At 72.6% G+C, this 57,671-nt stretch carries 45 protein-coding genes and 3 pseudogenes (2 of these 48 running past the window's edge); 30 read left to right on the plus strand and 18 right to left on the minus strand.

Annotated features, from left to right (window positions below):
* The 9 genes and pseudogenes from QQK26_RS02770 to QQK26_RS02810 all read left to right on the plus strand — a co-directional run.
* A protein-coding gene (locus QQK26_RS02770) for a cell division protein SepF (protein ID WP_284229827.1) crosses the window boundary here: on the plus strand, window positions 1-145 show its final stretch. 353 nt of this gene lie to the left of the window's left edge; only the last 145 of its 498 coding nucleotides appear in the window; its start codon lies beyond the left edge, outside the window; it ends in the stop codon at window positions 143-145.
* A gap of 45 nt (window positions 146-190) precedes the next feature.
* The gene (locus QQK26_RS02775; RefSeq protein ID WP_284229829.1) at window positions 191-499 is read left to right on the plus strand and encodes a YggT family protein; all 309 of its coding nucleotides are present in this window, start codon (window positions 191-193) and stop codon (window positions 497-499) included.
* 153 nt (window positions 500-652) lie between these two features.
* Window positions 653-1,399: a DivIVA domain-containing protein gene (locus tag QQK26_RS02780; protein ID WP_284229831.1), complete on the plus strand. Its 747-nt coding sequence runs from the start codon at window positions 653-655 to the stop codon at window positions 1,397-1,399.
* Window positions 1,389-1,997 (plus strand): signal peptidase II, encoded by a 609-nt coding sequence (gene lspA, locus QQK26_RS02785; RefSeq protein WP_284229834.1) that lies wholly within the window; start codon window positions 1,389-1,391, stop codon window positions 1,995-1,997. Before QQK26_RS02780 ends, lspA begins: the two co-directional genes overlap by 11 nt.
* Before the next feature lies 1 nt (window position 1,998).
* Window positions 1,999-2,919 carry an RluA family pseudouridine synthase gene (locus tag QQK26_RS02790; RefSeq protein ID WP_284229835.1) on the plus strand — a complete coding sequence of 307 codons (921 nt, stop codon included), beginning with the start codon at window positions 1,999-2,001 and terminating at the stop codon, window positions 2,917-2,919.
* Between the two features lie 160 nt (window positions 2,920-3,079).
* A pseudogene (gene dnaE / locus QQK26_RS02795) lies at window positions 3,080-6,549 on the plus strand (DNA polymerase III subunit alpha).
* 20 nt (window positions 6,550-6,569) lie between these two features.
* A complete protein-coding gene (gene hisD / locus QQK26_RS02800) occupies window positions 6,570-7,874 on the plus strand; it encodes a histidinol dehydrogenase (RefSeq protein ID WP_284229837.1) in 1,305 nt (434 codons plus the stop codon).
* A gap of 31 nt (window positions 7,875-7,905) precedes the next feature.
* Entirely contained in the window at window positions 7,906-8,376 is a 471-nt protein-coding gene (nrdR, locus tag QQK26_RS02805) for a transcriptional regulator NrdR (protein WP_284229839.1), read from the plus strand.
* A 51-nt stretch (window positions 8,377-8,427) separates the two neighbouring features.
* Window positions 8,428-9,450 (plus strand): quinone-dependent dihydroorotate dehydrogenase, encoded by a 1,023-nt coding sequence (locus QQK26_RS02810; RefSeq protein WP_284229841.1) that lies wholly within the window; start codon window positions 8,428-8,430, stop codon window positions 9,448-9,450.
* Between the two features lie 64 nt (window positions 9,451-9,514).
* On the opposite strand, the gene QQK26_RS02815 is transcribed toward QQK26_RS02810, so the two are convergent.
* Window positions 9,515-10,087 carry a DUF3043 domain-containing protein gene (locus QQK26_RS02815; protein WP_284229845.1) on the minus strand — a complete coding sequence of 191 codons (573 nt, stop codon included), beginning with the start codon at window positions 10,085-10,087 and terminating at the stop codon, window positions 9,515-9,517.
* 42 nt (window positions 10,088-10,129) lie between these two features.
* On the opposite strand from QQK26_RS02815, the pseudogene QQK26_RS02820 reads away from it, so the two are divergent.
* The 6 genes and pseudogenes from QQK26_RS02820 to QQK26_RS02845 all read left to right on the plus strand — a co-directional run bounded on the left by QQK26_RS02820 (window position 10,130) and on the right by QQK26_RS02845 (window position 15,938).
* Window positions 10,130-11,535 (plus strand): annotated as a pseudogene (locus QQK26_RS02820) (dipeptidase).
* A gap of 98 nt (window positions 11,536-11,633) precedes the next feature.
* Complete coding sequence (gene erpA / locus QQK26_RS02825; RefSeq protein WP_284229848.1) at window positions 11,634-12,017, plus strand: iron-sulfur cluster insertion protein ErpA; 384 nt, start codon at window positions 11,634-11,636, stop codon at window positions 12,015-12,017.
* Window positions 12,018-12,226: 209 nt separating this feature from the next.
* Window positions 12,227-13,105 (plus strand): aa3-type cytochrome oxidase subunit II, encoded by an 879-nt coding sequence (ctaC, locus tag QQK26_RS02830; RefSeq protein ID WP_284229849.1) that lies wholly within the window; start codon window positions 12,227-12,229, stop codon window positions 13,103-13,105.
* A gap of 29 nt (window positions 13,106-13,134) precedes the next feature.
* Complete coding sequence (gene ctaD / locus QQK26_RS02835; protein WP_284229851.1) at window positions 13,135-14,865, plus strand: aa3-type cytochrome oxidase subunit I; 1,731 nt, start codon at window positions 13,135-13,137, stop codon at window positions 14,863-14,865.
* Window positions 14,866-14,871: 6 nt separating this feature from the next.
* Window positions 14,872-15,288, plus strand: a complete 417-nt coding sequence (locus tag QQK26_RS02840) for a cytochrome c oxidase subunit 4 (protein WP_284229853.1) — start codon at window positions 14,872-14,874, stop codon at window positions 15,286-15,288.
* Window positions 15,289-15,479: 191 nt separating this feature from the next.
* Window positions 15,480-15,938 (plus strand): GNAT family N-acetyltransferase, encoded by a 459-nt coding sequence (locus QQK26_RS02845; protein ID WP_284229855.1) that lies wholly within the window; start codon window positions 15,480-15,482, stop codon window positions 15,936-15,938.
* A gap of 389 nt (window positions 15,939-16,327) precedes the next feature.
* On the opposite strand, the gene qcrB is transcribed toward QQK26_RS02845, so the two are convergent.
* The 4 genes and pseudogenes from qcrB to ctaE all read right to left on the minus strand — a co-directional run bounded on the left by qcrB (window position 16,328) and on the right by ctaE (window position 20,499).
* Complete coding sequence (gene qcrB / locus QQK26_RS02850) at window positions 16,328-17,938, minus strand: cytochrome bc1 complex cytochrome b subunit (protein ID WP_284229857.1); 1,611 nt, start codon at window positions 17,936-17,938, stop codon at window positions 16,328-16,330.
* Window positions 17,935-19,002: a cytochrome bc1 complex Rieske iron-sulfur subunit gene (gene qcrA, locus QQK26_RS02855; protein ID WP_284229859.1), complete on the minus strand. Its 1,068-nt coding sequence runs from the start codon at window positions 19,000-19,002 to the stop codon at window positions 17,935-17,937. The genes qcrB and qcrA overlap by 4 nt, the downstream gene beginning before the upstream one ends.
* A 35-nt stretch (window positions 19,003-19,037) precedes the next feature.
* Window positions 19,038-19,820, minus strand: a pseudogene (gene qcrC / locus QQK26_RS02860) (cytochrome bc1 complex diheme cytochrome c subunit); the annotation flags it as partial.
* Between the two features lie 46 nt (window positions 19,821-19,866).
* Complete coding sequence (ctaE, locus tag QQK26_RS02865) at window positions 19,867-20,499, minus strand: aa3-type cytochrome oxidase subunit III (protein WP_284229862.1); 633 nt, start codon at window positions 20,497-20,499, stop codon at window positions 19,867-19,869.
* A 195-nt stretch (window positions 20,500-20,694) separates the two neighbouring features.
* Between ctaE and trpD the strand changes: the two genes are divergently transcribed.
* A complete protein-coding gene (gene trpD, locus QQK26_RS02870; protein ID WP_284229864.1) occupies window positions 20,695-21,738 on the plus strand; it encodes an anthranilate phosphoribosyltransferase in 1,044 nt (347 codons plus the stop codon).
* A 6-nt stretch (window positions 21,739-21,744) separates the two neighbouring features.
* Here the strand turns inward: trpD and QQK26_RS02875 are convergent, their stop codons facing one another.
* Both QQK26_RS02875 and QQK26_RS02880 read right to left on the minus strand, forming a co-directional pair.
* The gene (locus QQK26_RS02875; RefSeq protein WP_284229866.1) at window positions 21,745-25,323 is read right to left on the minus strand and encodes an error-prone DNA polymerase; all 3,579 of its coding nucleotides are present in this window, start codon (window positions 25,321-25,323) and stop codon (window positions 21,745-21,747) included.
* A gap of 52 nt (window positions 25,324-25,375) precedes the next feature.
* Window positions 25,376-26,044 (minus strand): GrpB family protein, encoded by a 669-nt coding sequence (locus QQK26_RS02880; RefSeq protein WP_284229867.1) that lies wholly within the window; start codon window positions 26,042-26,044, stop codon window positions 25,376-25,378.
* Window positions 26,045-26,288: 244 nt separating this feature from the next.
* On the opposite strand from QQK26_RS02880, the gene QQK26_RS02885 reads away from it, so the two are divergent.
* On the plus strand, window positions 26,289-27,305 hold the full coding sequence (locus QQK26_RS02885; protein WP_284229869.1) for a magnesium and cobalt transport protein CorA: 1,017 nt from the start codon (window positions 26,289-26,291) through the stop codon (window positions 27,303-27,305).
* Between the two features lie 40 nt (window positions 27,306-27,345).
* Here the strand turns inward: QQK26_RS02885 and QQK26_RS02890 are convergent, their stop codons facing one another.
* Window positions 27,346-28,959, minus strand: a complete 1,614-nt coding sequence (locus tag QQK26_RS02890) for a DNA polymerase Y family protein (RefSeq protein ID WP_284229871.1) — start codon at window positions 28,957-28,959, stop codon at window positions 27,346-27,348.
* Between the two features lie 85 nt (window positions 28,960-29,044).
* Window positions 29,045-29,923: a hypothetical protein gene (locus QQK26_RS02895; RefSeq protein WP_284229872.1), complete on the minus strand. Its 879-nt coding sequence runs from the start codon at window positions 29,921-29,923 to the stop codon at window positions 29,045-29,047.
* Window positions 29,924-30,014: 91 nt separating this feature from the next.
* Here QQK26_RS02895 and QQK26_RS02900 point away from each other — a divergent pair, with 91 nt between their 5' ends.
* The gene (locus QQK26_RS02900) at window positions 30,015-31,100 is read left to right on the plus strand and encodes a hypothetical protein (RefSeq protein WP_284229874.1); all 1,086 of its coding nucleotides are present in this window, start codon (window positions 30,015-30,017) and stop codon (window positions 31,098-31,100) included.
* Window positions 31,101-31,198: 98 nt separating this feature from the next.
* A complete protein-coding gene (locus QQK26_RS02905) occupies window positions 31,199-32,899 on the plus strand; it encodes a long-chain-fatty-acid--CoA ligase (protein ID WP_284229876.1) in 1,701 nt (566 codons plus the stop codon).
* A 43-nt stretch (window positions 32,900-32,942) separates the two neighbouring features.
* Here the strand turns inward: QQK26_RS02905 and QQK26_RS02910 are convergent, their stop codons facing one another.
* On the minus strand, window positions 32,943-33,659 hold the full coding sequence (locus QQK26_RS02910) for a CPBP family intramembrane glutamic endopeptidase (protein WP_284229878.1): 717 nt from the start codon (window positions 33,657-33,659) through the stop codon (window positions 32,943-32,945).
* 74 nt (window positions 33,660-33,733) lie between these two features.
* On the opposite strand from QQK26_RS02910, the gene QQK26_RS02915 reads away from it, so the two are divergent.
* On the plus strand, window positions 33,734-34,393 hold the full coding sequence (locus tag QQK26_RS02915; protein WP_284229880.1) for a TetR/AcrR family transcriptional regulator: 660 nt from the start codon (window positions 33,734-33,736) through the stop codon (window positions 34,391-34,393).
* On the opposite strand, the gene QQK26_RS02920 is transcribed toward QQK26_RS02915, so the two are convergent.
* Complete coding sequence (locus QQK26_RS02920) at window positions 34,357-37,869, minus strand: TM0106 family RecB-like putative nuclease (protein ID WP_284229882.1); 3,513 nt, start codon at window positions 37,867-37,869, stop codon at window positions 34,357-34,359. The two genes, QQK26_RS02915 and QQK26_RS02920, sit on opposite strands and share 37 nt — an antisense overlap.
* Window positions 37,870-37,946: 77 nt before the next feature.
* Between QQK26_RS02920 and QQK26_RS16150 the strand changes: the two genes are divergently transcribed.
* The 3 genes from QQK26_RS16150 (at window position 37,947) to QQK26_RS02930 (ending at window position 40,384) form a co-directional block, all read left to right on the plus strand.
* Window positions 37,947-38,438 (plus strand): NUDIX domain-containing protein, encoded by a 492-nt coding sequence (locus QQK26_RS16150; RefSeq protein WP_348519981.1) that lies wholly within the window; start codon window positions 37,947-37,949, stop codon window positions 38,436-38,438.
* Window positions 38,420-38,839 carry a hypothetical protein gene (locus tag QQK26_RS16155; protein WP_348519982.1) on the plus strand — a complete coding sequence of 140 codons (420 nt, stop codon included), beginning with the start codon at window positions 38,420-38,422 and terminating at the stop codon, window positions 38,837-38,839. Before QQK26_RS16150 ends, QQK26_RS16155 begins: the two co-directional genes overlap by 19 nt.
* Window positions 38,840-38,983: 144 nt before the next feature.
* The gene (locus QQK26_RS02930; protein WP_284229884.1) at window positions 38,984-40,384 is read left to right on the plus strand and encodes a glycosyltransferase; all 1,401 of its coding nucleotides are present in this window, start codon (window positions 38,984-38,986) and stop codon (window positions 40,382-40,384) included.
* On the opposite strand, the gene QQK26_RS02935 is transcribed toward QQK26_RS02930, so the two are convergent.
* A complete protein-coding gene (locus QQK26_RS02935; protein WP_284229886.1) occupies window positions 40,354-41,556 on the minus strand; it encodes an acyltransferase family protein in 1,203 nt (400 codons plus the stop codon). The genes QQK26_RS02930 and QQK26_RS02935 overlap by 31 nt on opposite strands.
* Window positions 41,557-41,705: 149 nt before the next feature.
* Here QQK26_RS02935 and QQK26_RS02940 point away from each other — a divergent pair, with 149 nt between their 5' ends.
* The 4 genes from QQK26_RS02940 to QQK26_RS02955 all read left to right on the plus strand — a co-directional run bounded on the left by QQK26_RS02940 (window position 41,706) and on the right by QQK26_RS02955 (window position 44,837).
* A complete protein-coding gene (locus QQK26_RS02940) occupies window positions 41,706-42,071 on the plus strand; it encodes a TFIIB-type zinc ribbon-containing protein (protein ID WP_284229888.1) in 366 nt (121 codons plus the stop codon).
* Between the two features lie 89 nt (window positions 42,072-42,160).
* Window positions 42,161-43,261 (plus strand): baeRF11 domain-containing protein, encoded by a 1,101-nt coding sequence (locus QQK26_RS02945; RefSeq protein ID WP_284229890.1) that lies wholly within the window; start codon window positions 42,161-42,163, stop codon window positions 43,259-43,261.
* Between the two features lie 43 nt (window positions 43,262-43,304).
* On the plus strand, window positions 43,305-43,658 hold the full coding sequence (locus QQK26_RS02950) for a DUF6804 family protein (RefSeq protein WP_284229892.1): 354 nt from the start codon (window positions 43,305-43,307) through the stop codon (window positions 43,656-43,658).
* Window positions 43,659-43,664: 6 nt separating this feature from the next.
* Window positions 43,665-44,837, plus strand: a complete 1,173-nt coding sequence (locus tag QQK26_RS02955) for a MalY/PatB family protein (RefSeq protein ID WP_284229893.1) — start codon at window positions 43,665-43,667, stop codon at window positions 44,835-44,837.
* A gap of 16 nt (window positions 44,838-44,853) precedes the next feature.
* Here QQK26_RS02955 and QQK26_RS02960 read toward each other — a convergent pair whose 3' ends face one another.
* Both QQK26_RS02960 and QQK26_RS02965 read right to left on the minus strand, forming a co-directional pair.
* Window positions 44,854-46,308 (minus strand): NAD-dependent succinate-semialdehyde dehydrogenase, encoded by a 1,455-nt coding sequence (locus tag QQK26_RS02960; protein ID WP_284229895.1) that lies wholly within the window; start codon window positions 46,306-46,308, stop codon window positions 44,854-44,856.
* 23 nt (window positions 46,309-46,331) lie between these two features.
* Window positions 46,332-47,027: a LysR family transcriptional regulator substrate-binding protein gene (locus QQK26_RS02965; protein ID WP_284229896.1), complete on the minus strand. Its 696-nt coding sequence runs from the start codon at window positions 47,025-47,027 to the stop codon at window positions 46,332-46,334.
* A gap of 43 nt (window positions 47,028-47,070) precedes the next feature.
* On the opposite strand from QQK26_RS02965, the gene QQK26_RS02970 reads away from it, so the two are divergent.
* Complete coding sequence (locus QQK26_RS02970; RefSeq protein ID WP_284229898.1) at window positions 47,071-48,039, plus strand: J domain-containing protein; 969 nt, start codon at window positions 47,071-47,073, stop codon at window positions 48,037-48,039.
* A gap of 9 nt (window positions 48,040-48,048) precedes the next feature.
* Here the strand turns inward: QQK26_RS02970 and QQK26_RS02975 are convergent, their stop codons facing one another.
* Window positions 48,049-50,160, minus strand: a complete 2,112-nt coding sequence (locus tag QQK26_RS02975) for a S9 family peptidase (RefSeq protein WP_284229904.1) — start codon at window positions 50,158-50,160, stop codon at window positions 48,049-48,051.
* 24 nt (window positions 50,161-50,184) lie between these two features.
* Window positions 50,185-50,589 (minus strand): hypothetical protein, encoded by a 405-nt coding sequence (locus QQK26_RS02980; RefSeq protein WP_284229906.1) that lies wholly within the window; start codon window positions 50,587-50,589, stop codon window positions 50,185-50,187.
* 118 nt (window positions 50,590-50,707) lie between these two features.
* Between QQK26_RS02980 and QQK26_RS02985 the strand changes: the two genes are divergently transcribed.
* A complete protein-coding gene (locus QQK26_RS02985) occupies window positions 50,708-53,239 on the plus strand; it encodes a DUF2207 domain-containing protein (RefSeq protein WP_284229907.1) in 2,532 nt (843 codons plus the stop codon).
* A gap of 938 nt (window positions 53,240-54,177) precedes the next feature.
* Here the strand turns inward: QQK26_RS02985 and QQK26_RS02990 are convergent.
* Window positions 54,178-56,049, minus strand: a complete 1,872-nt coding sequence (locus tag QQK26_RS02990) for an alkaline phosphatase (RefSeq protein ID WP_284229909.1) — start codon at window positions 56,047-56,049, stop codon at window positions 54,178-54,180.
* Window positions 56,050-56,220: 171 nt separating this feature from the next.
* Between QQK26_RS02990 and QQK26_RS02995 the strand changes: the two genes are divergently transcribed.
* The gene (locus QQK26_RS02995) at window positions 56,221-56,409 is read left to right on the plus strand and encodes a hypothetical protein (protein WP_284229911.1); all 189 of its coding nucleotides are present in this window, start codon (window positions 56,221-56,223) and stop codon (window positions 56,407-56,409) included.
* Between the two features lie 204 nt (window positions 56,410-56,613).
* On the opposite strand, the gene QQK26_RS03000 is transcribed toward QQK26_RS02995, so the two are convergent.
* A protein-coding gene (locus QQK26_RS03000) for a cytochrome P450 (RefSeq protein ID WP_284229912.1) crosses the window boundary here: on the minus strand, window positions 56,614-57,671 show its 3' portion. Its footprint extends 235 nt past the window's final position; 1,058 of the gene's 1,293 nt are visible here — the last part of the coding sequence; its start codon lies beyond the right edge, outside the window; it ends in the stop codon at window positions 56,614-56,616.

Raw genomic sequence — 57,671 nt, forward strand, 5'->3', positions numbered from 1 at the left:
CAGCGGCCTCTCGCAGGGGCTCTATGGCAAGATCGAGCGCGTCACCAACAAGGTCTTCCTGCTGTCGCCGTCGCACATCGCGGTGAGCGGCGAGCAGGCCGAGATGGAGTCCGACATCGAGGCGTCCTTCTTCGGTCAGTCCTGACCTGCCCCCGCGTCCCCGCGCGGCCCGAACGGAGTACCCCCGCCCGTGTTGCTGCTCTACGGCATCATCCAGTTCCTGCTCGGCCTCTACCTGCTCGTCATGTTCGGGCGGTTCATCCTCGACTGGGTCCAGGCCGTCTCGCGCGGCTGGCGCCCCCGAGGGCCCATGGTCGTCGTCGCGGAGATCGTCTACACGATCACGGACCCGCCGATCAAGTTCGTGCGCCGCTTCGTCAAGCCGATCCGCCTGGGCGCGATCCAGCTCGACCTCGCGTTCACGATCGTCATCTTCGCCGTGCTCATCCTGCGCAGCTTCGTCGTGCCCGCGATCTTCCGGCCTCTGCTCGCGATGTGATCGCGACACGACGCACGGCGCAGCTTCCAGGCTGCGGGCGCGTCCCCTGTGTAGGGTGGGTGACGGATTCCGGGCGGAGGGCCATCCTCCGGCGCTGGTAGCGTTATCGCACCGTTATCTTCTCAGTGCCAGTTCGACAGAAGAGGTGACTCCATGGCCTTGACCGCGGAAGACGTCGTCAACAAGAGGTTCCAGCCCACCAAGTTCCGCGAGGGCTACGACCAGGACGAGGTGGACGACTTCCTCGACGAGATCGTCATCGAGCTGCGTCGTCTCAACCAGGAGAACGAGGAGCTGCGCCAGCGCCTCATCGCCGGGGAGTCCCGCATCTCCGAGCTGCAGCGCAGCGGCGGAAGCGCGCAGAGCGCCCCCGCTGCCGCCCCGCAGTCGAGCTACGAGCCCGAGCCCGCCGCCGAGGAGTCCGCTCCGGAGCCCGCGCCCGTCGCCGCCGCGGAGCCGGCACCCGCCGCCGTGCCGACCTCAGTGCCCGGTCTGCCGTTCCCGACGCCGAGCCTCGACATCAACGCGATCGACCCGAGCAGCACCAACAACCTGCTGCAGCTGGCCCGCCGCCTGCACGAGGACCACGTGCGAGAGGGCATCGAGAAGCGCGACGCGCTCATCGCCGAGGGCAATGCCACGGCCGCACGCACGGTGCAGGAGGCCGAGGCCAAGCAGCGTCAGCAGATCAACGCCCTCGACCAGGAGCGCGCGCTGCTCGAGCACCGCATCGACGAGCTGCGCACCTTCGAGCGCGAGTACCGCCAGAAGCTGCGCGGCTACATCGAGGGCCAGCTCTCCGAGCTCGACGGCTCGCTGGGCGGCAGCTCCGCCCCGCAGCAGCCCGCCCCGTCGTTCGGTACGCCGAACGGCAGCTACCAGGGCTTCGGTGGCAACTGACGCCGAGCCCGCGCGCACGGCACCGCGACCCCGGCCGAGCTGGAGGCATCTCCTCCTGCTCGCCGGGGTCGCGGTCGTCGCGTACGGGCTCGACCTGCTGACCAAGACGATCGTCGTCGCGACGCTGCCGCTGCACGAGCGCAACGAGATCCTCGGCGAGTTCCTGATCTTCCAGCACGTCAAGAACCCCGGCGCGGCCTTCTCGCTGGCGGAGGGCATGACCTGGGTCTTCACGACCGTCGCCGTCGCCGTGGTCGTGGTGATCGTCCTCTTCTCGCGGCGCATCCGGCACGTCGGCTGGGCCCTGCTCTTCGGCATGCTGCTGGGCGGCGTGCTCGGCAACCTGACCGATCGGCTCCTCCGCGAGCCCGGATTCGGCGTCGGCCACGTCGTCGACTTCATCTACACGCCCTGGATGCTGCCGGCGATCTACAACGTGGCCGACATCTTCGTCGTCTCGAGCCTCGGCCTCTTCATCCTGCTCACGATCCTGAACGTCAATCTCGACGGCACCCGCCCGCCGAAGCGGTCGAAGGCGGCAGCGGATGCGGAGCCCGTCGACGGCGACGCGCCGGCAGCGGACGGCGAGGGCCGCTGAGGTGGAGTCCCGCAGCCTGCCCGTGCCCGACGGCCTGGTCGGGGAGCGCGTCGACGCCGCCCTCGCCAAGCTGCTCGGCTTCTCCCGCAGCTTCGCGGCGGAGGTCGCCGCCGAGGGCGGCGTGAGCGCCGACGGCGTCGTCCTGTCGAAGTCCGACCGCCTGCAGCGCGACGCCTGGCTCGAGGTGAGCTGGCGACCCAAGCAGGAACCGACGATCGTGCCGCAGCTCGTGCCCGAGCTGACCGTGGTGCACGACGACGACGACATCGTCGTCATCGACAAGCCGGTCGGCGTGGCCGCGCATCCCTCCGTCGGCTGGGAGGGACCGACCGTGCTCGGCGCGCTCGCCGGCGCGGGCTTCCGCATCGCCACCTCCGGCGCGACCGAGCGCGCCGGCATCGTGCACCGGCTCGACGTCGGCACGAGCGGCCTCATGGTGGTGGCGAAAAGCGAGAGCGCCTACACCTGGCTCAAGCGCGCGTTCCACGACCGCGAGGTCGACAAGATCTACCACGCCGTCGTGCAGGGCCACCCCGATCCGCTCGCCGGAACGATCGACGCCCCGCTCGGCCGTCACCCCGGGTCCAGCTGGAAGTTCGCGGTCGTCGCCGACGGCAAACCGTCGGTGACGCACTACGAGACGCTCGAGGCGTTCCCGGCGGCCTCGCTGCTCGAGATCCACCTCGAGACCGGGCGCACGCACCAGATCCGCGTGCACATGGCGGCGCAGCGCCACCCCTGCGCGGGCGACGCGATGTACGGCGCCGACCCGACCCTGTCGGCCCGCCTCGGGTTGCAGCGCCAGTGGCTGCACGCGGTGCAGCTCGGTTTCCGGCACCCGGCGACGGGGGAGCCGGTCGTCTACCGGACCGTCTACCCGGACGATCTGCAGCACGCGCTCGACGTCCTGCGCGCTGCCTGACCGCATCCGCTCGAGCGCTCCCGCAGCGAGTCCGCCGCCGAGCGAATGATGGCGGCGGCGGGTAGCCTGGACCCTCTCACCGCACCCCTCCCGACGAGAACGGAGCCCCGTGGCCTCGAGCGATTCCTTCGTCCACCTGCACGTGCACAGCGAGTACTCGATGCTCGACGGCGCGGCCCGGGTCGGACCGCTCATCCAGGCCGCCGTGGAGGAGGGCATGCCGGCCATCGCGGTCACCGACCACGGCAACATGTTCGGCGCCTTCGACTTCTGGCGCACCGCCACCGAGGCCGGCATCAAGCCGATCATCGGCACCGAGGCCTACATCACCCCGGGCACCGCGCGCGGCGACAAGACCCGGGTGCGCTGGGGCCGCCAAGACCAGCAGGGCGACGACGTCGGCGGCGGCGGCGCGTACACGCACATGACGCTGCTCGCCGAGACGACGGAGGGCATGCACAACCTCTTCCGCGCCTCCTCGCTCGCCTCGATCGAGGGCTACTACTTCAAGCCGCGCATGGACCGGGAGCTGCTCTCGCGCTACTCGAAGGGGGTCATCGCGACGACCGGATGCGTCGGCGGCGAGGTGCAGACGAAGCTGCGCCTCGGGCTCTACGACGAGGCGCGCAAGGCCGCGGGGGAGTTCCAGGACATCTTCGGCAAGGAGAACTTCTTCGCCGAGGTGATGGACCACGGCATCGACATCGAGCGACGCACGATGCGCGAGCTCATCGACCTCGCCAAGGACATGGGCATGCCGCTCCTGGCCACCAACGACCTGCACTACACGCACGCCCACGACGCCACCGCCCACGCGGCGCTGCTCTGCGTGCAGTCGGGTTCCACGCTCGACGACCCGAAGCGCTTCAAGTTCGACTCGAACGAGTTCTACCTCAAGAGCGCCGAGGAGATGCGCCGGCTGTTCCGCGACCACCCTGAGGCGATCACGAACACGCTCGCCATCGCCGAGCGCGCGAACGTCGAGTTCGACACGCGGGCCAACTACATGCCGGTCTTCCCGGTGCCGGAGGGCGAGACCGAGGCCACCTGGTTCGACAAGGAGGTGAAGGCAGGGCTCGAGTACCGCTACAAGGGCTCGATCCCCGAGGACGTGCAGCGGCAGGCCGACTACGAGGTCGGCGTCATCAAGCAGATGGGCTTCCCCGGCTACTTCCTCGTGGTCGCCGACTTCATCAACTGGTCCAAGCGCAACGGCATCCGCGTCGGCCCCGGCCGAGGCTCGGGCGCCGGGTCGATGGTGGCGTACGCGATGCGCATCACGGACCTCGACCCGCTGCAGCACGGGCTCATCTTCGAGCGCTTCCTCAACCCCGACCGCGTCTCGATGCCCGACTTCGACGTCGACTTCGACGACCGTCGCCGCGGCGAGGTGATCAAGTACGTCACCGAGAAGTACGGCAGCGAGCGCGTCGCGCAGATCGTCACCTACGGCACCATCAAGGCCAAGCAGGCGCTCAAGGATGCCGGGCGCGTGCTCGGGCACCCCTTCTCGATGGGCGACAAGCTCACCAAGGCGATGCCGCCGATGGTGATGGGCAAGGACATCCCGCTCACCGGCATCGTCGACAAGGAGCACAAGCGCTACAAGGAGGCGGCGGAGTTCCGCGCCGTCGTCGAGGCCGACCCCGAGGCGCAGACCGTGTTCGACACGGCGCTCGGGCTCGAGAACCTCAAGCGCCAGTGGGGCGTGCACGCGGCTGGCGTGATCATGTCCAGCGATCCGCTCATCGACATCATCCCGATCATGAAGCGCGAGCAGGACGGTCAGATCGTCACGCAGTTCGACTACCCTGCGGCCGAGTCGCTCGGCCTCATCAAGATGGACTTCCTGGGGCTGCGCAACCTCACGATCATCTCGGACGCCCTCGACAACATCGAGCAGAACCGGGGCGTCACACTCGACCTCGAGGAGCTCGAGCTCGACGATCCGGGTGCCTACGAGCTGCTCTCCCGCGGTGACACGCTGGGCGTGTTCCAGCTCGACGGCGGGCCCATGCGCTCGCTGCTGCGGCTCATGAAGCCCGACAACTTTGAGGACATCTCCGCCGTCATCGCGCTCTACCGCCCAGGCCCCATGGGCGCCGATTCGCACACGAACTACGCGCTGCGCAAGAACGGGCTGCAGGAGATCACGCCGATCCACCCCGAGCTGGCCGAGCCGCTCCAGGAGATCCTCAGCACCAGCTACGGCCTGATCATCTACCAGGAGCAGGTCATGGCGATCGCGCAGAAGGTCGCCGGCTTCTCGCTCGGCCAGGCCGACATCCTGCGCCGCGCGATGGGCAAGAAGAAGAAGTCCGAGCTGGACAAGCAGTTCGCCGGCTTCAAGCAGGGCATGAACGACAACGGCTTCGGCGACGATGCGGTCGACAAGCTCTGGGAGATCCTGCTGCCGTTCTCCGACTACGCCTTCAACAAGGCGCACTCGGCCGCCTACGGCGTCGTCAGCTACTGGACCGCGTACCTCAAAGCGCACTACCCGGCCGAGTACATGGCCGCCCTGCTCACGAGCGTCGGCGACAGCCGCGACAAGCTGGCGATGTACCTCAACGAGTGCCGGCGGATGGGCATCCAGGTGCTGCCGCCGGACGTCAACGAGTCCATCGGCTTCTTCTCGGCCGTCGGCGAGGACATCCGCTTCGGCCTCGGTGCCGTGCGCAACGTCGGCTTCAACGTCGTCGACCAGATCATCGAGGCCCGCAAGGCTGCGCCGTTCACCGGCTTCCACGACTTCCTCGCCAAGGTGCCCTCGGGCGTGCTCAACAAGCGCACGATCGAGTCGCTCATCAAGGCGGGCGCCTTCGACACGAGCGGCGACACCCGCCGGGCTCTCGTGGAGATCCACGAGAACGCCGTGGACGGTGCCGTGAAGGTGAAGCGCGACGAGGAGCGCGGCGACGTCGGCTTCGACTTCGACAGCCTCTTCGACGAGCCGCAGGAGACCAGCCAGGTGCCGCCGCGGCCGGAGTGGACGAAGCGCGACAAGCTGGCGTTCGAGCGCGAGATGCTCGGCCTCTACGTCTCCGACCACCCGCTCGCCGGACTCGAGGTGCCGCTGGCGAAGCACGCGACGCTCTCGATCCCCGACGTCGCGTCCATGTCGAACGGCGTCAAGGAGGGCGACACCGTGGTGATCGCGGGGCTCATCACCAGCGCCCAGCACCGCACGGCCCGCAACAGCGGCAACATGTACGGCATGGTCGAGGTCGAGGACTTCGCCGGCCAGATGACCGTCATGTTCATGGGCAAGACCTACCGCGAGTTCGGTCCATCGCTGCAGAACGACACCATCGTCGTGGTGCGCGGTCGCGTGAGCGCGCGCGACGATGGCGCCACGCTGCACGCCGTGAGCATGTTCCAGCCCGACCTCGGCAGCGAGGGGGCGTGAGCGGACCGATCTCGATCGCGCTGAGCGAGTTCCGGGCCACGACCGAGACCGTGCGCTCGCTCGGCGAGGTGCTCTCGCGCCACCGCGGCGACAGCGAGGTGCGGCTCAAGCTGATCAAGGGCGACGTGGCGCGCATCTTCGAGCTGCCGCACCAGGTACGCGTGAGCGCCGACCTGTACGGCGAGCTCAAGAGCCTGCTGGGCCCGGCCTGCCTCTTGTGACTCCGTAGACTGGACGGGTCATGATGCGAACGATCGATCTCCGCGGCCGCCGTCCCTCCGCTGCCGAGCTGCTGCAGCTCGTGCCCCGACCGGAGACCGACGTCGCGACGGTGGCGGATGCGGTGCGCGGCATCATCGCCGACGTGCGCGATCGCGGCTCCGCGGCCCTGCTCGATCAGGCCGAGCGCTTCGACGGGGTGCGCCCCGCCGCGCTGCGGGTGCCGGCCGAGGAGCTGGCCGGCGCCGCGGACCGCCTCGACCCGACGGTGCGGGCCGCTCTCGAGGAGGCCATCGTGCGCGTGCGCGCCGCGTCCACGGCCCAGGTGCCCGCGGGCGCAACGACGAGCCTCGGCGCGGGCGCCGAGGTGCGCCAGCGCTGGCAGCCGGTGCAGCGGGTGGGCCTCTACGTGCCCGGCGGAACCGCCGTCTACCCGTCCAGCGTGGTCATGAACGTCGTGCCCGCCCAGGTCGCCGGTGTCGAGTCGATCGCCCTCGTCTCCCCGGCGCAGCGCGAGTCCGGCGGGGTGCACCCGGTCATCCTCGGCGCGGCCGCGCTGCTCGGCGTCGACGAGGTGTACGCGATGGGCGGCGCCGGCGCCATCGGCGCGCTGGCGTACGGCGTGCCCGACCTCGGACTCGACCCGGTGCAGAAGATCACCGGACCCGGCAACGTCTTCGTCGCCGCCGCGAAGCGGCTGGTGCAGGGCGTCGCCGGCATCGATGCGGAGGCCGGCCCCACGGAGATCCTCGTCATCGCGGACGACACGGCCGACCCCCGCAACGTGGCCGCCGACCTGGTGAGCCAGGCCGAGCACGACGAGCTCGCCGCTGCGGTGCTCGTCACCGACTCGCCCGAGCTGGCCGAGCGCACCCTCGCGGAGGTCGAGCGCCGCGCGGCCGCGACCGCGCGCGCCGACCGGGTGCTCGTCGCGCTGCGCGGTCCGCAGTCCGCGGTCGTGCTCGTCGACGACCTCGAGCAGGCGGCGGCCGTCAGCGACGCCTACGGTCCCGAGCACCTCGAAGTGCAGACGGCCGATGCCGAGGCGCTGCTGCCGCACCTGCGCAGCGCGGGCGCGATCTTCCTCGGCGCGCACACGCCCGTCAGCCTCGGCGACTACCTCGCCGGATCGAACCACGTGCTGCCGACCGGCGGCCAGAGCCGCTTCGGCGCCGGGCTCGGTGCCTACGCCTTCCTGCGCCCGCAGCAGATCGTCCGCTACGACCGCGGCGCTCTGCAGGAGGTCGCCGAACGCCTGGGCGCGCTCGCCCGAGCCGAGGGACTGCCCGCGCACGCCGAGGCCGTCGAGGCCCGCTTCGAGGACTGAGCGTCGAGCGCGACGGTATCCTCGAAGCACCATGTACTGCCCCTTCTGCCGCCATCCCGACAGCCGCGTGGTCGACTCCCGCACGAGCGACGACGGCGTCTCGATCCGCCGTCGTCGGCAGTGCCCCGAGTGCGGCCGCCGCTTCACCACCAACGAGACGGCGAGCCTCAACGTCATCAAGCGGTCGGGCGTCGTCGTGCCGTTCAGCCGCGAGAAGATCGTCTCCGGCGTGCGCAAGGCCTGCCAGGGTCGACCGGTCACCGACAGCGACCTGGCCGTGCTCGCGCAGAAGGTCGAGGAGACCGTGCGCTCCAGCGGCGCCAGCCAGATCGACGCCAACGAGATCGGGCTCGCGATCCTGCCGCCGCTTCGCGAGCTCGACGAGGTCGCCTACCTGCGCTTCGCGAGCGTCTACCAGGCGTTCGACTCGCTCGACGACTTCGAGGCGGCGATCGGCACGCTGCGCGTCGAGAACCGCGAGCGCCGCGCCGCGCAGGACTGAGGCAGCGGGGGAGCGGATGCGCGGCCTGCCGGGCGCTAGCCTGGCCTGAGCATGTACCCCCTCCTCTTCGACCTCGTCCTGCGCCGACTCGATTCCGAGCGCGCCCACCATCTCGGCGCCGCCGTCATCCGCGCGTTCGGCGCCTCGGTGCCCGGCGCGCTCGCCCGCGCGGCGACGCGACCCGACCCGTCTCTCGCGGTCGACGCCCTCGGGCTCCGCTTCCCGAGCCCCTTCGGCGTCGCCGCGGGCTTCGACAAGCAGGGCTCGATGATCCTGGGCCTCGGCAACCTCGGCTTCGGGCACATCGAGGTCGGCACCGTCACCGCGATCCCGCAGCCGGGCAACGACCGCCCACGGCTCTTCCGGCTGATCCCGGACCGAGCCCTCATCAACCGCATGGGCTTCAACAACGACGGAGCGGAGGCGGTGGCCGAGCGGCTGCGCCGCGTGCGCGCACGGCGGCGGCGCCCCATCATCGGCGTGAACATCGGCAAGAGCCGCGTCGTCGCCGTCGAGGACGCGGTGGACGACTACCGCACGAGCACACGCATCCTCGCCCCGCTCGCCGACTACCTCGTCGTGAACGTCAGCTCGCCGAACACCCCGGGTCTGCGAGGCCTGCAGGATCGCGAGCAGCTCGAGCCGCTGCTGCGCGCGGTGCTCGCCGAGGCGGGCTCCGTGCCGGTGCTGGTCAAGATCGCCCCGGACCTCGACGACCAGGCGATCGAGGACGTGGCGAGCCTCGCCGCCGAGCTCGGTCTCGCCGGCGTCATCGCCACGAACACGACCATCGGGCGCGACGGACTGCGCACCCCGCGGTCGGCCGTCGAGCGCGCCGGCGCCGGCGGCCTCTCCGGCGCGCCGCTCGCGGAGCGCTCGCTCGAGGTGCTGCGGCTGCTCGCCCGCGTCGCCGACCCGTCGCTCGTGCTGGTCGCCGTCGGCGGCGTGGAGACGTCGGCCGATGTGCGCGCCCGGCTCGATGCCGGCGCGCATCTCGTGCAGGGCTACACGGCGTTCCTGTACCGCGGACCGCTCTGGGCGCGGCAGATCAACCGGGGTCTGCGCTCGCACTGACGCCGCTCACGACGAAGGCCGCCGATCCGGGGATCGGCGGCCTTCGTCGTGCAGCGCTCGCGGCTCACTCCGGGAAGCGGCCGTACTTCGCCTGCGGCTTGGGGATGCGCAGCATCCGCAGCTGCATCGCGCGCATGCCGAAGTACCAGGCGTTGCCCTTCTGCAGCCTGTCCTCGCCGAACTTCGCGCGCAGGCGGCGCTTCAGGAAGACGTTCGCCAGCGTGATGTCGAGGATCGAGATCAGCATGTAGCCGAGCAGGAAGACGAAGGTGAGGTCCTGCAGCTGGATGGGCAGCAGCGTGGAGAGGATGATGATGACGAACATCACCGGGATCAGGATCTCGCCGATGCTGAAGCGCGCATCCGTGTAGTCGCGGATGTAGCGGCGCTGCGCCCCCTTGTCGCGCTCGGGCAGGTACTTCTCGTCGCCTGCCGCCATGCCGAGGCGGTACTTCTCGCGCACCGCGCGCTCCTTCTCGCGAGCGGCCCGGTTCGCCTCCTTGCGGTCGGTCGGCACCAGCGGGCGCTTGTTGGCGGCCTCGCGCTCCTTGCGGCTCGGCGTGGCGCGGCCCTTGCCGGCGCTCGGGTTCTGGGCCTCGACGGCTTCGTCGGGCTCGGGGGTGTTGGTCTTCGGCACGGTGGGGTCCCTCGATCGGATGCGGCCTTTAAGATTACCTGCATGAGCTCCGAACTCCCCGCCGTCGACCCGTCCGCCATCAGCGATCTGGTCCGGCAGGGCTTCCCGACGACCATCGCGGACCTCGCCAGGCTGGTGCGCATCCCCTCCGTCTCCTGGGACGGCTTCGACCCGCGGCATGTCGCCGACAGCGCCGAGGCGGTCGCCGGGCTGCTGCGCGACCTCGACCTCTTCGAGTCCGTCGACATCCGCCGCGCGCCGCTCGCGAACGGCTCCGGCCTCGGCCAGCCCGCCGTGCTCGCGCGCCGCGCCGCGCGGAACGGCCGCCCGACCGTGCTGCTCTACGCGCACCACGATGTGCAGCCGCCCGGCGCGGACGAGGACTGGGACACCCCGCCCTTCGAGCCGACGCAGCGCGGCGACCGCCTGTACGGCCGCGGCGCCGCCGACGACAAGGCCGGCGTCATGGCGCACGTCGGCGCCCTGCGCGCGCTCAAGGAGCACGCGGGTGACGACCCCGACCTCGGCATCGCGGTCTTCATCGAGGGCGAGGAGGAGTTCGGCTCCGGTTCGTTCGCGGCCTTCCTCGCGGAGCACCGCGAGGCCCTGGCCGCCGACGCGATCATCGTCGCCGACTCCGGCAACTGGGACGAGACGACGCCGGCGCTCACCGTCGGCCTGCGCGGCAACGTGACCTTCAACCTCACGGTCGAGACGCTCGAGCACGCCAGCCACTCGGGCATGTTCGGCGGCGCGGTGCCGGATGCGATGCTCGCGACCGCCCGCCTGCTCGCGAGTCTGCACCACGACGACGGCTCCGTGGCCGTCGAGGGGCTGCGCGGCATCGAGCAGGAGACCCCCGCCTACGACGAGGCCCAGCTGCGCGCCGAGACCGGGCTGCTGCCCGAGGCGCAGCCGGTCGGCCGCGGCACGATCCTCAGCCGGATCTGGTCGCAGCCCGCCGTGACGGTCACGGGCATGGACCTGCCGAGCGTGCAGAACGCCTCCAACACCCTCCTGCCGAAGGTGCGGGTGCGCATCAGCGTGCGCATCGCGCCCGGACAGCCCGCGGCGGAGGCCTTCGACGCCATCGAGGCGCATCTGCGCGCCCACGCCCCCTTCGGTGCGCGGCTCTCGATCGACGAGGTCATCACCGGCGAGCCCTTCCTGGTCGACACCGACGGCTGGGCGGTCGCGGCCATGAACCGCGCGCTCGAGGATGTCTGGGGGTCGCCCCCGTGCAGATGGGCGTCGGCGGTTCGATCCCGTTCATCGCCGACCTCGTCGAGGTCTTCCCGGAGGCGCAGATCCTCGTCACCGGCGTGGAGGACCCGCACTCGCGGGCGCACAGCCCGGGGGAGTCGCTGCACCTCGGCGTCTTCCAGCGCGCCGTCGCGAGCGAGGCGCTGCTGCTCGCGCGCCTCGAGGCTGGCGAGGGCGCGGCGTAGGGAATGCATCCGCGGACGCGGTGCTTACACTGGGACGAGCGGATGCGCGCCCGGGCGGGCGCCGCGACCTCCCATCCCACCATCGCGAGGAGCACGACATGAGCGACACCGTCAGCGACGTCACGCTGGGCCAGACCCGCACCAGCGCCGACCCCGAGCACGGCGTGCTCATCAGCGACGCGGCCGCCGACAAGGTGCGCAGCCTGCTGGCGCAGGAGGGCCGCGACGACCTGCGTCTGCGCGTCGCCGTGCAGCCGGGCGGATGCTCCGGGCTGATCTACCAGCTCTACTTCGACGAGCGCCTGCTCGACGGCGATGCCACCGTGGATTTCGATGGCGTCGAGGTCGTCGTCGACAAGATGAGCGTGCCCTACCTCAGCGGCGCGAGCATCGACTTCGAGGACACGATCCAGAAGCAGGGTTTCACCATCGACAACCCCAACGCGCAGGGTTCCTGCGCCTGCGGCGACTCCTTCCATTAGGAATTGTCTGCGACACGCCAACGAGGCCCGATCCGACCGGATCGGGCCTCGTCGCGTGCATCGCCGAATGCGCGGGGATCCGCCTTCTACAATTCGTCGTAGTAAGGCTGCCCTTAGCGTCTGCGGGGCGTCCTGGGCGGTAGGGTTGGGGCGTTCCCCAGGTAAGCTGGCTCGCAGCAGCTGGCCGTGTGTCCGAGAGGTTTTTTCAGGTGCGCTCAAGTCGTCGTCTTCGGTGGGCCTCCGTCCCGGTATCGATCGTGCTCGTCGCGGTTCTCGCGGGATGCACCCACGAGCAGCTCCGCGGCTGGCTGCCCGGTGACGAGAACGGCATCACCAACCACACCGACCGCGTCGTCGGCCTGTGGACCACCTCGTGGATCGTGCTCCTCATCGTGGGCGTCATCACCTGGGGTCTCATCATCTTCGCGGTCGTCGCGTACCGCCGTCGCAAGGGTCAGACCGGCTTGCCGGTGCAGATGCGCTACAACATGCCGATCGAGATCCTCTACACGGTGATCCCGCTCATCCTGGTGCTGGGCTTCTTCGCCTTCACCGCACGCGACCAGGCCGCGATCGAGGAGCCCTACGCCGAGCCCGACGTGCAGATCGAGGTCATCGGCAAGCGCTGGGCCTGGGACTTCAACTACCTCGACGCGAACGGCGAGCCCGACGTGTACGAGTCGAGCCAGCAGGTCTCGCGCGACACCCCGACCGGCGAGATCGACGAGTCGACCATCCCCACGCTGGTGCTGCCGGTCAACCAGACCGTCGAGATCACCATCGAGTCGCGCGACGTCGCGCACTCCTTCTGGATCGTGGACTTCCTCTACAAGAAGGACATGATCCCCGGCAAGAGCAACCACCTGTACTTCGAGCCGCTCAAGGAGGGCACCTACTCCGGCAAGTGCGCCGAGCTCTGCGGCCAGTACCACTCGCTCATGCTCTTCAACGTCGACGTGGTCTCGCAGGACGAGTACCAGGACTACCTGGAGGAGCTGCGCGACGCCGGCCAGACCGGCTCGGTCGGCCTCGAGTACAACCCGAACCAGAACCTCCCCGGCACCGAAGCCGCGCGGACCGAGCACTGAGCGACGCGAGAAGTAGAGGCGATCGACTGATGACCACCACCGCTCCGGCACCCTCCGCGCAGGCCCCCTCGGCCCTGCCGCCGCGGCCCAGCCGCAAGGGCAACATCATCGTGTCCTGGATCACGTCCACGGACCACAAGACGATCGGGTACATGTACCTGATCACCTCGTTCCTGTACTTCTGCCTCGGCGGAGTCATGGCGCTGATCATCCGCGCCCAGCTCTTCGAGCCCGGGCTGCAGGTCGTCGCGACCGAGGAGCAGTACAACCAGCTCTTCACCATGCACGGCACGATCATGCTGCTCATGTTCGCGACGCCGCTCTTCGCGGGCTTCGCCAACGTGCTCATGCCGCTGCAGATCGGCGCCCCCGACGTCGCCTTCCCGCGACTCAACGCGCTGGCCTACTGGTTCTACAGCTTCGGCTCGCTCATCGCGGTCGCCGGCTTCCTCACCCCGCAGGGCGCGGCGTCGTTCGGCTGGTTCGCCTACGCCCCGCTGTCGAACACGACGTTCTCGCCCGGCATCGGCGGGGACCTGTGGGTCGTCGGCCTCGCGCTGAGCGGTTTCGGCACGATCCTCGGTGGCGTCAACTTCATCACCACCATCATCACGATGCGCGCGCCTGGCATGACCATGTGGCGCATGCCGATCTTCACCTGGAACATCCTGGTGACGTCGATCCTCGTGCTCATGGCGTTCCCGGTGCTCGCCGCGGCGATGTTCGGCCTCGCCGCCGACCGTCTCTTCAACGCGCACATCTACAACGTCGAGGCCGGCGGTGTGATCCTGTGGCAGCACCTGTTCTGGTTCTTCGGCCACCCCGAGGTGTACATCATCGCGCTGCCGTTCTTCGGCATCGTGTCGGAGATCTTCCCGGTCTTCAGCCGCAAGCCGATCTTCGGCTACAAGACACTCGTCTACGCGACGATCGCGATCGCCGCCCTCTCCGTCACCGTGTGGGCCCACCACATGTATGTGACCGGATCGGTGCTGCTGCCGTTCTTCTCGCTCATGACGATGCTGATCGCGGTGCCCACCGGCGTGAAGATCTTCAACTGGATCGGCACCATGTGGCGCGGGTCGCTGACCTTCGAGAGCCCGATGCTCTGGTCGATCGGCTTCCTGATCACCTTCACGTTCGGTGGCCTCACCGGCGTCATCCTCGCGTCGCCGCCGCTCGACTTCGCGGTCTCCGACACCTACTTCGTGGTGGCGCACTTCCACTACGTGGTCTTCGGCACCGTCGTGTTCGCCATGTTCGCGGGCTTCTACTTCTGGTGGCCCAAGTGGACCGGCAAGATGCTGGACGACCGCCTCGGCAAGATCCACTTCTGGTGGCTGTTCATCGGCTTCCACATGACGTTCCTCATCCAGCACTGGATCGGCGTCATGAGCATGCCCCGTCGGTACGCGACCTACCTCGAGTCCGACGGCGTGACCTGGATGAACCAGCTCTCGACCGTGGGCTCGATCATCCTGGGCCTCTCGCTCATCCCGTTCTTCCTCAACGTCTACCTGACGGCTCGGAACGCGCCCAAGGTGACCGTGAACGACCCGTGGGGCTACTCGCGGTCGCTCGAGTGGGCCACCTCGTGCCCGCCGCCGCGGCACAACTTCACGTCGATCCCGCGCATCCGCTCGGAGTCGCCGGCCTTCGACCTCAACCACCCCGAGGCGGGCGTGCCGGTCGGCATCGGTCCGGCGAAGGACGCGCCGGACGCGCCGGTCAAGGACATCTCGGACGGAAAGGTCAAGTAAGACCTCATGAAGACGAACATCGGACTCTTCTGGATCCTCGCGGTCTTCTTCGTCCTCGCGGACGCGGCCTACATCGCCTGGAGTCTCATCGACCACGGATCGATCGAGTGGACCGGCACGCTCGGCATCGGCCTCGCGGGTGTGCTGTCGGCCTTCATCGCCTTCTACGTCAACCTCAGCTACAAGGCGCAGGGCGGCGAGCTGCCGGAGGACCGCCTCGACGCGGCGATCGACGACGGCGAGCCTGAGCAGGGCTTCTTCAGCCCGTGGTCGTGGTGGCCCCTGGCCCTCGCCTCGGGTGCTGCGGTCTGCTTCCTCGCCCTCGCGGTCGGCATCTGGCTGCTCTTCATCGGCGTCGCCTTCACGGTGGTCGCCCTGGTCGGATGGACCTACGAGTACCAGCGCGGTAACTTCGGTCACTGATCGATTCCGCGGAGGCCCCGCCCGAGCTTCGGCTCGGTCGGGGCCTCCGCCGTCTCCGCGACCCGCGCGTTGCCCGTTCCGCAGGGGACCCGTCCCGTTCTGACCCGGCCCGCAGACGCCCCGCGCGCACCGGCGGTCAGTCCCCGCTGCGCCGATTGGCGTCGTCCGGTCGGTTCTGCTCTACTGGCAGCATGACGAGCACTGCTGCAGGCGACGGCGCCGAGGCGACCACCATCATCCGCGCGGCCCGTGGCAGTGACGGCGATGCCGTCTTCGCGCTGCTCGCCCAGCTCGGAGCGGAGACAGCCGCCGATCGCGCCGAGTTCGATCACGGCTTCTCCGCCTGCCTCCGATCGCCCGATCCGACGTTCCTGCGCATCCTGGAGCATGAGGGCGTGGTACGCGGCTATGCGCTCACCAGCATCGTGCCGCTGCTCTCCGCCAACGGTACGAGCGCGCAGGTGCAGGAGATCGTGATCGACACCGCCCTGCGCGGGTCCGGACTCGGGCGCCTGCTGCTCGAAGCGGTCGAAGCGGAGTGCCGCGATCGCGGCGTGCGTCAGGTGACGGTCGCGAGCCGCCGTAGCGCCGGCTTCTACGAGCAGCAGGGCTGGGTGCGCAGCGCCGACTTCCTGCGCCTGGAGCTCTGACGGGCCCACAGGCGCTCGCCTGAGCGGGGGAGCGAGCGCGCCACACCCGTGGACGACCAGCGCCTCGTGCTGCGCCGTGACTGCACGTCGACGGACAGCGCTGCACCGCGCCTGCGGTCGACCACGAGGGCGACCGTGCCCCTACGTGTCCCTACCGCTCGCGCTGACGAGGGAAGCCGCGATGGATATCGCGGTGGAGCGGAGGAGAGGACCCGCTCAAGGGCTCGTCGTCCTCGGCTGGCCACCGGACGGCTCACGGTATGACGGGCCCGTCCGTGAACGTACGAAGGCCCCGTCCGTGAACGTACGGCGGCCCCCGTCCGCGAACGTACGGCGGGCCCGGGGGATGAACATCCCGGGCCCGCCGTGTCTCGATCAGGAGCGGCCGATCAGTGGTGGCCGTGCTCCTTGGCGTGCTCGATCTCGCCCTTGGTGGGCGGGACGATCCGGTCCTCGAAGAACCAGCGCGAGAGCGCGGCCCGCGCCCGCTGGGTCGCGGTGATGCGACCCTTGGCGTTCGGACGGATCATGAGCGGCGCGTAGTCGGTGTAGCTGACCAGACGCCAGCGCTCGTACTCGTCGAGCTGCTCGTGCACCTCGATGTAGGCGCCGCCGGGCATGCGCACGATGCGTCCGGACTCGAAGCCGTGCAGGGCGATCTCGCGGTCCTTCTTCTGCAGGCCGAGGCAGATGCGCTTCGTGACGATGTAGGCGATGACCGGACCCACGAAGAGCAGCGCCTGCAGGGTGTGGATCACGCCCTCCATGGTGAGCATGAAGTGGGTCGCCATGATGTCGGAGCTCGCCGCGGCCCACATGACCGCGTAGAACGTGACACCGGCGGCGCCGATCGCAGTGCGGGTCGGTGCGTTGCGCGGGCGGTCCGCGATGTGGTGCTCGCGCTTGTCGCCGGTGATCCACGCCTCGAGGAAGGGGTAGATGGCGACGACCACGAGCAGGCCCACCAGGGCGATCATCGGCACGAGGATGCCGAAGGGCAGCGTGTAGCCGAAGACGTGCACGTCCCAGTTCGGCGGTGCAAGACGCAGCGCGCCGTCCGCGAAACCGATGTACCAGTCGGGCTGGGTTCCGGCGGAGACGGGGGAGGGGTCGTAGGGGCCGTAGTTCCAGATCGGGTTGATCGTGAAGAACGTGGCGATCAGCATGATCACGCCGAAGACGAGGAAGAAGAAGCCGCCGGCCTTCGCCGCGAAGTGCGGGAGGATCGGCACGCCGACGACGTTCTCGTTCGTGCGGCCGGGGCCGGCGAACTGCGTGTGCTTGTTCACGATGAGGAGCACCATGTGCAGCGCCAGCGTGACGATGAGGATCGCCGGCAGCAGCATGATGTGCAGCACGTAGAGGCGCGGGATGACCTCGACGCCGGGGAACTCCCCGCCGAAGAGGAAGTACGAGATCCAGACGCCGACCACGGGCAGGCCCTTGAGCATGCCGTCGATGATGCGCAGACCGTTGCCGGAGAGCAGATCGTCGGGCAGCGAGTAGCCGGTGAAGCCCTCGGCCATGGCGAGCACGAAGAGCACGAAGCCGATGACCCAGTTGATCTCACGCGGCTTGCGGAACGCGCCGGTGAAGAACACGCGCAGCATGTGCAGGCCGATCGAGGCGACGAAGAGCAGCGCAGCCCAGTGGTGCACCTGACGCATCAGCAGACCGCCGCGGACCTCGAAGGAGAGGTCGAGCGAGGAGTGGTACGCGACCGACATGTGGATGCCGGAGAGCGGCATGTACTCGCCGTCGTAGTACACCTCGGTCATCGACGGGTCGAAGAAGAAGGTGAGGAAGGTACCCGAGAGCAGGATGACGACGAAGCTGTAGAGCGCGACCTCGCCGAGCATGAAGGACCAGTGGTCCGGGAAGATCTTGCGGCCGAGCTCCTTGACGGCGCCGGAGATGCTCGTGCGCTCGTCGAGGTAGTTCGCGGCCGCGGCCGTGAAACGGCTGCCGCGCGTCTGCGGGGTGACGGTGGAGGTGCTCAACGCTCGCGCTCCCAGAAGCTCGGGCCGACGGGTTCGGTGAAGTCGCTCTTGGCGACCAGGTAGCCCTCGGCGTCCACCTCGATGGGCAGCTGCGGCAGGGGGCGGGCGGCCGGTCCGAAGATCACCGCCGCGTGGTTGGCGACGTCGAACTGGGACTGGTGGCAGGGGCAGAGCAGGTGGTGCGTGTGCTGCTCGTAGAGCGCGACGGGGCAGCCGACGTGGGTGCAGATCTTGGAGTACGCGACGATACCGTCGTACGACCAGTCCTTGCGGTCCTCGCGCTCGTTGAGCTCAGCGGGGTTGAGACGCATGAGCAGCACGACGGCCTTGGCCTTCGCGTCGAGCACGTGGTCGGCTTCCTCGAGGTTCTCGGGGATCACATGGAAGGCCGAGCCGATGGTGACGTCCGCGGCGCGGATGGGCGTGCCGTCGGGGTCGCGCACGAGACGGATGCCCGCATCCCACATCGTGTGGCGCAGCAGCTCGTGCGGTTCCGCGGCCGGCGCGAGGTCGCGGAAGAGGAAGATCGCCGGAAGCGGCCAGGCTGCGATGGCGCCGAAGAGGGTGTTGCGGATGAGCTTGCGACGGCCGAAGCCGGACTCCTTGTTGGCGTCGTCGAAGATCTTCACGACCTTCGCGCGGACCTCGTCGGTGCCGCGCGTGCCGTGGCGCTGCTCGACGAACTCCTCGCCGCTCATGAGGTTCTTGCCCCACAGGACGACGCCCGTGCCGATCGCGAGCAGCGCGAAGGCCAGACCGATGCCGATCGCCATGTTGTTGTTGCGGATCGTGCCGAAGCCCTCGACGCTGACGTCGATCGGCCAGACGAAGTAGGCGACGATCGCGAAGATGCTCGCGAGGATCGAGAACAGGAAGAGGGCGACCACGCGACGCGACATCTGCCGGTCCTTGCGCGGGTCGAGATCGGTGACCCGCTCGCGGTGCGGCGGCAGACCGGGGTTCTCCACGGCGTCGGAGTTCGCGACCGCGGTGCCGATCGAGACCTCGCGCGGCGTGTGCGCCTCGACGGCCGAGCCCGTGGCTTCGTCGTCGTGCTGTGACATGCTCTTCCCTTTCTCGGAAGCTTGGTGCCGGTGCCTCAGTTCGCCTTCGCGGTCAACCAGACCGTGATGGCGATGACGGCTCCGAGTCCGAAGATCCAGATGAACAGACCCTCGGCGACGGGGCCGAGGCTGCCCAGCTCGAAGCCGCCGGGGCTCGAGTTGTCGTCGACGTAGGTCAGATAGCTGATGATGTCGGCCTTGTCGGCGGGCGAGAGGTTCATGTCGTTGAAGACCGGCATGTTCTGCGGTCCGGTGACCATGGCCTCGTAGATGTGCTCGGGCGCGACGCCGCCGAGCGGCGGGGCGAACTTGCCCTCGGTGAGCGCGCCACCCGCGCCGGCCACGTTGTGGCACATCGCGCAGTTGATGCGGAACAGCTCGGCGCCGTTCGCCGCGTCCGTGTCGCCCTGGAGGTACTCCTCGTCGGGGATGGCCGGGCCGGGCGAGATGGAGGCAACGTAGGCGGCGAGCGCCTTGACCTGCTCATCGGTGAACTGCACGGGCTTGCGCTCGGCCTGGGCGCCGTCGAAGGCCATGGGCATGCGGCCCGTGCCCACCTGGAAGTCGACGGAGGCGGCGCCGACGCCGTGCAGTGACGGGCCCGCCTCGGTGCCCTCGAGTGCTGCGCCGTGGCAGGTGGCGCAGTTCGCGGCGAAGAGCTTCTCGCCCTCGTCGAGGGTCGACTGCGACACGGCGGTCGTCTCGTCGGCGGTCGCGGTCGCACCGAAGGCGGCGTACGCGCCGCCGGTGCTCAGCAGGCCGATCACGATGAGAGCGGCGGCGGCAAGCGGGTGCCGACGGCCGGTCTTCTTCGCGGTGCGGGCTCGGGGGTCTTCGCCATGGCTTCGGTGATCCTCTGGGTGCTTACTTCAGGAAGTAGATGACGATGAACAGGCCGATCCAGACCACGTCGACGAAGTGCCAGTAGTAGGACACGACGATGGCGCTGGTGGCTTCCTTGTGACCGAAGCGCTTCGCCGAGTAGGCGCGGCCGATCACGAGCAGCATCGCGATGAGACCGCCGAGCACGTGGAGGCCGTGGAAGCCGGTCGTGATGTAGAAGGCCGAGCCGTAGGCGTTCGAGCTCAGCGTGACGTGCTCGCTCACGAGCACCGCGTACTCGTAGGTCTGGCCGGCGACGAAGAAGGCTCCGAGCGCGAAGCTCAGGAAGAACCACTCGACCATGCCCCACTGGGTGGGCTTCCAGCCCGTCGCGTGCGGCTGGAGCCGCTCGGCGGCGAACACGCCGAACTGCATCGTGACCGACGAGAGCACGAGCACGACCGTGATCGTGAAGGCCCAGGGCACGTTGAGCAGTCCGGCCTCGCCGGCCCAGAGCTCGGGGGACATCGAGCGCAGCGTGAAGTAGATCGCGAAGAGGCCAGCGAAGAACATGACTTCGCTGCCGAGCCACACGATCGTGCCGACGGCCACGGTATTGGGTCGGTTCACGACGGCGGCCGACCGCTCCAGAGAGGTGCTTGTCACGGGGTCCATTATGCGGGATTTCGCTCTCGGCGTTTACTAAGGCTGCCCTTGCTTCGACGTGATGTCGAACATCTCACGAGGGTGCCGGGGGTCCCATCGCCGCAACGGCGGGGGAGGCGCGCTCGGGAAGTCGTCGGAACGGATTCGCGTGAGCGGCGCGTCGCGGCGCCGGAGAGGCCTCCGGGGCGTCGCTAGGGTGATCGCATGAGCACCGAGCACAGCTGGTCCGGCATCCTGGGCGCCCTCCTCGAAGGGCGCGACCTGAGCATCGCCGAGGCCACCTGGTGCATGGAGCAGGTCATGCTCGGCGCGGCCAGCCCGTCGCAGCTCGCCGGGTTCCTGGTCGCGCTGCGTGCGAAGGGGGAGACGGTCGACGAGATCGTCGGGTTCCGGGACGCGATCCTCGCGCACGCCGTGCCGCTGCCCCTGCCGAGCATGGCGGTCGACATCGTCGGCACGGGCGGCGACCAGGTCGGCACGGTCAACGTGTCGACGATGGCCGCAGTGGTCATCGCCGCGGCCGGGGTGCCCGTCGTGAAGCACGGCAACCGCGCTGCGAGCAGCCGATCCGGCAGTTCGGACGTGCTCGCCGCGCTCGGCGTCGACCTCGACCTCGAGCCGGAGCAGGTGGCGGCGAACCTCGAGAGGGTCGGCATCACCTTCGCCTTCGCGGCCAAGTTCCACCCCGGATTCCGCCACGCGGCCGTGACCCGTGGGGAGCTCGGCATCCCGACCGTCTTCAACTTCCTCGGCCCGCTGGTCAACCCGGTGCGCCCGGAGGCGAGCGCGGTCGGCGTCTCCTCGCTGGAGAAGGTGCCGCTCGTGGTCGGCGTGTTCCGCACGCGCGGTGCCACGGCGCTCGTCTTCCGCGGCGACGACGGGCTCGACGAGCTGACGACCACCGGGCACAGCCACATCTGGGAGGTCAGCCGCGGCTCCGTCACCGAGCACGACCTGGACCCTCGCGACCTCGGCATCGCCCTGGCGGCCATCGAGGACCTGCTCGGCGGGGACGCGCAGGAGAACGCGCGCATCGCCCGCGAGACGCTCGCCGGCGCATCCGGTCCCGTGCGCGACATCGTGCTGCTGAACGCCGCGGCCGGCCTCGTCGCCTTCCGGCTCGCCGAGGATCCGGCGCAGGCCGACCGGCCGCTGCTCGATCGGCTGCGCGAGCAGCTCGCGGTCGCCGCGGCGACGATCGACTCCGGCGCCGCGATCGCGAAGCTCGACCAGTGGATCGGCGGCTGACGCCCGCTACTGGAAGTCGCGGGACCGGGTGCGGACGCCCACGTCGAGAGTCTCGAAGCGGTCGGCCACCAGGTTGATCACGCCCTCCGGACTGCGCTCGAGGATGCCGCGCACGATGAGCGCAGGACTGCCGCGAGCGATCGTGCGGTACCGGCCCCAGACGCCCACGCTGCAGATGACGTTGAGCATGCCCGTCTCGTCCTCGATGTTCATGAAGGTCATGCCGCCCGCGGTCGCCGGGCGCTGGCGGTGCGTGACCACGCCGCCGACCTCGATCCGGCGGCCGGACTCGGCTGTGGCGAGCGCTGCGACGTCCAGGGCCCCGCGACGGCGCAGACGCGTGCGCAGATGCTGCACGGGATGCCCGTCGGGCGTGATCCCGGTCGCCCAGAGATCGAACGCCGTCTGCTCCGCGCCGCTCGGCGCGGGCAGCAGCGGCAGCTGCACGGACACCGCGGTGTGCGGCAGCTGCTCCGGCCGTTCGCGCGCGGCACGACCCGCCTCCCAGATCCCCTCGCGCGCCCCGACGCCGAGGCTCTCGAGCGCGCCCGCGCCGGCGAGGCCCTCGATCTGCGCGCTCGTGAGCCGCGCGCGGCGCGCCAGGTCGTGCAGGTCCCGGAAGGGGCCGTCCTGCTCGCGGGCGTCCACGATCCGCTGGGCGGATTGCTCGCTCATGCCGGAGACGTCCGCGAGGCCGAGGCGCACCGCATGGCGTCCGTCGCGGCGGTGGGACGGGAGCGCGGCGGTGCTCGCACGGTCGAAGCGCTCGGGCACGGGCGGCTGGGCGCGCTCGGCGCATCCGCTCAGCCCGGTCGGTCCGTCGCCCTCCTCGATGCGCTCGAGGCCCGGCTGGGCGGCGGAGCGCTGCACGTCGGGCCGCAGGGTGCGCACCCCGTGGCGGCGTGCATCCGCCGTCAGCGTCTGGCTCGAGTAGAAGCCCATCGGCTGCGAGCGCAGCAGGGCGGCGAGGAAGGCGGCCGGGTAGTGCAGCTTGAGCCAGCTGCTCGCGTAGACGAGCAGGCCGAAGCTCAGGCTGTGGCTCTCGGCGAAGCCGAAGTCGGCGAACGCCTGGATCTTGTCGTAGATCGCGTTCGAGGTCTCCTCGTCGAGGCCGTTCTCGGCCATGCCCGCGTAGAGCTTGCTCTTGAGGGTGTCGATGCGCTCGCGGCCCCGCTTCGAGCCCATCGCGCGGCGCAGCTGGTCGGCGTCCTCGGCGGAGCAGTTGCCGATGGCGACGGCCATCTGCATGAGCTGCTCCTGGAAGATCGGCACCCCGCAGGTCTTCTCGAGCACGGGGATGAGCTTCGGATGCGTGTACTCGATCGTCTCCTGCCCCAGCTTGCGGCGGATGTAGGGGTGGATCGCGCCGCCCTGGATCGGCCCGGGCCGGATGAGGGCGATCTCGATGACGAGGTCGTAGAACCTGCGCGGCTGCAGGCGGGGGAGCGTGCCCATCTGGGCACGGCTCTCCACCTGGAAGACGCCGATCGAGTCGGCGGTCGCGAGCATGTCGTAGACCGCGGGCTCCTCCTTCGGCAGGGTGTCGAGGGTCCACCGCTCGTCGAGGTGCTCGGCGACGAGCTCGAAGCAGTGGTTGAGCGCCGAGAGCATGCCGAGGCCGAGCAGGTCGAACTTGACCAGGCCCATGTAGGCGCAGTCGTCCTTGTCCCACTGCAGCACGGTGCGGTCGGCCATCCGCGCCTTCTCGATCGGCACGACCTCGCCGACGGGGCGGTCGGTGAGCACCATGCCGCCGGAGTGGATGCCGAGGTGACGCGGGGACTTCAGCAGCTCGTCCGCGAGCTCGAGCACCGGCAGCGGCACGCCGGTCTCGGCTGCGGGCAGCGGTCCGTAGGCCTCCACGTTCTTCGACCAGGCGTCCTGCTGGCCGGGGCTGAAGCCGAGCGCCTTCGCGATGTCGCGCACGGCGTTGCGCGGCCGGTAGGTGATGACGTTCGCGACCTGGGCGGCGTTGCGGCGGCCGTAGCGCTCGTAGACGTACTGGATCGCCTCCTCGCGACGGCTCGAGTCGAAGTCGACGTCGATGTCGGGCTCCTCGTCGCGCAGGCTCGAGAGGAAGCGCTCGAAGGGCAGCTGGAAGAGGAAGGCGTCGACCGCGGTGATGCTCAGCACGTAGCAGACGACGCTCGAGGCGGCCGAGCCGCGGCCCTGGCAGAGGATGCCGCGATCGCGCGCGAAGCGCACGATGTCCTCGACGATGAGGAAGTAGCCGGGGAAGTCCTTCGCCTCGATCACGTCGAGCTCGCTCGCGACCCGGGCCTCGATCGCCGCGTAGGTCTCGGCGTCGACGTGGGCGTACTTGGCGGGCAGCCGCTCGGCGACGAGCGCGCGCAGCCAGCTCATCGGCGTGTGGCCCTCCGGCACGTCGAGCTTCGGCAGGCCCGGCGAGGCCTTCTTGAGCGGGAAGGCCAGCCGCTCGGCGAGCTCGACAGTGCGCTCGACGGCGCCGGGGTAGCGGATGAAGCGGGCGGCCATCTCCTCGCCGGAGCGCAGGTGCGCCCCCGCCGTCGCCGGCAGCCAGCCGTCGAGATCGTCGAGGCTGCGCCGCGCCCGCACCGCCGCGAGGGCCTCGGCGAGCCGGTGCCCCTCGGGGCGCGCGAAGTGGGCGTTGCCGGCGGCGATGGTCGACAGCCCCCGCGCCGCGGCGAGGGCGGCGAGGGCGTCGTTGCGCGGGTCGTCCAGCGGGTCGCCGTGGGCGGTGAGCTCCACGACCACGTGCTCGGTGCCGAAGAGGGCGACCAGCTCGTCGAGCGCGATGCCCGCGGCCTCGCGGCCGGCCGCATCCGCTGCTCCGAGCGCCCGCCGCACCCGTCCCTTGCGGCAGCCGGTGAGCGCCACGACGCTGCCGCGCACGCGCTCGGCCAGCGCCTCGACGTCGTAGACGGGACGACCCTTCTCGGCGCCGTCGGCGAGCTGCGCGTCGGTGATCGCGCCGGCGAGCGCGTGGTAGCCCTCGGCGCCGCGGGCCAGCAGCAGCAGATGCTCGCCCTCGGGATCGGCGACGCCCTGCTGCGGGGCGGCGAGCCCGATCGAGAGCTCGGCGCCGTAGACGGTCGCGAGTCCGTGCGCCTCGGCCGCCTCGGCGAAGCGCGCGGCGCCGTAGAAGCCGTCGTGATCGGTGATCGCGAGCGCGGTGAGGCCCAGCCGCACGGCCTCCTCGACGAGCTGCTCGGGCGAGCTCGAGCCGTCGAGGAAGCTGTAGCTCGAGTGCGCGTGCAGCTCGGCGTAGGGCACGGTGCCGACGGGGCGCTCGACCTCGGGGGCGTCGTAGTGCGCGCGCTTGCGTGAGAAGGCGGGGCCGTCGCCGCCATCGCGGCCGGTGAAGCCCGAGGGGTGCTCCACCGCGATCTCGGTGGCGGCGTCGATGCCGCTGGGCCGCGGGCGCGCCGACGAGCGGATGCGGTCGGAGCGGTCGCTGCGTGTGCCGTGCGCGGAGGGGGTCGGCGGCGGCTGCCCGCCCGCGGCGCCCGTCGCGTCGTGCTCACCGGGCGCGGAGGGTCGGCGGGTGGCCGAGAGCCGGCGCTCGATCTCCGACCAGGGCTGCGGCGGGTTCCTGAAGGCCATGGAGTCTGCCTCCTCGATGCATCGCGGATGCGGCTGCCCGCATCCGCCTCCACTATCGAATGCATGTTCGAGTTGCGCAAGTCGACTGCGGAAGCCGGCCTGGACCTACGCCTCCCCTCGGTCGGTCGGTCGCGGCCCGGGCCTCGAACTCGCGCTGCACCTGGTCGAAGAACTCCGTCTTGCCGAGCGTGTAGTCGTCGTAGTCGGCTCGTCCGACCTGCTGGGCGCTGAGCGCGCGCTTGACGGCTTCGTAGCGTTCGCGAGCGCTCGGCTCGGCCCGCAGCCAATCGCGGAACCAGACCGTGTAGAGACCCCACGGCGAATCCGAGCGCCTGACGTGCAGGATCGCCTGCTCCTCCTCATGCCAGAACAGCAGCTTCTCCCACACCGCGGGATCGGCCTCGATCGAGCCTCGCGGCAGGTCGCGGTCCACGCCGGGGGAGTCGGGACGGGAGCCGCGGGCCCGCACGTAGCCGAGCGGTTCGAGCCTCTCGACGAGGGCGGCCTCGTCGGGGAGCGGCGCGATGCGCAGCTGGAGATCGATGAACGGCTTGGCCGCGAGACCGGGCACGGAGGTCGAGCCGATGTGGTCGAGCGCGGCGTCGGCGGCGCCTTCCACGTCATCGAGCGCATGCCTCAGGCGGGCGAGCAGCCATGATGCCTGCGGGGCCCATTCGGCCCGATGCTCGACCAGGGCGGCGGGATTCGTCTCGTCGGTCACGAGCGGACGCTACCGACCTCTCGGCGCTGCGGCAACGGCCGGCCTGCGCGCCGCGCGCATCCGCTCGCGCGCATCCGCTCGTCGCAGGCGATGACTCAGCACCGTCGCGACAACTCAGCGCGCCCGACGGTGCTGAGTCGTCGCCTCGGCGCTGAGTTGCGCGGGGCGGCGGGCGCGCTCGACGCGGTCGCCGCCTGGTGGGCCGCGCGGGGCTGAGCAGGAGCCGCCCGCCTAGGATCGCGGCATGCCCATCGTGGACCTCGCCATCTACGCCGACGGTCACCGCACGGCTGACCCCACGAGCCTCGACGAGGCCTTCGAGCTGGCCGGCGAGCGCGGCGGCTTCGCCTGGATCGCGCTCGACGACCCCACTTCCGAAGAACTGCACGCCGTCGCCACGGAGTTCGGTGTGGATGAGCCCTTCGTCGGCCACGCGCTCGCGCCGCACCACCGTTCGGGTCTGGAGCGCCTCGGCGACGCGCTGCACCTCGTGCTGCGACCCGCCCGCTACGACGACGCGGCCGAGGCGGTGCGCTTCGACGAGCTGCACGTGCTGCTGCGCGACGATCTCGTGGTCACCGTGCGGCACGGCGACGCCCCCGACATCGCGGCGGTGCGGAACCGGCTCGAGGCGCATCCGGAGTGGCTCGCCAATGGCGCCACCCGCGTGCTCGGCGCGCTGCTCGCCCAGGTGGTGGAGGACTACGCGCCCGTCGTCGCCGGCCTCGAGCAGGACATCGACGAGATCGAGGAGCAGCTCTTCGGTGGCGACGAGCACGTGTCGCGGCGCAGCTACGAGCTGCTGCGGGAGGTGATCCGGTTCCAGAAGTCCGTGCATCCGCTCGCCGACATCGTCGACGCGCTCGCCGAGCGGGCGCAGGAGGAGGGGACGGCGGATGCGGTGCGCCGCGCCCTGCACGCCGTCGGCGGGCGGGTGCGCCGGGTCTCGGAGCGGGCGGATGCGTTCAGCACGCTGCTGCAGAACGCCCTGACCGTGCACTCGACACTGGTGAGCCAGCGCCAGAACGAGCAGATGGAGCAGCTCAGCGAGGCGAGCGTGCGCCAGGCCGAGCAGTCGAAGCGGATCTCGGCGTGGGCGGCGATCCTCTTCGCCCCGACGATGATCGCGGCGGTCTACGGCATGAACTTCCGCGTCATGCCCGAGCTGCACTGGGTGTGGGGCTACCCGGCGGCGCTCGGGGCGATGCTCGGGGTCGGGGTGCTGTTCTGGGTGGTCTTCAAGCGGCGCAAGTGGCTCTGAGCTGCCAAGCGGTGCTGGGCGGTCAAATGGCGCTGGGCCGTCAGTCGTAGCGCCCCTCGGCCCGCCAGCGGCCCTCCTCGAGCAGCAGCAGCCAGGCGGTGCCGTCGGCCTCGACGAGCTGCAGCCGCTGCGCGGCGCGGTGGCGCGCCGGGTCCCACCAGCGCTGCTGCAACGGCCAGGGGCCGGCCCAGGCGCGCACGTCGCTCGTCGCGCGGCGCTCGGCGGGGGCGAAGAGCGAGGGCGGCGCGCTGAGCGCCCCGCGCTCGTCGACCCGCACGGGCTCGCCGGTCTCGTCGAGCAGCAGCACCGGCGGCGGCTCGGCGAAGACCGTGGCCGGCGTGGGGCCGGGCAGCGAGCCCGGCCAGGGGGCGCCCGGGGCGGCGCCCGCGGGGCGGATCCCCGAATCCTCCGCCTCGCCCCAGGGCACCAGCACGCGGCGCTCGTCGAGCAGCCGTCCGCCGCCGACCGCCGCGGTGACGACGGCCTCGTGGCCGAGCAGGCTCTGCACCCTGCTGAGGGCGGAGTGTACGCGCTCCTCGGGCGCACCGCCCCAAAGCCCCTGCTCGTGGTTGCCGAGCTCGTCGGCCTCGTCGGGCACGAGCCGCACGCCCGTGATCGGCGCACCGAGCTGCTCCCCGCCGCGCATGGCCCCCTGCAGCTGCCAGCGCAGCCGGTCGACGACATCGCCCGGCGAGAACCAGCGCGGGTGCAGCCAGGCGCGCTCGCTGCGCCCACCGGCCTCGTCGTCGATCACCACGCGCAGGCTGGTGCACGCGAGCCCGGCGCCGCGCAGGCCGGCGATGAAGCGCTCGGCCGGCTGCCGGGCGGCGAAGGCGAGCTGGTCGACCCGGTCGAGCGGAGGCTCGAAGGCGAGGGCCACCTCGAGCTCGGGCGGCGGCACCCGCGGCTGCACGGCGCGAGGGTCGCGCCCCGCCGCGAGCGCGTGCGCCCGCGCCCCGGCCTCACCGAAGCGGTCGCGCACCGCCGCGGCCTCGAGCGCGGCGAAGCCGCCCAGGGTGCGCACCCCGAGTCGGCGCAGCAGCGCGGCGAGCTCCTCGTCGCCGAGCGCCGACACCGGGAGTCCTGCGAGGAAGGCGGCGCCCTCGCCGGGCGGCACGGCGAGCACGCCGCCGGCCTCGGCCGCCCGCGCCGCCTGCTCGGCGGTGTACGGCCCCTCGGCGATGCCGAGGCGGGCGCCGGGCACTGCCACGGCCCGCAGCAGCTCAGCCCCGGCCGCAGCCTCGCCGCCGTAGAACCGGGTGGGTCCGCGGGCGCGCAGCGCGCAGAGCCCGGGCCGGATGGCCTGCACGCCGGGCATGACCGCCTCAATGCGGTCGAGCACCGGCTCGAAGGCGCGGTGGTCGGCGCCCGGGTCGTAGGGCAGCGGGCGCAGCGCCGGGCAGCGCGACTGCGCATCGCGCAGCCGCTGCCCGCGGCGCACGCCCTCCGCGCGGGCGGCGGGGGAGCAGGCGAGCACGACGCCCTTCTCGATGAGCGCGAGCGGATGCGCGGGGTCGTGCCCCGCATCCGCCACCGCCGCGAGCACGGGCCAGTCGGGCACCCACAGCAGCATCGTGCGGACCGGCTCGGCGGCCGGTGCGCGACCGCTGCGGGCCGCGGGTGCCCGATCCCACGGTGACGGGCCGGGGCTCATGGCGGGCCTCCGGAGGGGTTCGTCGCGCGCATCCGCCGGGACCCGCGGGGCGGATCGAGGCGCGTCGCCCGTGCTCCGAGAGGGCTCATGACACCGCCGCCGTCCGATGCTCGACGCCCGCAGTCGGCAGCGCGGCGGGCTCGCGAGCCGCCGCAGCGACGTCCGCGCCCAGATCGTCGAGGGTCGCCGTAGAAGCCGTCGCCCCCGCGCCGGGCAGCACGATCGTGGCGCGCTGCATCCGCCCGCCGCGCGAGGCGGTCTCGACGCGCAGCTCGCGCCGCTGCAGCAGGCCGTGGCCGGTGCCGAGCCCCGACCAGCGCGCCCCGGCCACGCGCAGCACCGCCTCGCTGCCGGGCCAGGCGCCGAGCGCCACGAGGCTCGCGCCCCGCTCGCGCAGGCGGGCGGCGAGGCGGCCGAGCGCCGCATCCGCTGCCGCACTCGAGGAGGCCGCCGCGCCGCCGGGGTGCACGAGCACCAGATCGAGGGCGTCGGCCACCGCGGCCGTCACCCGCAGCCACTGCTCGCCGGGTCGCGGCACGAGCACGAGCCGGCGCAGGTCGATGCCCAGGGCTGCCGCGGCCTCGGGCGCCAGATCGGGCAGCCCGACCGCGCCGCACCAAAGCCCCGCCCGGCTCGCCTCGGCGAGCATCGCCAGCCCCAGCGAGAGCGTGCCGGCCGCGCCGGGCTCGGGCAGCGAGTAGACCGACCCGGCTCGCAGGGCGCCGCCGGGCAGCGCGGGGGCGATCGCCGCCGCGGTCGGCAGGGCGGCGCGGTCGTCGATGCGGGTGCGCTGCATGGCGCTGATGCGCGACTGCAGCTCGCGCACGGCGCCGTCGCGCTCGGCGGCGTCGCGCGGGGCGCGCGGCACGGCGCGCAGGCTCGAGCGAGCCGGCGCCGGAACCTCGGGTGCCGGTCCGGCTGGCAGATGCTGCGCGGCGGCGTTCACCTCGTCATGCTCGAACATGTGTTCGATTAAGTCAACAGCCACCGACATCGCCGGTCGGACGCGGGAACCTCGGCTGACGAGAGGCTCGGATCGCCCTACGATCCTGATCATGGAGCACGGGGACGCGGCTGAGGCCTTCGCCGACGCGGTGCTGCGCGGGCCGCGCGGACGGCGTCTCTGCGCGGCGATCCTCACCAACCGGAGCCTCGAGCTCTGGGAGCAGATCGCCCGTGCCGGCTTCGAGCCCGGCGATGCGGGCCTGCTGCGACAGCTCGTCGACTCGCTCGACGCGACCGAGGTGGTCACCACCTCGTACGAGGAGAGCCCGCGCGCCTTCCTGCCCGCGCTGCGCGAGGCCGTGCGCTGGGCCACCTACTGGCAGCAGCCCGACGCCGAGGACCGCCTGCTGGCCGGTCCGGAGGTGCTGACGGCCCTGCATCCGGTCGCCCGCGCGCTCGGCGACTCACCCGCCGCCGCATGGTGGTCCGCCCCGATCGACCGGGCGACGCAGCACCACGTGGCGTTCGTGGAGCACAGCCACGCCGCACCGCCCGAGCTCGGACGCAGCGCCGCCGCGATCGCGCAGTGGCGGGCCGGCCTCGACGCCGAGCAGGCCCGCGCCGACCTGCGCTCGGCCGACCCGCGCTCCGCCTGGAGCGGCGAGTGGTGGTCTGCGCCGACCGGTCTGGTGGCCACGACCCGCGGCTTCGACGGCTTCGGCGCGGTCGGGCTGCAGCTCGTCGAGGACGAGATCGAATGGCTCGACGCCTGCCTGCAGCGCCTGCGCCCGCGCGACGATGCGCGCGTGCTCGAGCTCGCCGGCCCCGAGGACTGGATCGACCTGGTGGGCCGCTACCCGCTCGAGGTCACCGCCAGCCGCCGGCACGACTGGTGGCGCGCCACCGGCGGCGAGGAGCGCTGGCTGCTGCCCGACTGGGCGCGTGTCGCCGAGGAGTGGGACGGCGTGCACCTGAGCGTCACCGCCTATCTCGCGACCGCCGGCCGGCGTCTCGCCGTCGGCGGCGGCTCGGAGACGGTGCTCGCAGGCTGGGACCCCGACACGACCCACTGGCTCGCCGATGTGCTCGAACCGGTGGGCGAGGCGGAGCACTGGCACCGCGACGGCGACGAGGACGGCGAGGGCGCCGGCTGGACGCCCGTGCCCGTCTTGGAGCGGGACGAGTCCGGCGACTGAGGGCCCATCCGCGCACCGGACGCCTGGAAGCGCCCCGCCAGCGCAGCTTCCGCCCCGCCGCGTCCCCTAGCGTGGACGGGTCCGACGGAAGGGACCCGATGACCGCCACCACCGAGCGCCCCTGGCTCTCGTCCTACGCCGACGGCGTGCCCACCGACATCGAGCCGGTGACCGGCTCGCTCGTCGACCTGCTCGACGACGCGGTGCGCGCGCACAAGCGCCGCGTCGCCCTCGAGTTCTTCGGGCGCACGACCACCTACGCCGAGCTCGGCGAGCAGGTGGAGCGCGCCGCCCGGGGGCTGCAGCGCCTCGGCGTCGAGGCCGGCGACCGGGTGGCGATCATCCTGCCGAACTGCCCGCAGCACGTGGTCGCGTTCTACGCGGTGCTGCGCCTGGGCGCGATCGTCGTGGAGCACAATCCGCTCTACACGCCACGGGAGCTGCGGCACCAGTTCGAGGACCACGGAGCGAAGGTGGCGATCGCGTGGGACAAGGTCTACGACTCGCTCGACGAGTTCCCCGAGGACGTCGCACCCGAGCACATCGTGGCCGTCGACCTCACCGAGGCCATGCCGCTCGGCACCCGTCTCGCGCTCAAGCTGCCGGTGCCGCGCGCCCGGGAGGCGCGCGAGCGCATCACCGCGGCGCCGAGCGCCCGCAAGGTCTTCCCGTGGAGGAAGCTCGTCGACGAGCGGCGCCTGTCGAAGCGGCACCCGCGACCGGTCGTCGGCGACACGGCCGCGCTGCAGTACACGAGCGGCACCACCGGCAGCCCCAAGGGCGCCGTGCTGAGCCACGGCAACCTGCGGGCGAACGCCGCGCAGGGGCGCGCCTGGGTGCCCGGGCTGCGCGTGGGGCAGGAGGTGTTCTACGGGGTGCTGCCCCTCTTCCACGCCTACGGCCTGACCCTGAACCTCACTTTCGCCCTGAGCATCGGTGCGCGCCTCGTGCTCTTCCCGACCTTCGACCTCGACCTCGTCGTCGCGGCCGCGAAGAAGTCGCCGCCGACCTTCCTGCCGGCCGTGCCGCCGATCTACGACGCCCTCGCGCGGGCGGCGGAGCGCGGCAGGGTCGACGTCTCGCGCATCCGCTTCGCCATCTCGGGTGCCATGGCGCTGCCCGTGGCGACGGTCGAGCGCTGGGAGGCGGCGACCGGAGGCCTGCTCGTCGAGGGCTACGGCATGACCGAGACCTCGCCGGTGGCGCTCGGCAACCCGATCGGCCCGACGCGGCGGCCGGGCACGGTCGGTGTGCCGTTCCCGTCGACGGAGGCGCGCGTGGTCGACCCCGACGATCCCTCGGTCGACCGGCCGATCGGCGAGGCCGGCGAGCTGCTGCTGCGCGGCCCGCAGGTGTTCCAGGGGTACTGGCGACGACCGGATGAGACGGCCGAGACCCTGCTGCCCGACGGCTGGGTGCGCACGGGCGACCTCGTGGTGATGGAGGCGGACGGCTTCGTGACCGTCGTGGATCGCAAGAAGGAACTCATCATCACGGGCGGCTTCAACGTGGCGCCGAGCGAGGTGGAGGACGTGCTGCGCCGCCATCCGGCGGTGGCGGATGCGGCCGTCGTCGGCCTGCCGCGATCGAGCGGCGGCGAGGAGGTCGCCGCCGCGGTCGTGCTGCGCGAGGAGGACGGCGCGACGCCGGAGGAGATCCGCGAGTTCAGCCGCGACCTGCTCGCCGCCTACAAGGTGCCGCGCCGCGTCATCGTCGTCGACGAGCTGCCGCGCTCGCTCATCGGCAAGGTGCTGCGTCGCGAGGTGCGCGACCGCCTGCAGGCGGCGCTCGGCAAGTAGCGTCGCCCGGGTCCGTGCGGTTTCGAGGGGTGGCGGCACCGGCTCACCCCAGGCGCGCTGCGATCGTCGGGATGAGGATCGGGGCGTCGACCGCGGCGTGGAGCAGCATGCAGGCGACGAGGTTGCGGCGCCAGAGGTAGAGGGCGTAGATGGCGAGGGTCCCGCTGCCGTGGAGCAGCAGCCACATGGGCCCGAACACCACGAGATGCGGCACCACGAAGAACGGCATCGTCGCGGCGACGGCCACCCAGCGCCTGCCCGTGAGCTCGATGAGCCGTTCGAGCGGATAGCCGCGGAACAGCAGCTCCTCGAAGACCGCCGCGCTGACGATCAACGCGACGACCATCAGGACGGGGAGCGCCGCGATCGATGCGGTGCCGGAGTCCTGCGCGTCCTGAGGCCAGAGGAGGCTCGCGAGCCAGCTCCACGCCATCGCCGCACCGAAGAGGATCAGGGCCCATTCGAGGTCCTTGCCCGACGGGCGGACGAGCCGCACGGACGATAGCCCTCGCCGCTCCACGAGCACCATCCAGGCGAGGAGCAGCGCGGCCGCCAGCGCGTTCCAGATGATCGCACCGGATGGACCCGGGAATCCGATGTCCGCCAGGGTCTCCCGCGCGTCCCAGCCGACGAGCCGCGCCGCGGGCGGCAGCCACAGGGGAGTCCAGGCGAGCGCGATGCCCAGCAGCGCGATCGCCCACCGGGCGGCGTGAGGGCGAGACGGAGCTGCCTTGGTCGAGACGTGACCGGAGTCGTTCATCGCGCTAGCGTAGCCGCTCTAGAGTGTCCGCTCTAGTGCTGCGCTCGAGCCTCTGCGGCGGTTACCGTGATGCCATGGCTGCTCGACGCGACACTCGCCCGTACGAGGAACGTCGGAGCGCGATCCTCGAGAGTGCGGCCGCGGAGTTCGCCGCCTCGGGATTCACCGCCGCGACGATGGCGTCGATCCATCGTCGAGCGGGCATCTCCTCCGGAACGCTCTTCCACTACTTCCCGACCAAGATCGATCTGCTGCTCGGCGTCCTCGACGCGGGCAGGCGCGACACCGAGCGCACGCTGCAGGCCATCGAGGCCGAGGCGGCCGGTGCCGCGGCCATCCTCCGGTACGCCTCGCATGTCGAGACCGAGATCACCGACGCGATCTACCCCGGGCTCGTGCGCGCCGTCGCCGATGTCGAGCGCCTGCCGCAGGTGGCGGAGGCCCTGGCCGTCGAGACCGCGCTGATCGACGCGTTCATCCGCCGGCATCTTCCCCAGGACCCGGAGCACAGCGGGACGGCGGCGCCTGACGCGAGTGCTGCACGCGCCATCCGCTGGATGCTCGACGGCGCGTCCACGGACGCGCTCGTGGAGCCGGTGCCTGCCGGCTCGCTCGAACGATCGGTCGCCCGCTTCCTCGACGGCGGACCCCCGCGAGGTGCTCCGGCGGAGGGAGCTCCACGGCGTGCGGGGCATCCTCAGGCCGGAGCGCCCGCCGCCAGGAGCCGGAGGTAGGCGCTGAGCTCGGCGAGGCCCGCCGGCTTGGCGGGCAGGAAGTCGGCGAGGTCGGGGGAGTGCACGAGGTGCGCGGCCCACTGCGCGCGCGAGATGGCCACGTTGAGCCGGTTCGCCATGAGCAGGAAGCCGATGCCCCGGGGCACCTCGGCGTCGCTGGAGGCGGTCATGCTGAGGATCGCGATCGGCGCCTCGCGGCCCTGGAAGAGATCGACGGTGCCGACGGGCACCTCGCCGAGGCCGGCCGCGGCGAGCCGCTCGCGCAGCAGGTGCACCTGGGCGTTGTAGGGCGCGACGACGATCAGGTCGCCCTGCTCGATCGGCCGCGGCTCGGCCGTCAAGGAGGCACGCCAGGCGCGTCCCAGCGCATCCCGGGCGATCGCGACCACCCGGTCGGCCTCCTCGACGCTCGCGACGTCGTTGCCGTGATGCTCGACGGCGTGCACGTGCAGTCCGGGGGCGACCCCCTCGAGCATCCGCTGGCTCGCCTCGGGTTCGCGGGAGTGCAGCGCGCCGTCGTAGGAGAGGTCCGACACGGGCGCGGCGACGGCCGGATGCATGCGCCAGCTCTCGGCGAGGAAGTAGCCGCGCTCGGCCGGGATGACGTGGTGCCCCTCCTGCAGCCAGGCGAGGGCCGACTCGTCGACGGGCTCCGGATGCGAGCCCTGGCTCACCTGCGGCAGCTGCTGCGGATCGCCGAGCAGCAGCAGGTTGCGCGCGGAGACCCCCGCGGCGATGGTCGCCGCCAGCGAGAACTGCCCGGCCTCGTCGACGACGAGGAGGTCGAGCTGCCCGCGCCCCACGCGGCCGGTGTTCGCGAAGTCCCAGGCGGTGCCGCCGAGCACGGCACCGCCGACACGGGCGAGATGCTCCGGCACGGCCCGCTCGCCGAGCGGTGTCCACGGCGCGTCCTCCGCATCCTGCGGACGCCCCCGCTTGCCGATGGCCTCGCGGGGCACCCCGGCGCGCGAGACACCGGCGAGTACGTTCTCGACGGCGGCGTGGCTCTGCGCGACGACACCGACGGTCCAGCCGTGGTCGCGCACCAGGCGGGCGATCACGCGCGAGCCGACGTAGGTCTTGCCGGTGCCGGGCGGGCCCTGCACCGCGAGGTAGGAGTCGTCGAGGTCGAGCAGCGAGTCGAGGATCGCGGCGGCCGTGTCGCCCTCCGCCACCGGGGTGAGCGGCGCGCCCGAGCGGCGGCGGGGCGCGCGGCGCACGAGCAGGTCGGTGACGGCGTCGCACGGCAGCGGATCGGCGCCCACGAGGGTGCCGGCCCATTCGGCGATCGCGGCGACCAGCGCATCCGTCTTCGGCGGGGTGGCGGGGGTGAGCGCGGCGGGCAGGTCGTCGTAGTGCTCGGCTCCGGCCGCCAGGGTCTCGACGAGCTCCATGACCCCGTCGTCGACCGCCTGCACCGTGACCGCTCGCGACGGCCGGGTCGTGGGCGGCAGCGGACGTCCGAGCTGCGGCCCTGGAGCGTCGTAGAGCGCGAAGGGCTGGCCGCCGGGCGCGATGCGGCTGCCCGGGGCGAGCTGGCCGCTGACCCGCAGGATGCGGCGGTCGCTGCGCTGGCGGCCTTCGCGATGCCAGTCGCGTACGACCTCGGCACGTTCGATGACGAGCACGTCGCGGGTGTCGGCCCACTCCTCGATCGGCTGTTCGAGCCGCGCGAAGTGATCCCACCAGTACTGCTTCTGCTCGCGGTCGTAGTAGTCCACCGCGGCACCCGCGAGGGCGAGTGCCGTCTGCTCCGGCGTGCGGTCGGCCGGGGCGACGTGCTCGAGGCCGGCGGTGAGGCGCGCGGCCAACCGGCTGCGCTCCTCGCGCGCCATCTGGGCGGCGCTGGGCAGCGGCTCCTCCACGTCGAGCGGCGCCGACCAGGGGACGACCCCAGCCTCGGCCGCGCGCTCCAGGAGCCAGTCGCGCAGCCGCAGCGTCGAGCGGCAGTCGTAGGCGTTGTAGTCGGCGATCTCGGCGAGCAGGTCCGCGGCCTCCTGCGCGCGCCCCGTGTCGCGCAGCTCGCGCCAGTGCGCGTAGGCGTCGACGGAGCCCGCCCCGGTGGTGACCTCGCTCGTGCGCAGGTCGTCGCCCATGTAGAGCGGTTCGAGCTTCTTGAGGCTGGAGGAGGGCGACGACACGCGGACGCTGCGACCGACGACCGTGTACAGGTCGACGAGCACCTCCTCGCGCAGCAGGGTGTCGACGAACGCCTCGCCCACGCCGTGACGGGCGGCCAGCGAGGCGAGATGCGTGCGCTCGTAGGCGGCGTAGTGGTAGACGTGCATGCCGGGATGCGCGGCTCGCCGCTCGGCGAGGTAGTCGAGGAAGTCGATGAGCGCCTGCCGCTCCTCGGCGTGGTCGTGCGCCCAGAACGCGCGGAACCGCGGCGCCGCGCCGTCGACCGGCGCCTCGACGAGGCCGAAGAGGTAGTCGAGGCCCCAGTCGTCCCGGCCGCCCTCGGCGTAGAGCGGGTCGCCCTCGAAGTCGAAGAACACGTCGCCCGCGTCCGGGGCAGGGATCGCCGCCAGCGCGGCCGGGTCGTGCACGACGTGGTGCAATCGGCCGTCCCGCTCCGCGGCCAGCTGCAGCCGAGCCTGCTCGCGCAGCCGGTGCAGCGTGCCCGCAGCGATCCCCGGGACGGCACCGTGCGAGGCCGCGAGGGCGTCGATCGTGCGGATGCCGGCCTCCAGCAGCCGGCCGCGCTGCGACACGCGGGAGCCGCCGACGAGGAGGACGTCGCGGTGCCGTTCGAGCTCGGCGGTGCACGGCGCGCAGCGGAAGCAGGCGGTGAAGCGGGGGTCGCCCCACGCCAACGGTCCGCCGTCCGCGACGTGCGCGTCGACGATGGCCTCGAGCCGCTCGCGTCGGCGCAGGTAGACCGGCAGCACGTCGTCGAGCGGGTGCGCCACGGCGCTGCCGTCGCCGAGGAGCAGGTGCACCTGCGCGCCGAGCGGCACCCCGGCATCGAGCAGCTGCTGCGAGTAGGCGGCGACCTGCAGCAGGGCGGTGACCTTGGCCGATCGGGCCAGTTTGGTGTCCGCGACCTCGTAGCGGGCGGGGCCTGCGGCGGTCGACGGGACCCGGAGGATGAAATCGGCGAAGCCGATGAAGCGCTCGTCGGAGAAGGTGGCCTGGAAGACGACGTCGGCGCCGTCGCGCATCGCCGCGAGCCCCTGCTCTCGGCGGGCGGCCACGTCGTCGGCATCGAGCACGTCCGGCCGGGCGATCTCGGCCACGCCGCCGGGCGCGCCCGGGACGTGCGCTCCGAAGCGGCGCCGGTAGCCCTCCAGCACCCGCTCCTCGTGTTCGTCGCCCAGGCCGGCCGCACGGACGAGCATCGGGTCGTCCACCACCTCGAGCGCCTCGCTGCGGCCGAGCTTCGCGTCGAGGGCGCGGAGGAAGGCGAACTCGCAGGCGGAGGCGGTGGACAGGTCGGTCGCGCTCGTGACGACCGAGCCCCCGCGGATGAACATGCGTTCAGCGTAGGGGCGGCCGCCGACACCGGACGGTCTCGACCCGTGCCGGACCCCCGCCGCCCTAGGCTGTGCGGGTGAGCGCCGCCGAGACCCCGCCCCCGGGAGCGATCGGCCGCGACCCGGGCGATGCGTGGGTCGAGGCGCCCGACGGGCGCCGCTACTGGGGACGCTTCGGCGCCGCCGGCCTGCTGGCCCACGATCCGGCGCGCGGCGTGCTGCTGCAGCACCGGGTCGGCTGGAGCCACTTCGGCGGCACGTGGGGCATCCCCGGCGGGGCGGTCCAGCAGGGCGAGACCGCCGTGGACGGCGCCCTGCGCGAGGCGGCGGAGGAGTCCGGCGCGCCCCGCGCATCCCTCGTCCTGCAGCGCACGAGCGTGCTCGACCTGGGCTTTTGGAGCTACACCACCGTGCTGGCGGCGGTGCGCAAGCCCTTCGAGCCCGTCATCGCCGACGCGGAGAGCCTCGAGCTGCGCTGGGTGCCGCTCGACGAGGTCGGCGCACTGCCGCTGCACCCGGCTTCGCCGCGAGCTGGTCCGCGCTGCGCGCCATGCTCGAGGCACCGCTGACGCTGCTCGTCGACGGCGCGAACGTGGTGGGCTCGCGCCCGGACGGCTGGTGGCGCGATCGCGCGGGCGCCGCGGCGAGGCTGGCCGACGCCCTCGGCGCGCTGGCGGTCGCCGGTGCGCCGGCGGCCGCGCTCGGCGTCGCCGGCTCGCACGCGTGGCCGGCGATCGAGCTCGTCCTCGAGGGAGCGGCGCGGCCCGCCGCCGAGCGCACCGTGCCCGGCCTCACCCAGCACGCGGCGGCGGCCGATGGCGACGGGGCGCTCGTCGAGCTGGCCGGGCACCGTATCGGCGAGGGCCGCGCGGTCGTCGTCGTGACGGCCGACCGCGGGCTGCGCGAGCGCCTCGCCGCCGAGGGGGCCGCGGCGATCGGGCCCGGAGCGCTCCTGGCGCTGCTGGCATGACCCCTCCGCTGCGACCCGGCTGGGAGGAGCCGGGCGCTCAGGTCGCCGAGGGTAGCGTCGGCGGGTGACCCGCAACCGAGCCCCCGACTCCCCGACGCGGAGCAGTTCGCGATCACCTGGGGCATCCCCGACGATTTCGGCGGCATGACCAGTGCGCTGCTGCAGCGGTCCGCCGCGTTCGCCGCCGCCGGCTGGCCGGTCACCGTGCTCACCTTCGACGACCGCCTCGACACCGCGGCCGTGGTCGAGCGGATGCGCGCCTCGGGCGCGCTCGCACCGGGCGTCGCCGTCACGCAGCTCTGGGACTGGCTGGCCGCCCACCCGGTCACCGCCGGCGCAGGAGCGGACCGGCTCTTCACGCCGCTGGGCGACGGGGAGGACGAGCATCACGAGGGTGTGCTGCGCCGTCGCACGCGCCGCGGCCCGGACGGCACCGTGCTCCAGGTGGACCGCTACCGCCCCGACGGCTCGCTGCTCGTCAGCGACCGCCGCGACGTCACGGAGCCCGGGGTCCTCGGCGGTCGCTCGGTGGTGCTCTGCGACGCGCACGGCGAGCCCGTGCGCGGCTGGGGCAGCGTGTGGGCGCTCTACCGGTTCTGGCTCGACGCGCTGACGGACCGGCGCCGCGCGGTGCTGATCGTCGACTCGAAGACCTCGGCGCGCTTCGTGCGGGGGTACCGGCGAGCGCACGCGCTCACGGTGCACCTCGTGCACAGCTCGCACCGCGGCGCCGACGGCGCGTTCAAGGCGAGCCGCCGCGAGGTGCTCGAGCACGCCGACCAGTACGACGCCGTCGTCGTGCTCACCGAGCGGCAGCGCCGCGATCTGGAGCACGACCTGACCGTCCGGGCGCACGTCGCCGTCGTGCCCAACGCGCGCGAGCTCGACGAACTGATCGCGGCGCCGATCGACCGCCCGAGGGGCCGCGGCGTCATGCTCGCCTCCCTGACCGGCCGCAAGCGCGTGCCGCACGCCGTCTCCGCCGTGGCCCGGGCGTCGCATGCCGTGCGGCTCGACGTGTACGGCGACGGCGACCGCCGCGGCGAGGTGGAGGCGGCCGTCGCCGCCGAGGGCGCCGCCGAGCGCGTCGTGCTCCACGGTCACCGGAGCGGGGCCTCGGGCGCCTTCCGCGACGGCGACTTCAGCCTGCTCACCTCCACCGCCGAGGGCGCACCGCTCGTGCTCGTCGAGTCCATGGCGGCCGGATGCATCCCCATCGCCTACGACATCGAGTACGGCCCCAGCGACATGATCCGCGACGGCGTGGACGGCTACGTCGTGCCGGCCGGCGACGTGGCCGCGCTGGCCGAGCGGATCGACCGGCTGCAGGAGCTGCCGGAGGATGCGGTCCGCGCGATGCGCGCCAGCGCCCGCGAGGCATCGCTCGGCTACACGGACGAGGCGGTCACGCAGCGCTGGTCGCAGGTGCTGGAGGCCGCGGCGGCGCGCAAGGGCTGGCGGGCGGAGCACCGCGGTCCGGTCGAGCGGGTGCTCGGCGGACTGCGCCGCCGGGTTCAGGCGCGGCGCGCGCTGCCGGCCGACTGATCCGGCTCGTCGCTCGGGTCGCCGCCGAGCGGCTCCGCCGGGGGCTGCTGGAACCGCTTCAACGCCTTCGACACCCGCTTGCCCAGGCGCTTCGCGAGTCGCTGCGAGGGGGCCTCGACGAGGTCGGTGAACGCCCATCCGATCAGCAAGGAGGCGGGGATGCCGATCAGCGCGACCGCCCACCAGCGCTCGTCGCGGAACACGTAGGTGAGCGTGCCGAGGATCGGCGCGTGCACCAGGTACAGGCTGAACGAGGTGCGGCCGAGCCACTGCGCGGTGCGGCCCTCGAGCGCCCTGCGCGCGCGCACCCAGCCGAGCGCGACGAGCAGCACACCGGCGGCTCCCGTGGCCGACAGCCCCCACACCGCGGCGTTGGCGATCGACCCCGAGGGCAGCAGCGGACGAGTGACCCAGCTGGCGATGAGCAGCATCACCGACACGACGGCGAAGGCCGGCCAGTAGCCGCGGCGGCGCGGCCGGGCCGCCCAGGCGCGCACATCCTCCATCCGCACCGCGATGAGGGCGCCGACGAGGAAGACCGGCAGGTACACGAGCGCCTCGAGGTCGACGAGCCGACCGAGCAGGCTCACGCCGAGCGCGACGATCGCCGCGAGCAGCGCGCGACGGCGCAGCAGCAGCGCCGCGCCGACGAAGACGGGCAGGGCGAGGGAGAAGATCAGCTCCCAGCGCAGCGACCAGAGCACGTTGTTGAGGTCGTAGGTGACGGGCGCCAGGCTGGCCTCGCCGAGCACCATCGCGAGACTGACCTCGCGGGCCTGCGCCGTATCGCTCCACGAGCCCTCGACCACGCGCGAGAGGTCGCGGGGCACGAGCAGTACGAGCGCGGCCGCGAAGACCAGCGACGCGGCCACCGGCGCGTAGAGGCGGATGAGGCGCGAGCTCATGAAGGCGGGCCAGTCGAACCTGGCGCGCAGCGCCGGCAGCGTGACCACGAGGCCCGAGAGCACGAAGAACACGAGCACCGCCTCGGTGCCGGCGAAGACGACCTTGGCGGGGGAGTGGGTGAGCCAGGCCCACGCGTCCGTGCCGTCGACGAGGGGTCGGGCGACCAGGCTCACGTGGTAGAGCAGCACCACGACCGCGGCGACGCCGCGCAGCCCGTCGAGGCTCGGGATGCGATTGCTCACGCGGCGCGGGCTGGGACTCGTCACCGCGCGACGGTACTGCGGGGCGCGGCATCCCGCCTGTGCGCGACCTGAACGTCACGTGCGGGCGCACCGAGCCCGGCGTCTCGCTCGGCGCAGGTGCAGTCAGTGCAGCTTCACAGCCGCGGGATACCCGATCACAGCAGGATGAGCGCATGAAGTGCCCCCAGGACAACGCCACCCTCGTCATGAGCGAGCGCTCCGGCGTCGAGATCGACTACTGCCCCGAGTGCCGCGGCGTCTGGCTCGATCGCGGCGAGCTCGACAAGATCCTCGAGCGCGCCGAGCAGCAGCTCCAGGCCGCCGCGCCGCCCGCCCGGCCGCAGCAGCCCGCGCAGCCGAGCGCCGCGCCCGCGTACCCGCCGCAGCAGCCCCCCATGCAGCCCTACCCCGGAGCGATGCCGCCACGCGGGCACTACAACTCGAGCCCCGGCAGCTACCCGCGCGGTGGCGGCTACGGCTACGGGCAGCAGCCCTACCGCCGCAAGAAGGGCGGCTGGCTGGGCGATCTGCTCGGCTGAGGCGCATCCAACGGCGAGGGTGCTGGACGTCCTCTCCGCGCTCGGTGCGGATCCGACCACCGGCCGGATCCGCTTCATAGCGTCGGGGCATGTTGCACGTGACGCTCCCGACCCCTGAAGACCTCGCCGAGCTGATCGACCAGCGCCACGCCGCCAGCGTGTCGCTCGTCGTGCCCTCGTCGAACCGACCCGCCGAGGCCGACGCCGCACGTCTCGCGTTGCGCGGTGCCGTGCAGGACGCGCTCGGCCAGCTCGGCGCCGAGGACGCGGCCGAGGTGCGGCCCGCGCTCGACGAGCTCGTCGACGACGACGGCTTCTGGCGACGCCAGGCCCGCAGCATCGCGGTCTTCGCCGCCCCGGGCGTGCTGCACGCCTTCACCCTGCCGAACCGGCTCGAGCCGCTCGTCGCGGTCGGCGACCGTTTCGACGTGGGCCCGCTGCTGCGCTCGCTCGCGATCGCGCAGGAGGGCTGGGTGCTGCTGCTGCACGAGCAGGGCGCCCGGCTCTTCGCGGTGAGCGCCGAGGGCGCGCCCGAGGAGCAGCCGCTCGATCTGCCCGACGACCTGCACTCGATCCTCGAGATCACCGAGCAGGGCGGTCAGGCCGACCTTCCTCGCGCCAAGGGAGCCACCGGCGAGACGCCGGAGCGACGCCGCTTCGCGAGCGCCGTGCAGGACGCGGCGCTGCCGCACCTGCGCACGACGCAGCGTCCGCTCATCCTCGCCGCCTCCAACGACCTCGCCCCCGCGTACCGCGCCGTCAACCGCTACGAGCATCTGCTGGCGGAGGGCATCGAGCAGCATCCCGGATCGCTCGATGCGGGCCGCGTCGCCGAGCTCGCCCGCGGGGTGCTCGACCGTCACGGCGCCGCCGAGCTCGTCGCCTGGCGCCAGCGCTTCGAGGATCGCTTCACCGCGGGGCGTTCGGCCGGCGACCTCGCGCAAGTGGCCCGGGCTGCGACGCTCGGCCAGGTGGAGGAGCTGCTGATCGACATCGATTGGGGCGTGGAGGGCTCGATCGACGAGGCGGGTGTCGTCACCGAGCTGCCCGAGCCCACGCCGGATGCGTACCGCATCGTCGACGAGATCGCGGCCCGCGTGCTGCGCCACGGCGGCGCCGTGCGGGCCGTGCGAGCGCAGGACCTGCCGAACGGCAGCCCGGTGGCGGCGCTGCTGCGCTACGCGGGCTGATGCGGGCGGGGGACGGGCGGCTCGCCCTCGATAGGCTCGTCGGGTGAGCCGTCCCACCCCCGCGAAGCCGCCCGTCCGCCGTCCCGCGATCGCAGCGGGCATCCTCGGCGCGATCGTGCTGCTCGCCGGGACGTTCCTGGTGGGCACGGATGCGTTTCTCTTCATCCGCTACGCCGCCGCGATCCTCGCGCTCATCACCATCGTGCTGCTCGTGCAGGTCAAGCGCTTCGCCTGGATCGCACCGCTTGCGGCGATCGCGGTGCTCTGGAACCCGGTGGTGCCGTTCGGCTTCTCCGGGCAGCTGTGGGTCATGGCGCAGTACCTCGCCGCCGCCGTCTTCCTCCTCACCGCGGTGCTCGTGAAGGTGCCCGACACCGACGGTCCGCGGCGGGGCTGAGCGGCGATGGCACGGCACGACGACTGGGACGCACTGACCCCCGAGGCGCTGCGCGAGCGCGGCGGGCTGAAGTGGACGCTCACTGACCCCCGCGGCGTCCCCGCGCTCGGCGCCTGGGTCGCCGAGATGGACTTCGGCACCGCGCCGCCGGTGCTCGAGGCGCTGCGGGAGGTCACCGAGCGCGGCGACTTCGGCTACGCCTCCGAGGCGCTGCACGAGCGGATGGGGGATGCCGCCGCGGACTGGATGGGGCACCGTTACGGCTGGCGGCCGGAGGCGGCGCACGTGCATCCGCTCGCCGACGTCATCCAGGGGCTCGTGCTCGCCATCACGGAGTTCTCGCGCCCGGGCGCGCCGGTCATCGTGCCCACGCCCGCGTACATGCCGTTCCTCGACGTGCCGCCCTCCCTCGGCCGCCAGGTGCTGCAGCTGCCGTTCCTGCGGGATGCGGGCGGGGGCTTCGCCATGGACCTGGACGCGCTCGACGCGGCGTTCGCCGCGGGCGCGGACGTGCTCGTGCTGGCCAACCCCGGCAACCCGACCGGCAAGGTGTTCGCCCGCGACGAGCTCATCGCGATCGCGGAGGTCGCCGCCCGCCACGACGCCCGCGTCTTCGCCGACGAGATCCATGCGCCGCTCACCCTGCACGGCCGGCGGCACGTGCCCTACGCCTCGGTGTCGCCGGAGGCGGCGCGCACCGCGGTGACCGCCATGAGCGCCTCGAAGGCGTGGAACCTGCCCGGCCTCAAGACGGCGCAGATCGTGCTGACCAACCCGCGCGACCGCGCGCGCTGGGGCTCGATCGGCTTCATGGCCAGCCACGGGGCCTCGACCCCGGGCCTGCACGCCACCATCGCCGCCTACGCGGCGGGGGAGCCGTGGCTCGACGAGGTCACCGCCTACCTCGAGGGCAACGACCGCACGCTGCGCGAGGGCCTGGCCGCCGTGCTGCCCGAGGCGCGGGTCGCGCCGCTCGAGGGCACCTACCTCGCCTGGATCGACCTGACCGCCTACGCGGCGCTGGGCGAGCCGGCCGATCGGCTGCTCGACGCCGGCGTCGCGGTGAACGCCGGACCGAGCTTCGGGCTCGCCGGCGCCGGTCACGTGCGCGTGAACCTGGCGACGGGCCGCCGCGTGGTCGAGGAGATCGTGGCCCGCGCCGCGGAGCTCGCCCGCTGAGCCCGGCCGGCGGCGCTCAATCGGCGATGAGGCCGTAGACGACCTCGAGGTACTCCTCGATGCCCTCCTCGCCGCCCTCGCGACCGAAGCCGGAGTGCCCGACGCCGCCGAAGGGCGCCGCGGCGTTCGAGACGACGCCCGTGTTGATACCGAGCATGCCCGAGCGGATGCGCCGCAGCAGTCGGTGCGCCCGCGTCACGTCGGCCGTGCAGGCGTAGGCGACCAGCCCGTACGGCGTCGCGTTCGCGAGCGCGACCGCCTCGTCCTCATCCGCGAAGGTCGTGATCGGCGCGATGGGGCCGAACACCTCCTCCTCGAGCACGCGCGCTCCGGCGGGCACGTCGGCGAGCACCGTCGGCTCGAAGAACGCCCCGTCGCGGCGCGAGCCGCCCGTGCGCAACACCGCGCCGCGATCCAGCGCGTCGGCGACGAGCTCGGCGCAGCGCTCGGCGGCGGAGGTGCGGATGAGCGGGCCCAGGTCGACGCCGTCGTCCGTGCCGCGCCCGAGGCGCAGCGCGCCGGCCCGCTCGGCGAGACGCGCCGTGAAGGCCTCGGCGACGGACGCGTGCACGAGGAAGCGGTTCGCCGCGGTGCAGGCTTGGCCGATGTTGCGGAACTTCGCCGCCATCGCGCTCTCCACGGCCTGCTCGAGGTCGGCGTCCTCGAACACGAGGAAGGGGGCGTTGCCGCCGAGCTCCATCGAGGTGCGCAGCAGCTGGCCGGCGGACTGCGCGAGCAGCTGGCGGCCGACGGGGGTGGAGCCGGTGAAGCTGAGCTTCGCCAGGCGGGGGTCCGCGAGCAGGGCGTCGCTGACCGCATCCGCCCGGCTCGTCGTGACGACGTTGACGACGCCGTCGGGCACGCCCGCCTCGCGCAGCAGCTCGGCGAACCAGAGGCTCGTGAGCGGGGTCGCGTCGGCGGGCTTGAGCACGACCGTGCAGCCGGCGGCGAGCGCCGGCGCGATCTTGCGGGTGGCCATGGCCAGGGGGAAGTTCCACGGCGTGACGAGATAGCAGGGCCCGACCGCGCGGCGCTCCACGATCATCGTGCCGCCGCCCTCGGGCAGCCGGGCGGTGCGACCGCCCATGCGCACGGCCTCCTCGGCGAACCAGCGCAGGAACTCGCCGCCGTAGCGCACCTCGCCGCGGGCCTCTTCGAGGCTCTTGCCCATCTCGAGCGAGATGAGCAGCGCGGCCTGCTCGGCGCGCGCCTCGAGCAGGTCGAACGCGCGGCGCAGCACCTCGGCGCGCTCGCGCGGCGCCGTGTCGCGCCAGGCCGGGAAGGCCTCGTGCGCGGCAGCGAGGGCGTCGAGCGCGTCGTCGCCGTCCGCGTCCGCGACGGCGGCGAGCACCGCGCCGTCAGAGGGGTCGCGCACGTCGAAGGTGCGCTCGGCGGTGCGCCAACCACCGCCGATCAGCAGGCCTCGCGGCACGGCGTCGAGCAGGGCGGTCGGATCGGTTGCGGCGCTCATGCGCGCAGGCTACGCCGGCAGGCTCAACGCCGCTTGCCGCGACCCTTGGAGCGGTCCCTGGGCGTGCGGGCCGGCGTCGCGCTGCGGCGGGCCGGCGAGGCGGGCTTCGCGTGCTTCGGGGCCTTCCCGGCGGGCTCGGAGGCGGTGCCGCGGGAGCTGCGGGCGGTGCGGCCGCGCACGACGCCCATGAACTCCTGGGCGAGCGGGCCGTCGGCATCGCGCAACCAGACGAGCCCCACCCGGGTGGTCGGCGCGTCGTCGACGGGCCTCGCGATCACGTCCTTGCGGGCGTGCAGCCGTGCCACCGACATGGGCAGCACGACCACCCCCACGTTCGCGGCGACCAGCTCCACGGCGGCCTTCACGGGGTCGGGGACCCCGTCCTCGATGCGTGCCCGTTCGCCGACCGGCAGCACAGTCTCGGCCTCGACCTGGGCGAGCGTCACGGACTCGGCGGCCTCGAAGTCGTGCTCGACGGGGGCGACGACCACGGCGCGCTCCTCGTAGAGCGGCACCACGTGCATCCGCTCGTCCGCGTTCTCGAGCGGCAGCCGCACCAGCGCCAGCAGCGCGTCGCCGGCGCGCACGGCCTCGACGGCCTCGGCCTGCTCGGCGAGGCGCACCTCGAGGGGGTGCGCGGGCATGCGCTCGGCCCAGGCGCGCTGCCACTTGGCCGGCGTCACGCCGGGGACGAAGCGCACGACGACCGGTTCCACCATGGGTCCAGGCTAGTCGCAGCCGGCGTTCGGATACCCTGTGCTGGTGCCCGACAGCCCGCTCTCCGACTCGCCCTACGAGGTGCTCGGGGTGCCGGCCGACGCCGACCACGACACGCTGCGCCGCGCTCACCGCCGGCGCCTGCGCGAGACGCACCCCGACACCGGCGGTCGGGCGGACGAGTTCCACGCGGTGCAGGCCGCCTGGGACCTCATCGGCACCCCCGAAGGCCGCGCCCGCTACGACCGCGGTCGTCTCGCGCACGCCGACGAGCCCGCGAGCTGGGCGCCGCGAGCGCGGGAGCGCCGCGAGACCAGGCCGCAGGCGCGCAGCTACGGCCATCCGGGCGGATGGATGCGCCAGCGCTACCTGGAACTCGTGCGGGAGTGGGCGGGCCGAGGCGCCGACCTCGACGACCCCTTCGACGCCCGCATCGTGCAGAGCGCGCCGCGGGAGCTGCGCCTGTTGCTGGCGGATGCGATCGCCGAGGAGGCCACGGCCGCCCAGATCGCCGAGCTCGGCATCGCCTACACGGCCTGGCACGACGTGATCGTCGAGCAGCGGGGCTTCTCCGGCGGCTTCGCGCCGGGGGAGGACGGACTCGGTCCGGCGAGCGCCACGAAGCTCGACCACGTCGTGCTCGGCCCGAGCGGGCTGTTCGCCGTCGCGTCGCAGGACTGGGGTGCGCCGGTGAAGCTCAAGCGCGGCGAGCTCATCGGCGAGGGACTGACGCACGGTGAGACGCCGTTCGCCACGCTGGCCCAGCGCGCGAAGGCCCTCGGACGCGCGGCCCGGGTGCGGGTGAGCGGGCTGCTCATCGTGGTGCCGGACGGCGCCAGCCCCGAGGGCGTGCTCGACGCGGGCAAGCACCGGGGCATGGCCGCGGCGCTCGTGCAGCGCCCGCGCCTGCCCCACGTGCTGCGCATCGGCGTGCTCGGCGCGCCGGCCATCGGCGGGCAGGAGCTCTTCGAGGTGCGCACCCGGTTGCAGGAGGCCGTGCGCTTCGTCGAATGACGGGCGGGATCAGTCCGCCCGGCCGAGCACCTCGAGCATCCAGGCCAGCTCGAAGGCGCGCTCCCGCCACGACTCGTAACGCCCGCTCACACCGCCGTGTCCGGCGCTCATCTCCGTCTTCAGCAGCACCGGCGCGTCGACCTCGCGCAGCCGCGCCGTCCACTTGGCGGGCTCCACGTAGAGCACGCGGGTGTCGTTGAGGCTGGTGACGGCGAGGATGCGCGGGTAAACCGCATCCGCTCGCACATTCTCGTAGGGGGAGTAGCCGGCCATGTACCGGTACACCTCGGCGTCGTGCAGTGGGTCACCCCACTCGTCCCATTCGATGACGGTGAGCGGCAGGGTGGGATCGAGGATGCTGGTGAGCGGATCCACGAACGGCACCGCCGCGAGGATACCCGCGAAGGCCTCGGGCGCGAGGTTCGCGACGGCGCCCATGAGCAGGCCGCCGGCGCTGCCGCCCTCGGCGACGAGCTGCTCGGGCGCGGTGCGCCCGATCGCGACGAGGTGGCGGGCGACGGCGACAAAGTCGGTGAACGTGTTCACCTTGGTCAGCGTCTTGCCGTGCTCGTACCAGGCGCGCCCCAGCTCGCCGCCGCCGCGCACGTGCGCGATGGCGAAGACCACGCCGCGGTCGAGCAGCGAGAGGCGGGGGATCGAGAAGCCCGGGTCGATGGAGTGCTCGTAGGAGCCGTAGCCGTAGAGCAGGGTCGGGACGGGTCCGTCGCCGACGGCGTCGCGGCGCCAGACCAGCGAGACGGGCACGCGGGTGCCGTCCTCGGCGACGGCCCAGTCGCGCGCCTCGGCGTAGTCGGCGGGGTCGTAGCCGCCGAGCACCGGCTGCCGCTTGAGCACCGTGCGCTCGCCGGTCGCGACGTCCAGGTCGAGCACCGTGCGCGGGGTCGTGAAGCCGCCCAGGCTCAGCCGCAGCACCGGCTGCGACCACTCCGGGTTGCCGCCGAGCCAGAGCGCATCGAGGGCGCCCTCCGTCTCGAGCTCCTCGAAGGCGATCGGCGAGCCGTCGAGGCGCGCCACCGCGACCCGCGGCAGCGCCTCGCGGCGGTAGTCGAGGGCGAGCTGGCCGGCGAAGGCGTCGACCGACTCGAGACGCACGCCCTCGCGGTGCGCGACGAGCACCTCGGGCTCGGCGCTCGGGTGCGCCGCGGGTACGCTCACCAGCTCGAAGTCGAGCGCGCCGCGGTTGTGCACGATGAGCAGGCGGTCCTCGCCGTCGATCACGGCGTGCTCGACGTCGTACTCGACGCCCTCCTCGCGCGGCCAGACCGGCGCGAAGGCCCCGGTCGGATCGGAGGCGTCGAGCAGCAGGGTCTCGCTCGTGATCTTCGAGCCGAGCTCGATGAGCAGGTAGCGCTTCGAGCGGGTCAGCCCGGCACCCACCCAGTAGCGCTCGTCCGGCTCGTGGAACACCCGCACGTCGGCGGTGGCGGCGGTGCCGACCTCGTGGCGCCACACCGTGTCGGGGCGCCAGGCCTCGTCGACGGTCGTGGAGAAGACGTAGCGACCGGAGGGGTCGAAGAAGGAACCGCCGGCGGTGTCCTGGAGCACATCCGGCAGCGTCACGCCGGTCGTCAGGTCCCGGATGCGCAGCGTGTAGCGCTCGTCGCCCTCCGTGTCGACGGCCCAGAGCAGCAGGCGCCCGTCGGCGCTCACGTCGAAGCTGCCCAGGGCGAAGAAGTCGTGGCCCTCGGCCTCGGCGTTCTCGTCGAGCAGCACCTCCTCGTCGGGCAGGCGCACCACGGCGTCGCCGTCCGGCTCCGGCACGCTCGGCGGTGTCCAGTCGTCCGCATCCGTCACCGGCACTCGGCAGTGCTCGCCGTACTCGGCGCCCGCGATCGAGCGGCCGAAGTACCACCAGCCGCCCTCGCGCACCGGCACGCTGAGGTCGGTCTCGAGCGTGCGGCCCTTGATCTCCTCGAACAGGCGCTCGCGCAGCGGGGCGAGGTGCGCCGTCTCCGCCTCGGTGTGCGCGTTCTCGGCCTCAAGGTGCGCGATCACCTCCGGCGACTCCTTCTGGCGCAGCCACTCGTACGGGTCCTCGAAGCGGTGCCCGTGGTGCTCGCGCACGGTCGGTCGGCGGGCGGCGATCGGTGCATCCGTCATCCGCCCAGGCTATCGGCGGGCTCGTCAGCGCGGCAGCACGCCGGCGAGTTGCAGCGCCTCCTCGACGAAGAAGGGACCGGTCACCAGCAGCGCGACGACCGCGGCGACGAGCAGCGCGGAGGCGATCGGGCGGCGGCGCGAGCGGATCACCCCGAGCAGTGCGAGCCCGGCGGCGGCGAGCAGCAGCGGCGTGGCGAGCAGGTTCGCGCCGCTGAGGCGCGCGAGCGGCGCGTAGCGCAGCGCCGGATCGTCGACGGGTCCCGTGGTGAACTCGACGAGACCGACGAGGAAGGCTCCGACGAGTAGCACCAGCGCGACGATGCCGGCGGTGAGCGACCAGCGGATGAACCCGTCGTGCGGACGGGGGAGCACGGCGTCCGATCGTGGCGCGTCCGCGCCGCCGGCCGTCATCGCATCCCGTCCGCTCATCCGCTCCTCCGTCCGCTGCTGCACACAGTCTGGCAAGGCGAGTCTGGGCGGTGCCGGTCCTTCACCCGATCGTGATGCGGGCTGCGCCCGGCGAGGGGCCGCTCCTAGGCTGGGGTGCGTGAGGTCACCGCGCTCCCTGCTCCTGCTGCCCGTGGCGGCGCTCGCCCTGGCCGTGCTGCCCGCCGCGCCCGCCGCCGCCGACACCGACGACTTCGAGATCCCCGCTTTCGACGCGAGCTACCGGCTGAGCCTCGACGACGAGGGCCGCTCCGTGCTCGACGTCACCGAGACGATCACGGCGGTGTTCCCCGAGACCGATCAGAACCGTGGCCTGCGTCGCGTGCTCGTCGACGACTACCAGGGGCACAGCACCCGGCTCGAGGTGCGCTCGGTGACGGACGCGTCGGGTGAGGCGCGGGCCTACGAGCAGGACGGTGAGACCCTCGAGATCGCCGACGACGCGTACGTGCACGGCGAGCAGGTGTACGTGATCCAGTACCGGCAGCACGACGTGGTGCGCGTCGACGATGGCGCCGTCGAGTTCTACTGGGACGTCAACGGCACCGATTGGCCGCAGGCGATGGGCGAGGTGCAGGCCACGGTGCGCTTCGACGACGGGCTCGCCGAGCAGCTCACCGGCGACGTGACGGCGGTGCAGGGCGCCGAGGGCGAGTCCCGCCCGGCCGACATCGTGCCGGGCGCCGACGGCGGCTTCGCGTTCCGGGCGTCCGATGTGGCGCCCGAGCAGACCCTCACCTTCGCGATCGGGCTCGAGGAGGGCTCGGTGCAGCCCTTCGACGGCAGTTTCGGCGCCTCGCCCTGGCCCACGGTCTCCGCCGTCGGCGCGGGCCTCGCGCTGCTCGTCCTCCTCGGCGCGGCCGTCGCGCGGCGCACCCGGCTGCGCGACGCGCCCGGGCGGCCCACGATCGTGGCCGAGTACCTGCCGCCGAAGGGCGTCTCCATCCCGACCGCCGCGCACCTGCTGCACCGCGGCGCCAAGAGCACGGCCGCGCAGATCGTCGACCTCGCGGTGACCGGCCACATCCGCATCGTGCAGCTCGAGGGCACCCGCAAGCCGCAGTACCGGCTCGAGTACGTGCACGACCGCGACATCGACGAGCACGAGCGCGAGTTCCTGCACGCGCTCTTCGGCGGCACGCTGACCCCCGGCGAGCACCGCGATCTCGCCACCCCCGACACCAAGGCGGGCGAAGCGCTCGAGCGGCTCACCGGCACGGTGACCCGCCAGCTGCAGGAGCGCGGCTACCGGGTGAGCGGCCTCGGCGGACTGCAGGGCACCATCGCGCTCGCCGCGATCCTCGCCGGTCTGGTGGCGATCGTCGGCGGCCTCGTGGCCCTCACGCAGTCGATCGGATGGCCGTGGTCGCTGATCACGCTCGTCACCGGCCTGGTCGCCGGGGTGGTCGCCCTCGTGCTCGTGGCGCACACGCCCCTCACCGCACTCGGTGCCGAGGTGGAGGACCATCTCGCGGGCCTGAAGGAGTACCTGCAGCTCGCCGAGGCCGACCGGCTGCGCATGCTGCAGTCCGTCGAGGGCGCGGAGCGCATCGACGCCGGCGACGGCACCGCCGTCGTGCGGCTCTACGAGCGCCTGCTGCCGTACGCGGTGCTCTTCGGCATCGAACGCGAGTGGGGCGAGGTGCTCGGCCGCGCCTACGAGGGCTCGGCGCGCAGCCGGACTGGTACGTGGGCTCGGTGCCGTTCAACCCCGCCGTGCTCGGCGCCGGGATCGGGTCGTTCTCGACGTCGGCGGTCAGCAGCTACAGCGCCTCGTCGCCCGGCTCGACCGGCGGGGCGGTCGCCGGCGGCGGCGGTGGAGGCGGAGGCGGCGGCGGGATCTGAGCCGGGGCGCTTGCTCGTCCCCGTGCCTCCCGGTGCCGTCCCGGTGCCTCCCAGCGCCTCGCGGCGGCCAGTGCGCGGGCCTTCCCTCGTCCACGTGCCTCGCGGCGGCCAGTGCGCGGGCATTCCCTCGCGACGGCGTATCCGGACGACAGTGCAGTACATCGATCTGTACTGCGCGGTCGCTCGGATACTGCAACCCCACGCGGCTCGGGCGGGCGTCGGGCGTCGGGCGGCGCGCTTGCGCCTCGCGCCTCGCGCCGTGCGCCACGCGGCTCGGGCGGGCGTCGGGGCGGCGCGCCTCGCGCCGCGAGCCTCGCGCCGTGCGTCGGGCGGCGCGTCGAGTCCGGGAGCCCGCGCTCAGGCCGCCGCGAGGCGGGCCCGGGTGCGGCGGATGCGCACCGCGCGGCGTCGCAGCACCAGCGCGGCGACGAGCGCGAGCACCAGGGCGAGTGCGACGAGCCACGCGGGCGATACCGCGAGCACCCCGATAGGGAGACTCGTCGCGGTCGCGTCCGTCCAGGCGTCCTCGCCGACGGCCACCGGGCTCGCCCGCACGTCGCCGAGCAGCCAGGCCAGCGGCCACGCGGGCACGCTCGCGGTGACCACGGTGCGGTCGCCGGGCAGCAGCTCGACCGCATCCGTCGCTCCGCTGCGCTCCATCAGCAGCCCGAACGGGCCGCCGAGCGTCGTGGCGATGCCGGGGGAGACCCGCACGTTGCCCGTGTTCTCGACGGCGACGCGCACCTCGGCCGTGCCGGGCTCGAAGGGGTTCCAGGACCAGTCGTAGCCGGTGCCGAGCACCTCGGCCTCGAGTGACGGGGCGAGATCCCCGGCGACCTGCAGGTGCAGGCGCACGCCCATGCGGTGCTGCACCTGCACGCCCTCCGTCCCGGCTCCGGCCAGGCCGACGACGATCCCGGCCGGGTGGTCGCCGGGGGTGGCGTTCACGGGCACCGCGATCTCGACCGGCAGCACGACGGTGGCTCCGGGCTCCACGGCGACGGCGCCGCGCTCGTCGAGGCCGCCGACCGTGAGCCAGGCCCCGCCGTGCTCGGGCTCGCCCTGGCGGATGTCGAAGGCGCCGTTCGCACCGACCATGCCGTCGCCCGCCGCGACGAGGTACTCGACAGCCTCGGCGCCGTGGTTGCTCACCGCGATGCGGTCGCTCGCGGTCGCGCCGGCATCGAGTTCGTGCCGCAGCGAGATGCGTCCGTCGGGGCCCGTCTCGTCGGCGGGCGCGACGCTCCAGCTCGCGGCGCTCGTCGTGCCTGCGGTCGTCGCGGCGGGTGGGGTGCTCGTCGTGCTCGCTGTCGTCGTCGTCGCAGCGGATGCGGACGCCGGCGCGAGCGCGATCGGTGCGATCGCGATCGCCGCCGCTGCGGCGAGGGCGCCGAGGTGTCGGATGATCATGGTGCGGATTCCGTTCGTGGTGCGCTGTGCGGTGGTCGCGCATCTGCTCGTCCTCGTCGAGTCGCGGACCTCCGTCGCCTCCGAGCGGGACGAGGCGACGGAAGTCCGCAACTCGACGCGCTGGGAGCGGTGCGGGGGCGGGGAGGAGAAGGGCCGTGATGCGAGGCGGGCCGGGGTGCCGGGAGCAGAGGCGGTGGCGTGGGGTGCGAGGCAGCCGGGGTGCGAGGCGGGCCGGGGCATCGAGCAGCTCGAGGTGCCGGGCCCGGCGCGGCCGGCGGTGCGGGGCGGCCCGGGCGGGCCGCCCCGCGGAGGGCGTCAGTCCTGCGCGAACAGGGTGACGGTGATGGTGCTGCCGTAGTTGCCGGACTTCGCATCGGCGGGCACGCCGAGCTCCAGGTCGGCGTCGACGGCGGTGCTGCCGAGGCGGGTCTCGCGGTCCGCGCTGGCGAGCACCGCGGCCTCGCCGAGCCCCTGGCCGCCGTCGAGGGCGCCCTCGACGGCGGCGCCGGCCGCTGCGGAGCCGTCGAGCACGCGCGGCGTCCAGCCGAGGTGGTCGCTCGTGATGGCCCGGTTGCCGGCGCGGAAGTCGGCGGCCTGACCGGAGACCGTCCATCCGCGGCCGAGCGCGTCGACCTCGCTGCGGGTGTCGGTCACGTTCACGGTCGGCAGGGTCGCGCGCAGGCGTCCCTGCGCATCCTCGAAGGCGACCGCGCCGCCGAAGTCGGCGACGTCCAGCGCCAGCGTTCCCGCGGGCGCGGCCGACTCGACCTGCGCGGTCACGCCGATGCCCCCATCCGCTCCATCGGTGGCGGCGTGCCCGATGAGGTCGAAGAAGACCTCGCCGATGTCGGTGTTGTCGAGGTAGGCGCCGCGCACGAGGTCCCAGTTGGTGGCGCGGGCCGCGATGGCCTCGCTGCCGGCGCCCTTGGCGTAGACCGGCACGAGCGCGTTCGTGTGGTTGCCGGAGTGCCAGGAGGCGTCCGGCATCTCGCCGGGCTCGCCGGTGATGGGCGTCCAGGTCTCGCCCGCGCCGCCGCCGGCGAGGTAGCCGGTCTCGTGGTCGGCGGTGACGACGACGAGCGTCTCCTCCCAGCTGCTCTCGGTCTCGACCCACTCGGTGACCGCCTCGATGGCGCCGTTGAAGTCCTGCTGCTCCTCGATCGTGCGGCCGGTCTGGTTGGCATGGCCGGTCCAGTCGATGGCGCCGCCCTCGATCATGGTGAAGAAGCCCTCCTCGTTCTGGTCGAGCACGTTCAGCGCGCCCGTCGCGAGGGTCGCGAGGGCGGGCACGTCGTTGAACGGCACCTCGCCGGGCAGGTGCTCCTCGTCGCCGCCCGCGCGGTTCTGCTGCAGCGTCGTGGCGACCTGGGCGATGCCGAAGACCCGCTCGGGCACGTCCTCGCCCGAGGCGAGCTGCTCGAACTGGCGGTTCTGCTCGATGAACGACCAGTCGCTCGCGCCGGACTGCAGCGCCTCGAACTCGGGCTGACCGATGTACTGGTAGTTCGGCGTGCGCGAGGTGTTGTCGTCGGTGAAGTTCGGGTGGCCGGCGCCGATGACGACCTCGAGGTCGCTCTCGAACATCTCCTTGGCGATGCCGGTGAGGTTGTTGCGGTCGCTGTTGTGCGCCACGAAGGCGGAGGGCGTCGCGTGGCTGAAGGGCACGCTCGAGACGACGCCGGTCGACTTGCCGACCGCCTCCGCCTGCTCGGTCAGGTTGAGCAGCCCCTGCTGCTGGGCGTCGACGCCGATCATGCCGTTGTTCGTCTTCACACCCGTGCCGAGCGCGGTGCCGGCGGCGGCCGAATCGGTGGCGCCCTGCTTGACCTGGTCGAAGTCGCTCCAGGCGTCCTCGGTGACGTACTCGGCGACGCCGTTCGCGGCGTAGTGGCTCTGGCCGACGCGCACCGGCCAGTCCTCGAAGCCCTGGGTGGCGACGCTGTCGTGGTGCACGACCTCGCCGGTGGCCGGATCGACGGAGACCTGGTTCTGCGAGGTGCCGGCCTCGAAGACGTTCGCGAGGTCGACGTGGTTGTACCCCATGCCGTCGCCGATGAGCAGGATGAGGTTCTTGGGCGTCTTCGGCGCCTCGTCGGCCTGCGCCGCGGTCGGCAGGGCGATGACCGCGGCGCCCGCGATCAGGCAGGTCGCGCCGGCGGTGGCGGCGCGCTGGAAGGAACGGTGCATGGGGCTCTCTCGTCTCATCGGCGCACCGCCGCACGCGCCCCCGGATGGGCGCGACCCGAACGGGGGTGGCCGCGTCCACGGTCCCGATCCCGCGCGACGCGAGCGCGACCATCCGCGGGCCATTCGACGACGAGCGGATGAACGGCTGGTGTCGGCCCTAGCGTGGAGACCATGACCTCATCGATCCCGTACCTCGCCACCGTCGGCTACATCCTCGTCCCCGTGCTGGTCGCGGTGCTCGCGTACCTCGCCATCCGCTTCGGTGTGCAGCACGGCGTGCGCTCGGCGCTCGCCGATGCCGATCGGCGCCGCCTGCGCGAACGGCTCGAACGGGAGGGAGACGGTTCCGTCGGCGGATGACGTCGTCCGCCGGTGCTCGGGAGGTCGTGGACACCGTCTCCGACGCGGCCGCGTCCGCCTCCGTGCAGGGGTAGGGCCGCGCTGCGCCGCCGTCTCCAACGGACCCGCCGTGCAGAGCCAGCTCGCGCGAACGGCGGATGCGGCGTGCGCCCTGCATCCGCTCGCCGGTCGGCATGGAGGACGCTGACGCGACGAGACGGCCGCTCAGCGGTGGAAGGGGCAGCGCGAGGGCTCGCCCGAGCCGCGCACCGCGCCTCCGGAGCGCGGCTTCGTCGGCAGCCGGCGGCGGTTCACCTCGAGCCCCTCGCCGAGGATCGCGACCTCGGGCTCGCTCAGCGCCGTCACGGCCGCCGCGAGGCCCGCGATCGCCAGCTTCTCACCGGGGCAGCGGTGGCCGTCACGCGGGTCGCCGCCACCGTGCGGGATGAAGGTCGCGACCGCCTCGTAGTCCTCCACCCCGACGAAGCGCTCGGGGTCGAACTCGTCCGCGCGGTTCCACGACTCCGCATCCGTGTCGGTGCCGAGGATGTCGAGCAGCAGGCGCCCGCCCTCGGGCAGGCGGTGCCCGTCGAGCTCCAGCTCGCGCTTCGCGAAGCCCGGCAGCAGCGGCACGAAGGGCGCGGTGCGGCGCACCTCCTGCGCGAAGGCGGTGGCGAGCGGCCCGCCGACCAGCGCGCCGCGCTCGGCGGTCTCGGCGGCGATCCGCTGCCGCCAGTCGGGACGGTCGTGCAGCTCCTTCGCGGCGAAGGCGACGAAGCGCGCGACCGCGATCATCGGGCGGATGCTGTTCTGCAACTCGACGCCCGCCAGCCGCGCCGGCAGCAACTCGCCGTCCCGGTCGCGGTGGTGCGCCCAGGCGTGCAGCGCCGTGCCCTCCCGGGCCTCGAGGGTGCCGCGGCGCACGGCCTCGATCAGCTCGGCCGCGTGGCGGTCGGACCAGAAGCGGTTCGCCATCGCGAGCAGGTACTCGGGCGAGTAGGGCGCGCCGAAGCCGTCGACGATCTGGGCGAGGCGCGCGGACCAGCGCGTCTGCGCATCCGCCGTCCCCGGCAGCCCCGCCCAGCGCATGCTCGCGCGACCGAAGGCGCCGACGGCCGCGTCGTAGGCGCTGCGCCGGCCACCGCCGCGCCAGTCGGCGAGCTCGGCCGCCCACTCGCGCTCGAGCAGTGGCGCGAAGCGCTCGACCTGCGCGTCCTCGTACGCGACGTCGAGGAAGGTCTGCTTGCGGTGCCGGTGCTCATCACCGTCGAGGCTGTGCACCG

Origin of the sequence: Arenivirga flava (assembly GCF_030161575.1) — a bacterium.
Taxonomy (GTDB): domain Bacteria; phylum Actinomycetota; class Actinomycetes; order Actinomycetales; family Microbacteriaceae; genus Arenivirga; species Arenivirga flava.

Coding starts and splice junctions, on each gene's coding strand:
- erpA (WP_284229848.1), top strand. CDS start 11,634: ATGAGCGACACCGTCAGCGACGTCACGCTGGGCCAGACCCGCACCAGC.
- QQK26_RS02845 (WP_284229855.1), top strand. CDS start 15,480: ATGACGAGCACTGCTGCAGGCGACGGCGCCGAGGCGACCACCATCATC.
- nrdR (WP_284229839.1), top strand. CDS start 7,906: ATGTACTGCCCCTTCTGCCGCCATCCCGACAGCCGCGTGGTCGACTCC.
- QQK26_RS02915 (WP_284229880.1), top strand. CDS start 33,734: ATGGCTGCTCGACGCGACACTCGCCCGTACGAGGAACGTCGGAGCGCG.
- QQK26_RS02960 (WP_284229895.1), bottom strand. CDS start 46,308: ATGAGCGCCGCAACCGATCCGACCGCCCTGCTCGACGCCGTGCCGCGA.
- qcrA (WP_284229859.1), bottom strand. CDS start 19,002: ATGTCACAGCACGACGACGAAGCCACGGGCTCGGCCGTCGAGGCGCAC.
- QQK26_RS02890 (WP_284229871.1), bottom strand. CDS start 28,959: ATGAGCCCCGGCCCGTCACCGTGGGATCGGGCACCCGCGGCCCGCAGC.
- QQK26_RS02910 (WP_284229878.1), bottom strand. CDS start 33,659: ATGAACGACTCCGGTCACGTCTCGACCAAGGCAGCTCCGTCTCGCCCT.
- QQK26_RS02940 (WP_284229888.1), top strand. CDS start 41,706: ATGAAGTGCCCCCAGGACAACGCCACCCTCGTCATGAGCGAGCGCTCC.
- QQK26_RS02905 (WP_284229876.1), top strand. CDS start 31,199: ATGACCGCCACCACCGAGCGCCCCTGGCTCTCGTCCTACGCCGACGGC.
- QQK26_RS02780 (WP_284229831.1), top strand. CDS start 653: ATGGCCTTGACCGCGGAAGACGTCGTCAACAAGAGGTTCCAGCCCACC.
- QQK26_RS02895 (WP_284229872.1), bottom strand. CDS start 29,923: ATGTTCGAGCATGACGAGGTGAACGCCGCCGCGCAGCATCTGCCAGCC.
- ctaD (WP_284229851.1), top strand. CDS start 13,135: ATGACCACCACCGCTCCGGCACCCTCCGCGCAGGCCCCCTCGGCCCTG.
- QQK26_RS02995 (WP_284229911.1), top strand. CDS start 56,221: ATGACCTCATCGATCCCGTACCTCGCCACCGTCGGCTACATCCTCGTC.
- QQK26_RS02900 (WP_284229874.1), top strand. CDS start 30,015: ATGGAGCACGGGGACGCGGCTGAGGCCTTCGCCGACGCGGTGCTGCGC.
- QQK26_RS02810 (WP_284229841.1), top strand. CDS start 8,428: ATGTACCCCCTCCTCTTCGACCTCGTCCTGCGCCGACTCGATTCCGAG.
- QQK26_RS02955 (WP_284229893.1), top strand. CDS start 43,665: ATGGCACGGCACGACGACTGGGACGCACTGACCCCCGAGGCGCTGCGC.
- QQK26_RS02840 (WP_284229853.1), top strand. CDS start 14,872: ATGAAGACGAACATCGGACTCTTCTGGATCCTCGCGGTCTTCTTCGTC.
- QQK26_RS02930 (WP_284229884.1), top strand. CDS start 38,984: ATGACCAGTGCGCTGCTGCAGCGGTCCGCCGCGTTCGCCGCCGCCGGC.
- QQK26_RS02920 (WP_284229882.1), bottom strand. CDS start 37,869: ATGTTCATCCGCGGGGGCTCGGTCGTCACGAGCGCGACCGACCTGTCC.
- trpD (WP_284229864.1), top strand. CDS start 20,695: ATGAGCACCGAGCACAGCTGGTCCGGCATCCTGGGCGCCCTCCTCGAA.
- QQK26_RS02980 (WP_284229906.1), bottom strand. CDS start 50,589: ATGAGCGGACGGGATGCGATGACGGCCGGCGGCGCGGACGCGCCACGA.
- QQK26_RS02945 (WP_284229890.1), top strand. CDS start 42,161: ATGTTGCACGTGACGCTCCCGACCCCTGAAGACCTCGCCGAGCTGATC.
- QQK26_RS16155 (WP_348519982.1), top strand. CDS start 38,420: ATGCTCGAGGCACCGCTGACGCTGCTCGTCGACGGCGCGAACGTGGTG.
- QQK26_RS02875 (WP_284229866.1), bottom strand. CDS start 25,323: ATGGCCTTCAGGAACCCGCCGCAGCCCTGGTCGGAGATCGAGCGCCGG.
- QQK26_RS02965 (WP_284229896.1), bottom strand. CDS start 47,027: ATGGTGGAACCGGTCGTCGTGCGCTTCGTCCCCGGCGTGACGCCGGCC.
- ctaE (WP_284229862.1), bottom strand. CDS start 20,499: ATGGACCCCGTGACAAGCACCTCTCTGGAGCGGTCGGCCGCCGTCGTG.
- QQK26_RS02975 (WP_284229904.1), bottom strand. CDS start 50,160: ATGACGGATGCACCGATCGCCGCCCGCCGACCGACCGTGCGCGAGCAC.
- QQK26_RS02990 (WP_284229909.1), bottom strand. CDS start 56,049: ATGCACCGTTCCTTCCAGCGCGCCGCCACCGCCGGCGCGACCTGCCTG.
- hisD (WP_284229837.1), top strand. CDS start 6,570: ATGATGCGAACGATCGATCTCCGCGGCCGCCGTCCCTCCGCTGCCGAG.
- QQK26_RS02885 (WP_284229869.1), top strand. CDS start 26,289: ATGCCCATCGTGGACCTCGCCATCTACGCCGACGGTCACCGCACGGCT.